Origin of the sequence: Desemzia incerta (genome assembly GCF_900115825.1) — a bacterium.
Taxonomy (GTDB): Bacteria; Bacillota; Bacilli; order Lactobacillales; family Carnobacteriaceae; genus Desemzia; species Desemzia incerta.
Genome location: NZ_FOXW01000005.1, coordinates 115,176 through 172,846 on the forward strand (window position 1 = coordinate 115,176; position 57,671 = coordinate 172,846).

Annotated in this window: 51 protein-coding genes, 1 tRNA gene, 1 other RNA gene and 2 pseudogenes (2 of these 55 cut by a window edge); 44 read left to right on the plus strand and 11 right to left on the minus strand. The window is 38.3% G+C overall.

What is annotated here, in order from left to right:
* Nucleotides 1-671, plus strand: partial view of a UTP--glucose-1-phosphate uridylyltransferase GalU gene (gene galU, locus BM137_RS07675; protein WP_092480576.1) — the 3' portion only. The gene continues 286 nt to the left of window position 1, outside the view; 671 of the gene's 957 nt are visible here — the last part of the coding sequence; the start codon falls outside the window, past its left edge; the stop codon is at nucleotides 669-671.
* A gap of 65 nt (nucleotides 672-736) precedes the next feature.
* Here galU and BM137_RS07680 read toward each other — a convergent pair whose 3' ends face one another.
* Entirely contained in the window at nucleotides 737-1,348 is a 612-nt protein-coding gene (locus tag BM137_RS07680) for a hypothetical protein (protein ID WP_092480577.1), read from the minus strand.
* Nucleotides 1,349-1,681: 333 nt separating this feature from the next.
* Here BM137_RS07680 and BM137_RS07685 point away from each other — a divergent pair, with 333 nt between their 5' ends.
* From BM137_RS07685 to BM137_RS07695, 3 genes are all read left to right on the plus strand, one after another.
* A complete protein-coding gene (locus BM137_RS07685; RefSeq protein ID WP_177192533.1) occupies nucleotides 1,682-2,110 on the plus strand; it encodes a tetratricopeptide repeat protein in 429 nt (142 codons plus the stop codon).
* A gap of 103 nt (nucleotides 2,111-2,213) precedes the next feature.
* A complete protein-coding gene (trxB, locus tag BM137_RS07690; protein ID WP_092480579.1) occupies nucleotides 2,214-3,182 on the plus strand; it encodes a thioredoxin-disulfide reductase in 969 nt (322 codons plus the stop codon).
* A 230-nt stretch (nucleotides 3,183-3,412) separates the two neighbouring features.
* On the plus strand, nucleotides 3,413-5,140 hold the full coding sequence (locus tag BM137_RS07695; RefSeq protein ID WP_092480580.1) for a phospho-sugar mutase: 1,728 nt from the start codon (nucleotides 3,413-3,415) through the stop codon (nucleotides 5,138-5,140).
* 57 nt (nucleotides 5,141-5,197) lie between these two features.
* Here the strand turns inward: BM137_RS07695 and BM137_RS07700 are convergent, their stop codons facing one another.
* The gene (locus tag BM137_RS07700; protein WP_092480581.1) at nucleotides 5,198-5,533 is read right to left on the minus strand and encodes a winged helix-turn-helix transcriptional regulator; all 336 of its coding nucleotides are present in this window, start codon (nucleotides 5,531-5,533) and stop codon (nucleotides 5,198-5,200) included.
* A gap of 135 nt (nucleotides 5,534-5,668) precedes the next feature.
* Here BM137_RS07700 and BM137_RS07705 point away from each other — a divergent pair, with 135 nt between their 5' ends.
* Both BM137_RS07705 and BM137_RS07710 read left to right on the plus strand, forming a co-directional pair.
* Nucleotides 5,669-6,727, plus strand: coding sequence for an LLM class flavin-dependent oxidoreductase (locus BM137_RS07705; protein ID WP_092480582.1), 1,059 nt, complete (start codon nucleotides 5,669-5,671; stop codon nucleotides 6,725-6,727).
* Nucleotides 6,728-6,740: 13 nt separating this feature from the next.
* Nucleotides 6,741-7,307 carry an NADPH-dependent FMN reductase gene (locus BM137_RS07710; RefSeq protein ID WP_092480583.1) on the plus strand — a complete coding sequence of 189 codons (567 nt, stop codon included), beginning with the start codon at nucleotides 6,741-6,743 and terminating at the stop codon, nucleotides 7,305-7,307.
* 347 nt (nucleotides 7,308-7,654) lie between these two features.
* Here BM137_RS07710 and lpdA read toward each other — a convergent pair whose 3' ends face one another.
* Nucleotides 7,655-9,049, minus strand: coding sequence for a dihydrolipoyl dehydrogenase (gene lpdA / locus BM137_RS07715; RefSeq protein WP_092480584.1), 1,395 nt, complete (start codon nucleotides 9,047-9,049; stop codon nucleotides 7,655-7,657).
* Nucleotides 9,050-9,249: 200 nt separating this feature from the next.
* Here lpdA and rapZ point away from each other — a divergent pair, with 200 nt between their 5' ends.
* Genes rapZ through whiA form a run of 3 tightly spaced genes read left to right on the plus strand, consistent with a single transcriptional unit; the run spans nucleotide 9,250 to nucleotide 12,166 of the window.
* Entirely contained in the window at nucleotides 9,250-10,137 is an 888-nt protein-coding gene (gene rapZ, locus BM137_RS07720) for an RNase adapter RapZ (RefSeq protein ID WP_092480585.1), read from the plus strand.
* Nucleotides 10,137-11,177 (plus strand): gluconeogenesis factor YvcK family protein, encoded by a 1,041-nt coding sequence (locus BM137_RS07725; RefSeq protein WP_425248180.1) that lies wholly within the window; start codon nucleotides 10,137-10,139, stop codon nucleotides 11,175-11,177. The genes rapZ and BM137_RS07725 overlap by 1 nt, the downstream gene beginning before the upstream one ends.
* 23 nt (nucleotides 11,178-11,200) lie before the next feature.
* Complete coding sequence (gene whiA / locus BM137_RS07730) at nucleotides 11,201-12,166, plus strand: DNA-binding protein WhiA (RefSeq protein ID WP_092480587.1); 966 nt, start codon at nucleotides 11,201-11,203, stop codon at nucleotides 12,164-12,166.
* 54 nt (nucleotides 12,167-12,220) lie between these two features.
* On the opposite strand, the gene rpoN is transcribed toward whiA, so the two are convergent.
* A complete protein-coding gene (rpoN, locus tag BM137_RS07735) occupies nucleotides 12,221-13,570 on the minus strand; it encodes an RNA polymerase factor sigma-54 (protein WP_092480588.1) in 1,350 nt (449 codons plus the stop codon).
* A 218-nt stretch (nucleotides 13,571-13,788) separates the two neighbouring features.
* Here rpoN and BM137_RS07740 point away from each other — a divergent pair.
* From BM137_RS07740 to BM137_RS07835, 20 genes and pseudogenes are all read left to right on the plus strand, one after another.
* Nucleotides 13,789-13,860, plus strand: a tRNA-Arg gene (locus tag BM137_RS07740).
* 210 nt (nucleotides 13,861-14,070) lie between these two features.
* Nucleotides 14,071-14,670: an ATP-dependent Clp endopeptidase proteolytic subunit ClpP gene (clpP, locus tag BM137_RS07745; protein ID WP_092480589.1), complete on the plus strand. Its 600-nt coding sequence runs from the start codon at nucleotides 14,071-14,073 to the stop codon at nucleotides 14,668-14,670.
* 168 nt (nucleotides 14,671-14,838) lie between these two features.
* Nucleotides 14,839-15,378 carry a thioredoxin domain-containing protein gene (locus tag BM137_RS07750; protein WP_092480590.1) on the plus strand — a complete coding sequence of 180 codons (540 nt, stop codon included), beginning with the start codon at nucleotides 14,839-14,841 and terminating at the stop codon, nucleotides 15,376-15,378.
* 374 nt (nucleotides 15,379-15,752) lie between these two features.
* Nucleotides 15,753-16,790: a sugar-binding transcriptional regulator gene (locus BM137_RS07755; RefSeq protein ID WP_092480591.1), complete on the plus strand. Its 1,038-nt coding sequence runs from the start codon at nucleotides 15,753-15,755 to the stop codon at nucleotides 16,788-16,790.
* Between the two features lie 41 nt (nucleotides 16,791-16,831).
* Complete coding sequence (gap, locus tag BM137_RS07760) at nucleotides 16,832-17,833, plus strand: type I glyceraldehyde-3-phosphate dehydrogenase (protein ID WP_092480592.1); 1,002 nt, start codon at nucleotides 16,832-16,834, stop codon at nucleotides 17,831-17,833.
* A gap of 124 nt (nucleotides 17,834-17,957) precedes the next feature.
* Entirely contained in the window at nucleotides 17,958-19,145 is a 1,188-nt protein-coding gene (locus tag BM137_RS07765) for a phosphoglycerate kinase (protein ID WP_092480593.1), read from the plus strand.
* A 48-nt stretch (nucleotides 19,146-19,193) separates the two neighbouring features.
* Nucleotides 19,194-19,949 carry a triose-phosphate isomerase gene (gene tpiA / locus BM137_RS07770; RefSeq protein WP_092480594.1) on the plus strand — a complete coding sequence of 252 codons (756 nt, stop codon included), beginning with the start codon at nucleotides 19,194-19,196 and terminating at the stop codon, nucleotides 19,947-19,949.
* On the plus strand, nucleotides 19,949-21,481 hold the full coding sequence (gene gpmI, locus BM137_RS07775; RefSeq protein ID WP_092480595.1) for a 2,3-bisphosphoglycerate-independent phosphoglycerate mutase: 1,533 nt from the start codon (nucleotides 19,949-19,951) through the stop codon (nucleotides 21,479-21,481). Before tpiA ends, gpmI begins: the two co-directional genes overlap by 1 nt.
* Nucleotides 21,482-21,597: 116 nt before the next feature.
* Nucleotides 21,598-22,899 (plus strand): phosphopyruvate hydratase, encoded by a 1,302-nt coding sequence (gene eno, locus BM137_RS07780; protein ID WP_092480596.1) that lies wholly within the window; start codon nucleotides 21,598-21,600, stop codon nucleotides 22,897-22,899.
* A 213-nt stretch (nucleotides 22,900-23,112) separates the two neighbouring features.
* Nucleotides 23,113-24,543: pseudogene (locus tag BM137_RS07790) on the plus strand (alpha-amylase family glycosyl hydrolase); the annotation flags it as partial.
* Nucleotides 24,544-24,570: 27 nt separating this feature from the next.
* Entirely contained in the window at nucleotides 24,571-24,783 is a 213-nt protein-coding gene (locus tag BM137_RS11465) for a hypothetical protein (RefSeq protein WP_425248181.1), read from the plus strand.
* A 115-nt stretch (nucleotides 24,784-24,898) separates the two neighbouring features.
* Nucleotides 24,899-25,135, plus strand: coding sequence for a preprotein translocase subunit SecG (gene secG / locus BM137_RS07795; protein ID WP_092480599.1), 237 nt, complete (start codon nucleotides 24,899-24,901; stop codon nucleotides 25,133-25,135).
* A 157-nt stretch (nucleotides 25,136-25,292) separates the two neighbouring features.
* Complete coding sequence (locus tag BM137_RS07800) at nucleotides 25,293-26,036, plus strand: alpha/beta hydrolase (RefSeq protein WP_092480600.1); 744 nt, start codon at nucleotides 25,293-25,295, stop codon at nucleotides 26,034-26,036.
* A 3-nt stretch (nucleotides 26,037-26,039) separates the two neighbouring features.
* On the plus strand, nucleotides 26,040-28,418 hold the full coding sequence (rnr, locus tag BM137_RS07805) for a ribonuclease R (RefSeq protein ID WP_092480601.1): 2,379 nt from the start codon (nucleotides 26,040-26,042) through the stop codon (nucleotides 28,416-28,418).
* 19 nt (nucleotides 28,419-28,437) lie between these two features.
* Nucleotides 28,438-28,896, plus strand: a complete 459-nt coding sequence (smpB, locus tag BM137_RS07810; protein WP_092480602.1) for an SsrA-binding protein SmpB — start codon at nucleotides 28,438-28,440, stop codon at nucleotides 28,894-28,896.
* A 127-nt stretch (nucleotides 28,897-29,023) separates the two neighbouring features.
* Nucleotides 29,024-29,815 (plus strand): SIR2 family protein, encoded by a 792-nt coding sequence (locus BM137_RS07815; RefSeq protein WP_092480603.1) that lies wholly within the window; start codon nucleotides 29,024-29,026, stop codon nucleotides 29,813-29,815.
* 96 nt (nucleotides 29,816-29,911) lie between these two features.
* Nucleotides 29,912-31,174 (plus strand): extracellular solute-binding protein, encoded by a 1,263-nt coding sequence (locus tag BM137_RS07820; protein WP_092480604.1) that lies wholly within the window; start codon nucleotides 29,912-29,914, stop codon nucleotides 31,172-31,174.
* A 380-nt stretch (nucleotides 31,175-31,554) separates the two neighbouring features.
* Nucleotides 31,555-33,534 (plus strand): fructose-1,6-bisphosphatase, encoded by a 1,980-nt coding sequence (locus tag BM137_RS07825; RefSeq protein ID WP_092480605.1) that lies wholly within the window; start codon nucleotides 31,555-31,557, stop codon nucleotides 33,532-33,534.
* Between the two features lie 152 nt (nucleotides 33,535-33,686).
* A complete protein-coding gene (locus BM137_RS07830) occupies nucleotides 33,687-34,364 on the plus strand; it encodes a histidine phosphatase family protein (protein ID WP_092480606.1) in 678 nt (225 codons plus the stop codon).
* 36 nt (nucleotides 34,365-34,400) lie between these two features.
* Nucleotides 34,401-35,180 (plus strand): Cof-type HAD-IIB family hydrolase, encoded by a 780-nt coding sequence (locus BM137_RS07835; protein ID WP_092480607.1) that lies wholly within the window; start codon nucleotides 34,401-34,403, stop codon nucleotides 35,178-35,180.
* Between the two features lie 42 nt (nucleotides 35,181-35,222).
* Here BM137_RS07835 and BM137_RS07840 read toward each other — a convergent pair whose 3' ends face one another.
* Nucleotides 35,223-35,966 carry an NAD-dependent protein deacylase gene (locus BM137_RS07840; RefSeq protein WP_177192534.1) on the minus strand — a complete coding sequence of 248 codons (744 nt, stop codon included), beginning with the start codon at nucleotides 35,964-35,966 and terminating at the stop codon, nucleotides 35,223-35,225.
* 188 nt (nucleotides 35,967-36,154) lie between these two features.
* Nucleotides 36,155-36,521, minus strand: a transfer-messenger RNA (tmRNA) gene (gene ssrA / locus BM137_RS07845).
* A 392-nt stretch (nucleotides 36,522-36,913) separates the two neighbouring features.
* Here ssrA and BM137_RS07850 point away from each other — a divergent pair.
* The 8 genes from BM137_RS07850 to BM137_RS07885 all read left to right on the plus strand — a co-directional run bounded on the left by BM137_RS07850 (nucleotide 36,914) and on the right by BM137_RS07885 (nucleotide 45,547).
* Nucleotides 36,914-38,221, plus strand: coding sequence for an MFS transporter (locus tag BM137_RS07850; RefSeq protein ID WP_092480608.1), 1,308 nt, complete (start codon nucleotides 36,914-36,916; stop codon nucleotides 38,219-38,221).
* Entirely contained in the window at nucleotides 38,182-38,742 is a 561-nt protein-coding gene (locus BM137_RS07855) for a glycoside hydrolase family 2 TIM barrel-domain containing protein (protein WP_244887671.1), read from the plus strand. The genes BM137_RS07850 and BM137_RS07855 overlap by 40 nt, the downstream gene beginning before the upstream one ends.
* 222 nt (nucleotides 38,743-38,964) lie before the next feature.
* Nucleotides 38,965-39,738: a Fe-S cluster assembly ATPase SufC gene (gene sufC, locus BM137_RS07860; RefSeq protein ID WP_092480610.1), complete on the plus strand. Its 774-nt coding sequence runs from the start codon at nucleotides 38,965-38,967 to the stop codon at nucleotides 39,736-39,738.
* Between the two features lie 12 nt (nucleotides 39,739-39,750).
* On the plus strand, nucleotides 39,751-41,028 hold the full coding sequence (sufD, locus tag BM137_RS07865) for a Fe-S cluster assembly protein SufD (RefSeq protein WP_092480611.1): 1,278 nt from the start codon (nucleotides 39,751-39,753) through the stop codon (nucleotides 41,026-41,028).
* Nucleotides 41,025-42,263: a cysteine desulfurase gene (locus BM137_RS07870; RefSeq protein ID WP_092480612.1), complete on the plus strand. Its 1,239-nt coding sequence runs from the start codon at nucleotides 41,025-41,027 to the stop codon at nucleotides 42,261-42,263. The genes sufD and BM137_RS07870 overlap by 4 nt, the downstream gene beginning before the upstream one ends.
* A complete protein-coding gene (gene sufU, locus BM137_RS07875; protein ID WP_092480613.1) occupies nucleotides 42,250-42,678 on the plus strand; it encodes a Fe-S cluster assembly sulfur transfer protein SufU in 429 nt (142 codons plus the stop codon). The genes BM137_RS07870 and sufU overlap by 14 nt, the downstream gene beginning before the upstream one ends.
* A gap of 23 nt (nucleotides 42,679-42,701) precedes the next feature.
* Nucleotides 42,702-44,093: a Fe-S cluster assembly protein SufB gene (gene sufB, locus BM137_RS07880; protein WP_092480614.1), complete on the plus strand. Its 1,392-nt coding sequence runs from the start codon at nucleotides 42,702-42,704 to the stop codon at nucleotides 44,091-44,093.
* Nucleotides 44,094-44,332: 239 nt separating this feature from the next.
* The gene (locus tag BM137_RS07885) at nucleotides 44,333-45,547 is read left to right on the plus strand and encodes an L-lactate MFS transporter (protein ID WP_092480615.1); all 1,215 of its coding nucleotides are present in this window, start codon (nucleotides 44,333-44,335) and stop codon (nucleotides 45,545-45,547) included.
* Between the two features lie 72 nt (nucleotides 45,548-45,619).
* On the opposite strand, the gene BM137_RS07890 is transcribed toward BM137_RS07885, so the two are convergent.
* The 3 genes from BM137_RS07890 to BM137_RS07900 all read right to left on the minus strand — a co-directional run bounded on the left by BM137_RS07890 (nucleotide 45,620) and on the right by BM137_RS07900 (nucleotide 49,217).
* A complete protein-coding gene (locus BM137_RS07890; protein WP_244887672.1) occupies nucleotides 45,620-47,086 on the minus strand; it encodes a WD40/YVTN/BNR-like repeat-containing protein in 1,467 nt (488 codons plus the stop codon).
* A 154-nt stretch (nucleotides 47,087-47,240) separates the two neighbouring features.
* Nucleotides 47,241-48,551, minus strand: a complete 1,311-nt coding sequence (gene brnQ / locus BM137_RS07895; protein ID WP_092480616.1) for a branched-chain amino acid transport system II carrier protein — start codon at nucleotides 48,549-48,551, stop codon at nucleotides 47,241-47,243.
* Nucleotides 48,552-48,776: 225 nt separating this feature from the next.
* The gene (locus BM137_RS07900) at nucleotides 48,777-49,217 is read right to left on the minus strand and encodes a YtoQ family protein (protein ID WP_092480617.1); all 441 of its coding nucleotides are present in this window, start codon (nucleotides 49,215-49,217) and stop codon (nucleotides 48,777-48,779) included.
* A 152-nt stretch (nucleotides 49,218-49,369) separates the two neighbouring features.
* Between BM137_RS07900 and BM137_RS07905 the strand changes: the two genes are divergently transcribed.
* On the plus strand, nucleotides 49,370-50,077 hold the full coding sequence (locus BM137_RS07905; RefSeq protein ID WP_092480618.1) for a DsbA family oxidoreductase: 708 nt from the start codon (nucleotides 49,370-49,372) through the stop codon (nucleotides 50,075-50,077).
* A gap of 91 nt (nucleotides 50,078-50,168) precedes the next feature.
* On the opposite strand, the gene BM137_RS07910 is transcribed toward BM137_RS07905, so the two are convergent.
* The gene (locus tag BM137_RS07910) at nucleotides 50,169-50,777 is read right to left on the minus strand and encodes a YdhK family protein (protein WP_092480619.1); all 609 of its coding nucleotides are present in this window, start codon (nucleotides 50,775-50,777) and stop codon (nucleotides 50,169-50,171) included.
* A gap of 317 nt (nucleotides 50,778-51,094) precedes the next feature.
* On the opposite strand from BM137_RS07910, the gene BM137_RS07915 reads away from it, so the two are divergent.
* Together BM137_RS07915 and BM137_RS07920 are read left to right on the plus strand one after the other, a co-directional pair.
* Entirely contained in the window at nucleotides 51,095-52,873 is a 1,779-nt protein-coding gene (locus tag BM137_RS07915) for a DUF2207 domain-containing protein (protein WP_092480620.1), read from the plus strand.
* 61 nt (nucleotides 52,874-52,934) lie between these two features.
* Nucleotides 52,935-53,369: a GNAT family N-acetyltransferase gene (locus tag BM137_RS07920; protein ID WP_092480621.1), complete on the plus strand. Its 435-nt coding sequence runs from the start codon at nucleotides 52,935-52,937 to the stop codon at nucleotides 53,367-53,369.
* Between the two features lie 66 nt (nucleotides 53,370-53,435).
* On the opposite strand, the gene BM137_RS07925 is transcribed toward BM137_RS07920, so the two are convergent.
* Complete coding sequence (locus BM137_RS07925) at nucleotides 53,436-54,407, minus strand: ROK family protein (RefSeq protein ID WP_244887673.1); 972 nt, start codon at nucleotides 54,405-54,407, stop codon at nucleotides 53,436-53,438.
* A gap of 87 nt (nucleotides 54,408-54,494) precedes the next feature.
* Between BM137_RS07925 and BM137_RS07930 the strand changes: the two are divergent.
* The 4 genes and pseudogenes from BM137_RS07930 to BM137_RS07945 all read left to right on the plus strand — a co-directional run.
* Nucleotides 54,495-54,896 (plus strand): annotated as a pseudogene (locus BM137_RS07930) (PTS transporter subunit EIIC); the annotation flags it as partial.
* Between the two features lie 119 nt (nucleotides 54,897-55,015).
* The gene (locus BM137_RS07935) at nucleotides 55,016-55,660 is read left to right on the plus strand and encodes a uracil-DNA glycosylase (RefSeq protein ID WP_218147502.1); all 645 of its coding nucleotides are present in this window, start codon (nucleotides 55,016-55,018) and stop codon (nucleotides 55,658-55,660) included.
* A 508-nt stretch (nucleotides 55,661-56,168) separates the two neighbouring features.
* Nucleotides 56,169-57,158, plus strand: coding sequence for a mannose/fructose/sorbose PTS transporter subunit IIA (locus BM137_RS07940; RefSeq protein WP_092480623.1), 990 nt, complete (start codon nucleotides 56,169-56,171; stop codon nucleotides 57,156-57,158).
* 36 nt (nucleotides 57,159-57,194) lie between these two features.
* A protein-coding gene (locus tag BM137_RS07945; RefSeq protein ID WP_092480624.1) for a PTS mannose/fructose/sorbose transporter subunit IIC crosses the window boundary here: on the plus strand, nucleotides 57,195-57,671 show its 5' portion. Its footprint extends 324 nt past the window's final position; the window shows 477 of its 801 coding nt (coding positions 1-477); the start codon lies at nucleotides 57,195-57,197; its stop codon lies beyond the right edge, outside the window.

Genomic DNA, 57,671 nt, shown 5'->3' on the forward strand with positions numbered 1-57,671 from the left:
TGAATTTGTTTTTTGTGCGCCAGTCTTATCCAAAAGGTTTGGGTGATGCTGTTCTTCATGCCAAAGCGTTTGTTGGGAATGAACCTTTTGTGGTCATGTTAGGGGACGATATCATGGACGATGAAGTTCCGTTGACTAAGCAATTGATGGATCGGTATGAAAAAACGCATGCTTCTAATATAGCTGTTATGCGAGTTCCTCATGAAGATACATCAAAATACGGGATCATTGACCCAGAAGCCCAGATTGACGATGGTTTATTCAATGTTAAACAGTTTGTTGAAAAACCTGATCCTAAAGATGCCCCTAGTGATTTAGCGATTATTGGCCGTTACTTATTGACTCCTGAAATTTTCGAGATATTGGAAAATCAAGAACCAGGTGCTGGTAACGAAGTCCAGTTGACAGATGCTATCGACAATTTGAATAAAATCCAACGAGTTTTTGCTCATGAGTTCAAAGGGCAACGCTATGATGTAGGAGACAAGTTTGGATTTATGAAGACCAGCATTCAATATGGTCTGAAACATACTCAAGTTAAAGATGAATTGCGCCAATACATCAAAGACCTAGCTAAAGACTTAGAAGCTGAGGACAATGAGAAAGCTATTGAAGAAATCGAAGAAGTGTTAAAAGAAAAAGTAGAAGAAGAAAAAAATAAAAAATCGTAAAAAAAATTGCTGAATAAAAAGTGCTCCGATTTAATTTTCGGAGCACTTTTTATCTGTTCAGGTTGTTATTCAATAGTCAGTAATTGAATAAATTCAATAATGTCTTCTTCAACATTTGGTTCAATAGAGACTTGTTTCGTTTGGTCTAATAGATCACGATAAAATTCTTCTCCAGCTGGATAAACACCATCCCATCGTAAAGGTACAGTGTATAAGTTGATGGTTCCGTCGCCATTGCTGCTGTAAGTGATTGAACCATCGACTAGCCTTGTTCCAGTCAATTGGATGACTTCTTCAGGGTATACAGCGCTTGATTCATCATCTGGGTTCAATAGTGTCCCTGCTGGAATTTTTTTGGCATACAATTGATCCAATTCTTGGTTTGCTCCTAGCTGCAGCCAAATTCGTGCATACTCGATTTCCTCATTCGAATAGTCGTTAAGAGTTGTATATGTTTCAGATGGGAGACTGCTTTCAACTTCATCAGTACTATGGGAGGAAGAAGCAGAATCCACTTCAACTGCTTCGCTAGACTCCTTTTCTTCAGAAATAATGGTTGTCTCCAAAGAGGATTCTGGTGAGGGGACAGTTGCTTTTTCTTCAGTAGAAGGGTTTGAACAGCCAAAAAGGACAAAAGGAATAATTAAAAAATAAGTAAGATGCAATTGTTTTTTCATATTATCTCAGTTCCTTTCATAAGGGAGTAGAAAAATATGTAACCGTTACAATTTTAGCAAAAAAATTCACGCGTTTAAAGTCTTGAAAACTAGTTAAACACAAATTCAAACGCATCTTGAAATACGTAAGTTTTGTCAATTTTTAGTGTGATCGGTTTCGTTCACAAAGGGGACCAACTATCCATAGTAGGAAGGAATATAAGGAAGCAAGCCTATTAAAGCAAGGGGAAATGTGCTATAATATGAGTCAATATGAAGGATAGAAAACCTTGAATAAGGGCTTTTTTTATTCTTATGGAACTGATTTGCAAAGTGATGAAGGAGAGTGGAATGATGTCTAATAAACCAGTTCAATCAAATATCATTAGAATCAATCCCAATGCTGATTTTTATTTTAACAGGGCCTGGGAGGCGTTTGATAAAAATAAGCTGGAACAAGCGTTAAAATACTTTAAACGAGCTACTTCTCTTTCAGATAATGATGGCGATAGGGAATTTGGGCAATGTCAAACTGCTTTGATTTACCAACATCTAGGAAACTTTCAAAAATCATGTGATTTAATCAATGAATTGATAGAAAAAGGCAGTGAAAATTATCCTGAAGTCCATTATTTCCAAGCCAATAATTATGCTTTTTTAGGGGATTATACAAAAGCATTGAAGTGCACTCAAATGTATTTATATCTAGTTCCCAATGGTGAATACAGAGAAGAAGCAGAAGAGTTTCAAAAAGACTTAGAAGAAGAATTGAACATTTTTTGACAAACCGACAACTTACTTTCTTAAAGTAAGTTGTCTTTCTGGAACATTTACTGTATTTTAGTTAGAGTGGAACAATAGACTTAGCGAACGAGGAGAATACGATATGGAATTAGAACAAATGAATAAAATTTATGATGTGATCATTATAGGAGCAGGACCAGGTGGTTTGACTGCAGCGTTATATGCATCTCGTTCCAATTTAGATACATTGATTTTAGAACGCGGGCTTCCTGGCGGACAAATGAATAATACAGCAGAAATAGAAAACTACCCAGGATTCGGAAGCATTACTGGTCCGGATCTATCTACTAAAATGTTTGATAATGCGAAGAATTTTGGTGCTGAGTACGCTTATGGTGACGTGAAAGAAGTCATAGATGGAAAAGAATACAAAACCATCATTGCTGGGAAAAAAGAATTTAAAACACGTTCGATCATCATTGCAACAGGAGCTGAACACCGCAAGTTAGGTGTAGACGGCGAAACAGAGTACAATGGGCGTGGAGTTTCTTATTGTGCCGTATGTGATGGAGCTTTCTTCCGCAACAAAAACCTAGTCGTTGTAGGTGGAGGAGATTCAGCAGTTGAAGAAGGAACTTACTTGACTCAGTTTGCTGAAAAAGTAACCATCATTCACCGTCGTAGTGAATTGCGCGCTCAAAAGATTTTACAAGACCGTGCCTTTAAAAATGACAAAATTGATTTTATCTGGGATACGACTGTTGAAGAAATCAATGGTGACGATATGAAAGTTTCCAGCGTAACATTGAAAAACAAAGAGACTGGAGAAGTCTCTGAATTTTCAGCTGACGGAGCATTTATTTATGTTGGGTTAGTTCCTAATTCAGAAAAATTCCGTCCATTAGGAATCACTGATGAAGAAGGCTGGATCGTAACGAATGAAAAAATGGAAACGAACGTACCTGGTATATTTGCGGTTGGAGACGTACGCAAAACTCCACTTCGTCAAGTTGCCACAGCAGTTGGGGACGGTAGTTTAGCTGGACAAGGAGCATTTAATTTTGTTGAAGAATTGAAAGACTCTTTGGAAGCAGAAAAAATAAACGGTTAAAAATGAATACTTTGTTTTTAGAGCACCGTTCGTTGTGGATCATCCACATTGAACGGTGTTTTTTCGTTCTTGAAAGACTAAATTGTTTTTACTAGTGGATTAATTTATGTTTATTAAAAAAAATGGATATAAAATCATATCTGACCGCGCTCATTTCTCGTTTTCTTATTTAATAAATGGTATAATTTTAAGAGAGTTTACATATCTACTAAATGAAAGAAGGTATAATTATGAGCTGGAAAGAAACTTATAAAATATGGAATGATTTCTCAGATTTAGACCCAACGTTAAAAGAAGAATTAACGGCTTTAAAAGAAGATGAATCAACTTTAGAAGATGCATTTTATGCGCCTTTGGAATTTGGTACTGCAGGAATGCGCGGGGTTATCGGCGTAGGAATCAACCGAATGAATCAATATACCATTCGTCAAGCTACAAAAGGGTTAGCTTTATTTATGGAACAAAACGGTGAAGAAGCAATGAAACGTGGGGTAGCAATCGCATATGATTCTAGACACCAATCGCCCGAATTCGCTTTAGAAGCCGCTAAAACACTGGGTGTTCATGGTATCCCAAGTTATGTATTTGAAAGCTTGCGTCCAACACCGGAGTTGTCTTTTGCGGTCCGTCATCTGAACACTTTTACAGGTATTATGATCACAGCTAGCCACAATCCTCCAGAATACAATGGATACAAAGTTTATGGTGAAGATGGAGGTCAAATGCCGCCTAAAGATGCTGATGCGTTGACTTCATTTGTGCGCAGTATTGAAAACAGCTTATCGATTGAAGTACTGTCTAAAGAAGAATTAGAAGAAAAAGGTCTATTGACGATTATTGGCGAAGATGTAGATAAAGTGTATTTAGACCACGTAAAAGAAGTAACGGTTGATTCAGAAATGATTGAAAGAATCGGAAGCGACATGAAACTGGTTTACACACCACTACATGGTACTGGGAAAATGCTGGGAGAGCGTGCTTTAGCGAATGCCGGATTTACAGGCATCACTTTAGTTCCTGAACAAGCAATCGCTGATCCTGAATTCCCAACTGTGAAATCTCCAAACCCAGAAGAACCAGGTGCCTTTGAATATGCAATCAAATTAGGGAAAGAAATTGATGCAGATGTACTAGTTGCGACAGATCCTGACGCTGACCGATTGGGGATTGCTGTCAAAACAGCCGCTGGAGATTATGAAGTATTGACTGGGAACCAAATTGCCAGCTTGATGCTGCACTATTTACTAACGGCTCAAAAAAATAACGGAACATTGCCTGAAAACGGAGCAGTCTTAAAATCTATTGTTTCAAGTGAGTTGCCAACCGTTATCGCAGAAAGTTTTGGCGTAAAAATGGTAGATGTCTTGACAGGATTCAAATTTATTGCAGAAAAAATCGAGCAGTATGAAACAGACAACAGCCAGACTTTCTTATTCGGTTTTGAAGAAAGCTACGGCTACTTGGTTAAATCATTTGTTAGAGATAAAGACGCGATTCAAGCCTTGGTATTGATCGCAGAAGTTGCAGCTTACTACAAAGAAAAAGAACTGACTCTATATGATGGTTTGCAAGAGTTGTATGCAACATACGGCTACTTCAATGAAAAAACAATTTCTGTGAAAATGGCCGGTATTGAAGGTTCTGAAAAGATTAAAGCGTTGATGAAACGTTTCAGAGATCAAGCACCAACTGAATTTAACGACATTAAAGTTACTGAAGTAGAAGACTTCAAAACAAGTACGAAAACTTTAGCAGATGGCACAATTGAAACTATTGAAATGCCTGCTGCAGATGTATTGAAATATACGATGGAAGACGGCAGCTGGATTGCTATCCGTCCATCAGGTACTGAACCAAAAATCAAATTCTACATTGGCGCTAAAGCTGAAACCAATGAAGAAGCAGCTGCAAAAGTAGCAGGTTTTGAAAAAGTGATCAATGCATTGGTAGAAGGCTAAATGATCTATTCAAAAAGGAGTTAGGGTTTCCCCTAACTCCTTTTTGAATGAAAATAATTACAGTGATTGATTGTTTTGACGAGAAGTATGGTGCGTGCCCCATTCATGCATTGCATTCAAAATAGGAGATAAGCTTTCTCCATACTGAGTGATAGAATATTCTACTTTAGGAGGAACTACTGGATAAACAGTTCTATGAACAATGTCTTCTTTTTCTAATTCGCGTAATTGCTTAGTCAACATCTTTTGAGTAATTCCAGGAATTTTCCTGGTTAATTCACTAAACCGCAAAGGGCTTTCTTTTAACAAATGCAATAATATGATGGGTTTCCACTTTCCAACTAAAATGTCTAATGCCTCTTCGACATTACATAAATCTGGTTCTAATTCCATACGAAGATGTCTCCTTAGTATCTTTTTGTATACTATGTTACTTTAAAGTACGTACTTACAAAAAGTAACGATATCAGTAATAATAGTATTATAAGCTTTAGTAGAAAGGCAGTCAAAGAAGAAAGGACGATATAATTGAAAGAATACCGTATTGATCAAAGTAAAGGACTTGAGTTTGGGCTTTATACTCTAGGAGATCATCTACCAGATCCATTTACAAACAAACGAATTTCTGCTCAACAGAGAATTTCTGAAATCATAGAGTTGGCTAAACTAGCTGATCAGGCTGGGCTAGATTTTTTTAGTGTTGGAGAAAGTCATCAAGATTACTTTGCCACTCAAGCACATGCTGTAGTACTAGGGGCCATTGCTCAAGCTACAAAAAAAATAAAGATCGGAAGTTCGTCTACCATCCTAAGTACTTCAGACCCTGTTCGTGTATATGAAAACTTTTCCACTATAGATTTGATTTCAGATGGTAGAACAGAAATTATTGCGGGTCGCGCTTCTAGAATTGGATTGTTTGATTTGCTTGGGTATGACGTTCAAGATTACGAAGCTCTATTTGAAGAAAAATTCGACTTATTACTGCAAATCAATAAAGAAGAAATTGTTAATTGGGAGGGGGAATTTAGAGCATCTTTAAAAAACGCTCGTATCTTGCCTCGTCCAAAAAATGGCTCCCTGCCTATTTGGCGCGCAGTGGGAGGTACACCTGCTAGTGCAATAAAAGCTGGTTACGCGGGTGTACCAATGATGCTGGCCACTTTAGGAGGAGCGGTTACTCACTTTAAGTATACTATTGATGCGTACAGAGAAGCAGCTGTAAGAAGTCATTTCGATCCAGCCACTCTTCCAGTTGGAACGACAGGTTTTTTCCACGTGGCTGAAACAACGCAACAGGCATTAAAAGAAGTATATCCATACATCAATGAAGGTATGAAGTTAACGAATGGACAAGGATTTCCAAAGCAAGCTTTTGCTCAAGCAGTAGATAAGCGTAGTATAATCAATGTTGGTTCCCCTCAAGAAGTGATTGAGAAAATTCTGTATCAACACGAAATATTTGGGCATCAACGTTATCTTGCTCAAATGGATTTTGGTGGAATGCCATTTGATAAATTGGCTAAGAATATAGAATTTATTGGTAATGAAATTTTGCCGGCTATCAGGAAATATACTGCAGTGAAGTGAAAGGAGGTAAAAAATGAAAATAGTAGGTATTTCTGGTTCTAACGTGGGAACTAAGACTAGAACAGCTATGGATTATGTACAAAAAGAGCTAATAGAAAGTAGTCCAGAAGTCGACTTTAAACTTATTGATCTGGCAGATTATTCTCTTCAGTTCAGTGATGGACGAAATTATTTGGAATATGGTGGTGATACAGGTTATGTAACCAAACAGTTGATGGAAGCTGATGCCATTATAATTGGTACACCCATTTTTCAAGCGTCTATACCAGCTACTTTAAAAAATATCTTTGATTTGTTGCCTCAAAATGCCTTTAGAGATAAAGTGGTGAGTATGATTGTAACTTCAGGTTCACCGAGACATTATTTGATCGCAGAACAACAATTAAAACCAATCTTGGCTTATATGAAAGCTCAAATTGTGCAAACGTATGTGTTTATTGAGGAAAAGGACTTTTACCGAAAAGAAATTGTGAATGAGGATATTATTTTTCGTATCCAACGATTAGTAGAAGACACTGTTGTTTTAACAGATACCTATAAAAAATTGCGTGAAGCAAAAGAAGAAGAGTACGGGTTTTAAAAAAGGTTCTCCAGTAACGAGCAGTAGAGCTCATTACTGGAGAACCTTTTTGATGCCAAAAAATAGTTAAATAAAAATACATTGTAAAAGGAATCTTGTTCAGAGTTTTACTTAGTTTAAATGCCGGCATAATGTATTTTATTCACTTTTTTTAATAAAAAACAGATATTTAAACAAGCGTGTCACTTCACGTGTGACAAAGATTGAACGGTTTGCTCCACGCTCTTTAGACGCGTTGCGCAAACCAGTCTTTCTATGATTTCATTTATCCTTTGTGTCGGGAAATGCACCCACCTCAAAGGATAAAGTGAACTCTACGAAAGCCTAACCGGTTTGCTCCACGCTCTTTACATGTGGATTGGCATGCCTAGGGCTAGTTCAGATGCGTCCATGATAGATTCTGCGACTGTTGGGTGAGCGTGAACGGTTAATGAAATGTCTTCTGCGTTCATACCGTTCTTGATTGCGAAGCCAACTTCACTGATGATATCTGGAGCACCGACACCAGCAATTTGTGCACCTACAAGAGCGTTGTCATTATCTTGATCTGTAATCAAACGAACAAAACCTTCCGTTTGGTTCAACGATAATGCACGGCCATTTCCTGCAAGAGGGAATTTGCTGATTTTTAAATTACGGTCAGATTTTTTCGCTGCTGCTGCAGATATACCTACAGTAGCTAATTCAGGTTCAGTATAGACAGCGATCGGAAGAATTTCTTCTTCTAATGCAGGATTTTGTCCAGCGATCACTTCGGCTACGATTTTGCCTTCATAGCTTGCTTTGTGAGCGAATGCAGGACCAGGAGCAACGTCTCCGATAGCGTATATTCCTTCAACAGATGTTTGCAGAGAGTCGCTGACTTTAATGCGGCCATTTTCAAGCATTTCTACGCCAATTTCTTCTAAGTTTAATCCTTTTGTGTAAGGTTTTCTTCCTGCAGAAACAAGAACAGCACTTGAAGTAATGGTTTCTTCTTTACCATCTTTTTCATAGGTAATCGCAACATCATCTGCAGTTTCTTTAGTACTCTTGATGTTTACGCTAGTGATCACTTCGATACCTTTTTTGGCATAATTTTTTTCTACCATTTTAGACATGTCTTCATCGAAGAAATGTAAAATGTGAGATTCTTTTTCTAAAATCGTTACTTTAACGCCTAAGTTGCTGAATGCACCAGCTAATTGAGAGCCAACATATCCTCCACCAACAATAACAAGTGATTCGGGAGCTTTTCTTAAGCCTAGACCTCCAGTAGTATCGATAACTTTTTCACCAAATGGAACTTCAGCTAATTCAATAGGAGCAGTTCCGGTTGAGATAACTGCTTGTTGGAATTCCAGTTCTTCTGTGCTTCCATCTTCTTTTGTAACCATCAAGTGTTTGTTGTCTTTGAAACTAGCTGTTCCGCGAATGATTTCGACTTTATTTTTCTTTAATAAGCTTTCAACCCCGCCGGTTAAGCGTTTGACAACTTGGTTTTCTTTCCAATCTTGAGTTTTCTCAAGATCGATTTGAGCTGAGCCAGTTTGTACACCAAAAATTTCGGAATTTTTAGCATTGTGGAATGCGTGAGCAGCAGTAATAATAGCTTTAGAAGGGATACAACCAACATTCAAGCAAGTACCGCCGATGTATGTTTTTTCAATAATAGTAACCTTTTGTCCCAACTGAGCTGCACGTATTGCTGATACATAACCACCAGGACCTGATCCAATAATGACTGTTTCTTTTTTGCTCATAAAAAATCACTCTTCCCTTATTGTTTTATATTTCACACAACTATACTCCCAATAGTAATTTACTCTAAATATGAACAAAAAACAAAGAAAACTTCTTGTTTCTTAAAATTATATGAGGGGAGCTATACATGACACGCCCGGGGTGTTATACTTCTAGAGATAAGTGTGTGAAGGATCGTATATAGAAAGAGGCGAAGAATATGGTTGAGAGTCTGAATATTGTCATTATTACTGGGATGAGCGGTGCGGGTAAGACAGTAGCCATGCAAAGTTTTGAAGATATGGGTTATTTTTGTGTAGACAATATGCCGCCAAGTTTATTACCAAAGTTTTTTGAACTAGTAAAAGAATCAGGGAAGTTGAACAAGATTGCACTTGTGATTGATTTACGTTCTAGTGCGTTTTTCGATGAACTTGTGCCTGCATTGGAAAGTTTAGATAATACCTCTCTTGTTACTACAAGAGTCTTATTCTTAGACGCTGATGATACGGAATTAGTCTCACGTTATAAAGAAACACGCAGAACTCATCCGCTGGCTCAAGGTGGACGAGTGATGGACGGAATCAAAAAAGAAAGAAAGCAGCTTGAAGCTATAAAAGGAAGAGCCCAGCTGATCATCAATACAGCTGATTTGACACCTCGTCAATTAAGAAAGAAAATAATCGATGAATTCCACACAGAAGAAACCACTACCTTTAGAGTAGAATTAGTATCTTTTGGGTTTAAATACGGCGTACCAATTGATTCAGATGTAGTTATGGATGTCCGATTCTTGCCGAACCCTCATTACATTGATGAACTTCGACCATTAACAGGGCAAGATAAACCTGTATATGATTACGTGATGAAGCAACCTGAAACAGAAGTTTTTTACCGCAAATTTACAGATTTGCTTGAATATGTTTTACCAGGATATAAAAAAGAAGGAAAAACCTCTGTAACGATCGCTATTGGTTGTACAGGAGGGAAACACCGTTCTGTAGCATTAACAGAACGTATTGCTGCAAAAATACAATCCGATGGTTATCCAGTTCATATTACCCATCGCGATTACAGAAAGCTTAAGGAGTCAGTAAATCGCTCATGATGAATGAAAAATTAACGAGAAAGAAAAACAGAAAACCGAAAATCGTTGTTATCGGCGGCGGAACTGGGCTGCCGGTAATTTTGGCGGGATTGAGAGCCAAAAATGCTGATGTGACAGCTATTGTAACAGTAGCAGATGATGGAGGAAGCAGCGGCGACTTGAGAAGACAAGTTAATGCTGTACCGCCTGGAGACATTCGTAATGTATTGGTCTCTTTATCAGACATTCCAGAAATGCAGAAAGAGATTTTTCAATATCGTTTTGCGGTCGAAGATCAATCTTTAGCAGGACATTCTATTGGGAATTTGATCATCTCAGCTATGGCAGAAATGAAAGGCAATATTTATGAAGCTATCCAAGTATTAGGGAAAATGATGATGATCGATGGTCATGTGTATCCAGCTGCTGAAGAACCATTGGAACTACATGCAGTGTTTAAAGATGGAACTCAAGTGAGCGGGGAATCCTCTATCGCAAAACATCGGAAAATGATCGACCATGTATTCGTCACAAAACTTGACGGATCAAAAGATGTAAAAGCGGCTCGAAAAGTCGTATCTGCGATTTTGAATGCTGACATGGTGGTACTAGGACCTGGAAGTTTATATACCAGTATTTTACCTAACCTGATGATTCCAGAAATTAGCGATGCGATTAAAAAAACACAAGCCAATGTGGTTTACATCTGCAACATCATGACTCAGTTGGGTGAGACGGAAAACTTTTCAGATGCCAATCATTTAGAAGTATTGCATCGTCATATGAATCAAAAGTTCGTCGATACCGTTTTGGTAAATATCGGACAAGTGCCGGAAAACTATATTGACACTGAAAAATACGATGAGTATTTAGTGCAAGTTGAACATGATTTCAATGGATTGAAAAAAGAAGCATCAATGGTCATTTCAAACGATTTCTTAGAATTAAGAGACAATGGTGTATTCCATGATAAAGAAAAGGTAGTAGAAGAACTGTTCAAAATTTCATTTGACGTTCAATACTATGGTAGAAAGTTCGAAACCAATATCGATACTATATAAAAAAATGAAAGGAGGAGATAACATTGTCTTTTGCCTCAACTGCGAAAAAAGAATTGACTCAGCTGGAAGTTCATCGTGAACATGCCAAAGCTGAACTAGCAGCATTGATTAGAATGAATGGAAGCATTAGTTTAGTAGAAAAGAAATTTATTCTAAATGTACAATCAGAAAATGCTGCAATTGCAAGACGAATCTATATTTTATTGAAAGACCACTTTGAAGTGGAAAGTGAATTGTTGGTCAGACGAAAAATGAAGCTGAAGAAAAACAATGTGTACATTGTTCGTTTGAAACAAGGAACTAAAAAGGTATTAGCAGATTTATCCATCATGGATGGAATGCTGTACCAAGGTCACGTAAGTAAAGAAATTACCCAAAACAATCAAAAAATCAAATCCTATCTAAGAGGGGCTTTCTTAGCAGGCGGTTCAGTCAATAACCCGGAAACGAGCCGATACCATTTAGAGATTTATTCCAATTATGAAGAACACAATGATGACGTGTGCGATATGATGAATGAATTTGGACTAAACGCTCGGAAAATCAGCCGTAGAAATGGCTATATCACTTATTTGAAAGAAGCTGAAAAAATTGCGGATTTTTTAGCGATTATTGGAGCTACAAATGCGATGTTGAAATTTGAAGACATTCGAATTGTAAGAGATATGCGAAATTCAGTGAATCGACTTGTGAATTGTGAGAATGCAAATATGAATAAAACCATTGATGCTGCAAGTAAACAAATCGAAAATATTCTTTACTTAGATGAAGTGATCGGATTGGATAATCTTCCAGATAAGTTAAAAGAAATTGCACTTGTACGAGTAGCGAATCCTGATGTAACTCTTAAAGAACTAGGAGACTTAGTCCCAAGCGGAAAAATCAGCAAATCAGGCATTAATCACCGATTGCGAAAGTTGAATGAAATGGCAGAAAGCCACCGCAGCAACACCGGCAGTAGCCAAGTAAGTGAAGTTCTAGTCAATTAAGTGGATAAACAACAAAAAGATTCCCAGCAGTCTTCTGCTGAGGAATCTTTTTGTTTAGGCATATCGTTTTCGATTGGTGGATGAAGGAATGGACAAAGCTTCCCTGTATTTGGTGACTGTTCTTCTAGAAATCTGTATCCCTTCATCTTCCAACAAAGTGGCTATTTTCTGATCAGATAAGGGTTTTAATTTGTTTTCTTCTGCAATAAGGTCTTTTATTCGATGTTTCACTCCGTCAGATGAAACATCTTGAGAATTTGCTTGAATGGAATCATTGTCGGACAAACGTTTCAATCCTGTCGTAAAGAAGGACTTCAATTCGTATGTGCCGAAATCGGTTTGAATGAATTTATCATTTACAGATCTGCTGACAGTAGATTCATGTATGTCTAAGAGCTGTGCAATTTCCTTTAATGTCATTGGAGTCAAAGGGCGGGAATCTTGTAAAAAGAATTCCTTTTGCTGCTCAACTATAGCTGTTCCGACACGGATAATTGTTTCTTCTCTTTGTTGCAAGCTCTGCTGAATCCAATCGTATTCTGCATATTTTTCTTGAATAAACTTTTTGACATCTTTATCTTCAACCGAAAGCATGTCTTGGTAGTAATCAGTTTGAAATTTGATTACTGGCAACCCAGTTTTTGCTGATTTCACCATAAGTTCATCATTTACTAATGTTACGATCAGGTCAGGACGAACGAAGTGTTCATCTTCAGTTGAATAAACAGCTCCAGGGTGAGCCGTCAAGGTTTGTACATAGTCGGCTACTTCTTGCACTGCAGATACCGGGATACCATATTTTTTAGCTAAAGGTTCCCATTTGCGAGAGCTGAACAAATCAAATGATTCTTCTAAAATAAGATAGGCCAAGTTTGGTGCTTCATCATCTCGTTCTGTTTGAAGCATCAAACATTCTTGCAGGTTTCTTGCACCCACACCAGCAGGTTCAAGTTGTTGAAGGAGTGTTAACGCATCAATCAACTGAATTTCTTCAGCTTCTGTTTGTTGTTTAGCTTCTTCTAGGGAAATCGTCATGTACCCGTTTTTGTCTAAATGATTAGCCAGCCACAGCACTAATTCTCTCAAGTAAGTATCTCTCATGGTTAAATGAATTTGGTCAATTACATAAGAAAACAAAGACATTTGGCCTCCAGCTAGATGATCGATGGGATTGTAACTCGCATAAGCACTTGATGACGAGTAAGAGTTTTTAAAAGAGTTGTCTGCAGTAGGTCGTTTGACTTTGATTTCAATCAAAGGGTTGCCTAAAGCTTTTTGTTTTAGGAAAAGGACCAAGTCTTCTTGGTTCATATTCAGCATCTGGATAGACTGCTGCAATTGTTGAGTCATAGCCAGCTTTTGAACTTGTTTCTGTTGTTGGGTATAATGTTGCTCAAAATTCATGTCCATCCTCCTTGAAACGGTTTCATATCCTTCGATATCATACCACATTCTGCTAAGAGCATTAACGAGTTTTAAGAAAATCCCGTAAGGAATGTGACGATTATTTGAAAGCTGCCTTATCCAATCGTAGAATACAGATTGGTTTTATTCTTTAAAAGATAATCTTTAGCTTGTTTTTTTAGGTATTATTAGATAAACTAAAATAGTTGTCATCCTACGTCCCCTTAGTGTAATGGATATCACGTAAGATTCCGGTTCTTGAGATGGGGGTTCGATTCCCTCAGGGGGCATTGCAAAAAACAGAAGGTCAAAAAAAGTTTTATGAGAAAAGCTGGTCCGTTGTGGCTGGCTTTTTTGCTTTTAGGTGAAAAAGAATCATAAAAAAAGTTTGACCTTTATTGACCATCGGAGTAGAATGAAACTATAGAAACTCATTCAAATGATTCTTGAGAATGAGTGTGATACAATCTTATGGAAACATATTAGAGGAGGAATACTTCATGAACTTAGTACCTACAGTTATTGAACAATCATCAAGAGGAGAACGTGCTTATGATATTTATTCACGTTTATTAAAAGACCGTATTATCATGTTGAGCGGCCCGATAGATGACAATGTAGCAAATTCAGTTATTGCACAGTTGCTCTTTTTAGATGCTCAAGATCCAGAAAAAGATATCTACATTTACATCAACTCTCCAGGTGGTAGCGTAACAGCAGGTTTTGCTATTTACGATACCATGAACTTTATTAAAGCTGATGTTCAAACAATCGCAATGGGAATGGCTGCTTCAATGGGTAGTTTCTTATTAGCTGCAGGAGCAAAAGGCAAACGTTTTGCTTTGCCAAACGCAGAAATTATGATTCACCAACCATTAGGTGGAGCACAAGGGCAAGCAACTGAAATCGAGATCGCTGCTCGTCACATTTTGAAAACACGTGAACGCTTAAACAAAATCTTGTCTGATAGAACTGGACAACCGATTGAAGTTATCGAACGCGACACAGACCGTGATAACTACATGTCTGCTCAAGATGCAAAAGAGTATGGCTTGATCGATGAAGTAATGGAAAACAACACTGAGTTACCCAATAAATAATTTTTTTTGCAAAAGACTTCCTGTTTAAAGCAGGGAGTCTTTTTCTTCTATAAAAGACTCATAGCAAAAGACTCACAGCGTAACGGTGGGAGTCATCTTAAACGACATTGGTTTTCAATTGAAGAAATAGAAGGTATACTAATAACTAACATTAAGAGGAGGTACGATATGGATACGAGTAATATGAATGCAGATAAAGTAAATGTAACCTATGGTTTTAAAATTGGACCGGAAAGTGCGCCTGTTAAAGTCATTGAATTTATTAACTTGGCTTGCCCGTACTGTAAGAAATGGTACTTTGATACCAAAGATCTATTAAATGAGTACGTACAAGAAGGAAAAGTTCAACGCGTCATCAAACTTTTTGACAAAGAAAAACCAAGTTTAAAAAGAGGGAATGTCCTTCATCATCATTTGGATTACAAGAAACCAGAAGAAGCTTTGATGGAGATCGATTACTTATTAGCGCATCAAAATGAGTGGGGAATGTTGAAAAGTCATGAGGAGATTGCTGAATATGCGGTCGAAAAGCGTGGATTGACTCATCAACCGAACGAGATTGAGATCAATGGCATCCTCAATGAAACTAAAGAAGCAAATGTCTTTTTTGTTCCTTCTGTCTTTATTGGAGAAAATATTTTTGATGAGAATATTTCTCTAGAAGAACTGAAAACTATCATTGATTCCGAATACGAGAAAAATAAATAGTATGAGTCCTAGTCGTTGTTTGGTAACAACTTTGACAAAAAGTAAGAGAGAGTTTAATTTTTCAAAAGCTTTTTTTGTAAAGTTCAACTCTCTCAGTAATGCTTTTTGACAAAATATTGCCATAGATGAAAAAGCGAACTCATTTCCACAACGAAAACTGATGAATTAATAGGTTGCATGTTGGGGCTAGAATTGGTAGAATAGATGCTGTAAGAGATCAAACAGGCTTTAAAGTTCTGTGAAAATGTAGAAATAAGCGTATGATTTGAAATCAATTGTCTTTTTCCATTTTAATCTCTTTGTTTTTTTCGACAACGAGGGTCGCTAAACGGCTGACGTGGACAAAAAACGACCCAGTAAGAAAGAGGTGGCTCATGGAAGAGGTTCTGTCTGTGATAGAAAAAGTAGCTCCTGACGTAATGGACACTCTGAAAGAGAGACACCAAATTTTAAGGAACATCTATTTGTTAGGACCAATTGGAAGACGCATCTTAGCAGATAAAATAGGTATTTCAGAAAGAAGCTTGCGAACAGAAGTAGATGTTTTAAAAAAACAGCATCTAGTCCATTCAACTAAATCCGGTATGTTGTTGACGCCCTTGGGAGAAGAAGTCTATCGTTCTTTTGACCAATTGATGGGACAACAATTAGGTATGGGGAATCGCGAGAAAAATCTAGCTGCCTATTTTCAAATTGAGCAATGCATCATTGTTCCTGGAAACTTGGACAAACAATCCAGAGTCATTACTGATTTAAGCAGAGCGACTTATGAAACGTTGGATTTTTTGCTTCCGGATGGAAAAAATATCATTGCTGTCATGGGTGGTACAACGATGGCTGCAGTAGCCAATCGTTTTGATGAAAATCTGTCAAGAAATCGTGAATTGTTTTTCGTTCCGGCTCGAGGCGGTTTAGGAGAGTCTGTTGAAATACAAGCAAACTCTATTAGTGCTAAATTAGCTGAGGCAACTGGCGGAAAGAATCAAGCGTTGTATGTACCAGAACAAGTAGGAAAAGAGACATATGGCTTTTTGTTAAAAGAACCCAGCGTGAAAAAAACGTTAGATTTGATAAAAAAAGCAAATTGTGTAATCTATAGTATAGGAGACGCAAGTCATATGGCACAGCGACGAGGACTTGATAATGAGATACTCGCGCTGCTTGAAGATAATGCTGCGGTTGCAGAGTCTTTCGGAGAGTTTTACAATGCAGAAGGTGAAGTGGTGTATAAAATCCCGCGCATCGGTATGCAATCCAGCAAGTTGACAACGATACCTAGTGTCATCATTGTAGCTGCCGGAGAATCGAAAGCAGAAGCGATCAAAGCTTATATGAAAAATGCACCGTCTCAAACGTGGTTGATCACGGATGAAGGTGCCGCTAACCAGATTTTAAAAGGGATAACCCTTTAAAATAAATAAATTTTCGATTTTCTAAAGGAGGAAATCTAGTTATGTCAGTAAAAGTAGGTATTAATGGTTTCGGACGTATTGGTCGTCTAGCATTCCGTCGTATTCAAGAATTAGAAGGTATTGAAGTGGTTGCGGTTAACGACTTAACAGATCCAAAAATGTTAGCTCACTTATTAAAATATGATACAACTCAAGGACGTTTCAATGGAGACGTTGAGGTTAAAGATGGTGCATTTACAGTTAACGGTAAAGACGTTAAAGTATTAAGCAACCGTAACCCAGAAGAACTTCCATGGGGAGAACTTGGAGTTGAAATCGTATTAGAATGTACTGGTTTCTTCACTACTCAAGAAAAAGCTGAATTACACATTAAAGCAGGAGCTAAAAAAGTTGTTATCTCTGCACCAGCAACTGGTGACATGAAAACAATCGTTTACAATGTAAACCACGAAACTCTTGATGGTTCTGAAACAGTTATTTCAGGTGCTTCTTGTACTACTAACTGTTTAGCTCCAATGGCTCAAGTACTAGACCAAAAATTTGGTATTGAATTAGGTTTAATGACAACTATCCACGCTTACACAGGTGACCAAAATACATTAGATGCTCCACATCCAAAAGGCGACTTCCGTCGTGCTCGTGCTGCAGCAGCTAACATTATCCCTAATACAACTGGTGCTGCTAAAGCAATCGGTGAAGTATTACCAGAATTAAAAGGTAAATTAGATGGAGCTGCACAACGTGTTCCTGTTGCTGCTGGTTCTTTAACTGAATTACAATCTGTATTAAAAACTAAAGTTACTGCTGAAGAAGTAGACGCAGCAATGAAAGCAGCTGCTAACGAATCTTACGGATATACTGAAGACGCAATCGTTTCTTCTGATATCTTAGGAATGTCATATGGTTCATTATACGATGCAACTCAAACAAAAGTTATCACTGTTGGTGACAAACAAATTGTTAAAACTGTTGCTTGGTATGATAACGAAATATCATACACTTCTCAATTGATTCGTACTTTAGAATACTTTGCAAAACTGTAATTTAACGAATAACAATTATTTGTTAGGAGTATAAAATTACAATGATAAGCGGGGAAGCGACGCGCTTCTCCGCTTTTTTCATTGTTAAAGCATGCAAGTAAAGGATACCGAGGAGGATTTTAATATGGCAAAAAAAGCTGTTACAGATATGGATTTAAAAGGCAAAGTTGTCTTAGAACGTGCTGATTTTAACGTTCCTATGAAAGACGGGAAAATTACTAACGATAACCGTATCCAAGCTGCACTTCCAACAATCAACTACATTTTGGAACAAGGCGGAAAATTGGTTCTTTTCTCTCATTTAGGAAAAATCAAAACAGAAGAAGACAAAGCTGATAAAACATTAAAACCTGTTGCAGAACGTTTGAGTGAATTATTAGGAAAAGAAGTAACTTTTGTTCCTGTAACTCGCGGTCAAGAATTAGAAGACGCTATTGCTGCAATGCAATCAGGCGACGTTTTAATGGTTGAAAACACTCGTTTTGAAGATTTAGATGGTAAAAAAGAAAGCAAAAATGACCCTGAACTTGGTAAATACTGGGCAAGCTTAGGCGATGTGTTCGTTAACGATGCATTCGGAACAGCACACCGTTCTCATGCTTCTAACGTTGGGATCGCTTCTCACTTAGAAACAGCTGCTGGTTACCTAATGGACAATGAAATCAAATTTATCGGAGGCGCTGTAGACAATCCTAAACGTCCTTTTGTGGCTATTTTAGGTGGAGCTAAAGTTAGTGATAAAATTGGTGTTATTGAAAACTTATTAGAAAAAGCAGACAAAGTATTGATTGGTGGAGGTATGGCATATACTTTCTACGCAGCTCAAGGCATCCAAATCGGTAAATCATTAGTTGAAGACGACAAAATCGAATTGGCTAAAGAATTACTTGCAAAAGCTGGCGACAAATTAGTCTTGCCTATCGATAACGTTACGGCTAAAGAATTCAGCAATGACGTCCCAACAGAAGTTCATGAAGGACCAGTTCCTGAAGATCAAATGGGATTAGATATCGGTCCTAAGACAATCGAATTGTTCAAAGAAGCCTTAGAAGGCGCTCAAACAGTTGTATGGAATGGTCCAATGGGCGTGTTTGAAATGTCTAACTTTGCAGAAGGAACAATTGGTGTATGTAAAGCATTAGCTGAATTAGAAGATGCTATCACTATTATCGGTGGTGGAGATTCTGCTGCAGCTGCTCAACAATTAGGCTATGCTGATCAATTCACACACATCTCAACAGGTGGTGGAGCTTCATTAGAGTATTTAGAAGGAAAAGAATTGCCAGGATTGGCAGCTATTTCTGATAAATAATCTTTGGAGACATCATCGAAACAAAAATAAATGAAAGAAGGTTTTATCATGCGTAAACCTATTATTGCAGGAAACTGGAAAATGAATAAAACAGCTTCTGAAGCACGCGAATTTGTAGAAGAAGTTAAAGGTAAAATCCCTTCTGCTGACGTAGTAGACTCTGTTGTAGGAGCTCCTGCACTATTCTTACAAGACTTAGTAAAAGCTGCTGAAGGAACAGATTTAAAAATTGCTGCTCAAAACTGCTACTTTGAAGAAGAAGGAGCATTTACAGGAGAAGTAAGTCCTAAAGCTTTAAGCGATCTTGGAGTAAGCTATGTTATCATCGGTCACTCTGAACGTCGTGAAATCTTCCACGAAACAGATGAAGAAATCAACAAAAAAGCACATGCTATTTTCAAAAATGGTATGATTCCTATCTTCTGTTGTGGAGAAACTTTAGAACAACGTGAAGCTGGACAAACTAACGAATTAGTTAGCGACCAAGTTAAAGCTGGATTGAAAGGCTTAACTGAAGGACAAGTTAGCGAAATCGTTATTGCTTACGAACCAATCTGGGCAATCGGTACTGGTAAAACAGCTACTTCCGAAGAAGCAAACGAAACAATCTCTGTAATTCGTGAAACTGTAGCAAAAGAATTTTCACGTTCAGCTGCTGATGCAGTACGTATTCAATATGGTGGAAGTGTTAAACCAGCTAACATTGCTGAGTTAATGGAACAACCAGATGTTGATGGAGCATTAGTTGGAGGAGCAAGTCTAGAAGCAGATTCATTCCTAGCACTATTGGAGGCTAATAAATAATGAGTAAATCACCAGTAGCTATCATCATTTTAGATGGTTTCGGTTGTCGTAAAGAAACTATGGGTAATGCAGTAGCTCAAGCGAAAAAACCTAATTTTGATCGCTATATGGCAACTTATCCACATGCTACTCTGAAAGCATCAGGATTAGATGTTGGATTGCCAGAAGGACAAATGGGGAACTCAGAAGTTGGTCATACAAATATCGGCGCTGGCCGTATCGTATACCAAAGTTTAACTCGAATCGACAAAGCTATTGCAGACGGTGAATTCCAACAGAATGAAGTTTTGAACAGCACAATGAAACAAGCTGTTGAAATGAATTCTAGTCTTCACTTGTTTGGTTTATTATCAGATGGTGGAGTTCACAGTCACATCAATCACTTGATCTCTTTGATCAAAACAGCTAAAGAAAAAGGTGTTCCAAACGTATACGTTCATGCATTTTTAGACGGACGCGATGTTGCACCTGATTCTGGTTTAGGCTACGTTGAGCAATTAGAAAAAGAAATGAAAGAAATCGGCATGGGTGAAATTGCTACTGTTTCAGGGCGTTTCTATGCTATGGACCGTGACAAACGCTGGGAACGTGTGGAAAAAGCATACAATGCTATATTCCATGGTGAAGGCAATTTTGCCGACTCAGCAGTCGATGCCGTGAAAAACAGCTATGAAGTTGGCAAAATGGATGAATTTGTTGCTCCTACAGTAATCCTTAAAAATGGAAAACCTGTCGCAACCGTTGAAGATAATGATGCTATTATTTTCTTTAACTTCCGTCCAGACCGTGCTATCCAATTATCAAACGCTGTAACCAATGATGAATGGGAATTCTTTGATCGTGGCGTTCGTCCTAACAATCTTAAATTAGTGACAATGACACTTTACAACCCAAGTATCAAAGCAGAAGTTGCTTTCCCGCCTATCGCATTGAAAAATGTATTAGGAGAAGTGTTGTCTCAACACGGATTGCAACAATTGCGTATTGCGGAAACTGAAAAATACCCTCACGTTACTTTCTTTATGAATGGTGGACGTAACGAGGAGTTTGAAGGAGAAAGCCGAATCTTGATTCCTTCTCCTAAAGTTGAAACATACGATTTAAAACCAGAAATGAGTGCGTATGAAGTTACAGATGCATTAGTTGCTGATATCGAAGCAGATAAACATGATGCTATCATCTTAAACTTCGCTAACCCTGATATGGTTGGTCATTCCGGAATGTTAGAACCAACTATTAAGGCTATCGAAGCAGTAGACGAAAACTTGGGACGTGTCGTTGATGCCATCTTAGAAAAAGGCGGCTCTGCTGTTATTTTCGCTGATCACGGAAATGCAGATACAATGACAACACCAGCTGGAGAACCTCATACAGCTCATACAACAGTACCAGTACCAGTAATCGTAACGAAAAAAGGCGTAACATTACGCGAGGACGGCCGTCTTGCAGATGTTGCACCAACAATGTTGGATTTACTGAACATTGAAAAACCAGTTGAAATGACTGGTGAATCATTGATTGTTAAAAATTAAAGAGCACTACGAGACAGAACGTTTCTAGTTGCAAACCTAATCAAAATTAACTAAACTGAATTTGGGCAATAAAGCATCCAAATTCCAATTTGATAAACTCAAAGGAGAGAAAACAAATGCCATACATTACAGACATTTTAGCAAGAGAAGTTTTAGATTCACGCGGTAACCCAACTATTGAAGTTGAAGTTTATACAGAGAGTGGCGCTTTTGGTCGCGGAATGGTTCCTTCAGGAGCTTCAACTGGAGAGCACGAAGCAATTGAATTACGTGACGGCGACAATGACCGTTATTTAGGTAAAGGTGTTCAAAAAGCTGTAGATAACGTAAACAACATTATCTCAGAAGCAATCATCGGATTTGACGTACGTGATCAAATGGCTATCGATAAAGCTATGATCGACCTAGATGGTACTCCAAACAAAGCTAAATTGGGAGCTAACGCTATTTTAGGTGTTTCTATCGCTGTTGCTCGTGCAGCTGCTGACTACCTAGATGTACCTCTATTCCAATATTTAGGTGGATTCAATACTAAAGTATTGCCAACACCAATGATGAACATCGTTAATGGCGGATCTCACTCTGATGCTCCAATCGCATTCCAAGAGTTCATGATCTTACCTGTTGGAGCTCCAACATTCAAAGAAGCATTACGTTGGGGAGCTGAAATCTTCCATGCATTGAAATCAATCTTGAAATCTCGTGGTTTAGAAACATCAGTTGGGGATGAAGGTGGATTCGCACCTCGTTTCGAAGGAACTGAAGACGGAGTTGAAACTATTCTTGAAGCAATCAAAAAAGTTGGTCTAGAACCAGGTAAAGATGTATACCTAGGATTTGACTGTGCTTCTTCTGAATTCTACGAAGACGGCGTTTACAACTACGCTAAATTCGAAGGTGAAAACGGAGCTAAACGTACTGCTGCTGAACAAGTAGACTACTTGGAAGAATTAGTTAACAAATACCCAATCATCTCTATTGAAGATGGTATGGACGAAAACGACTGGGAAGGTTGGAAACTATTAACTGAACGCTTAGGCGATAAAGTTCAATTAGTTGGTGACGACTTGTTCGTTACAAACACTGAAATCTTGTCTAAAGGTATCAAACAAGAAATCGGTAACTCAATCTTAATCAAAGTTAACCAAATCGGTACTTTAACAGAAACATTTGACGCTATCGAAATGGCTAAAAAAGCTGGTTACACTGCTGTAATCTCTCACCGTTCTGGTGAAACTGAAGATTCAACAATTGCTGACATCTCAGTAGCTACAAACGCTGGTCAAATCAAAACTGGTTCATTAAGCCGTACTGACCGTATCGCTAAATACAACCAATTGTTACGTATCGAAGACCAATTAGGCGACTTAGCTGTATACGAAGGTTTACAAGCTTTCTACAACCTAAAAAACAAATAATTTAATTCTTAACTCAACTAAATAAAATTTAGTTTAGGATATTGAATAAATTTCAAAGCCATCTTTTCTACTGCAGTAAAGTAGAAAAGATGGCTTTTTTTATGCCCTATGATAAAAGCAGATGAGTTAGGATGCATGCATGATAGAGAAAAGATTGATAAAATTTAAATAAATTATGCTTAAAAAAATGATAAGAGAGGAGAATGGGAAAACATGTCTAATAAAAAATGGTGGGAAGAAGCGATTATTTACCAAATTTACCCAAGAAGTTTTCAAGATACGAATGAGGACGGTGTAGGAGACATTGAAGGAATCTTGCAGCGCTTAGATTACGTTCAGTCTCTAGGCGTGAATACTTTATGGGTCAATCCGTTGGCATTGTCTCCTCAAGACGACAACGGATATGATGTCATAGACTACAAAAAAATCGATCCGTTGTTTGGTGAACAAAGCGAAGGTAAAAAGTTGATCGAGGAAGTCCATAAACGAGGGATGAAACTAATTTATGACTTTCCATTGCACCATACCTCTATCGAACATCCATGGTTTAAAGAAGCCATAAAAGGGAAAGACAACCCTTATCGGGATTATTACATTTGGGCGGATGCTACAAAAGGGAAATCTCATCCTACGAATTGGACGGCGGAACTTGGAGAATCTGTGTGGACGAAAGAGGAAAACGGTGACCAATTTTATTTGCATTTGTTCAAGCAAAGTATGGCAGATTTATACTAGGATAATCCTGATTTGCGAAAAGAAATGTTAGATACTCTAGATTATTTGATCGCAAAAGGAATCGATGGATTTCGCTATGATGCATTTATTTACATGTCTGTCGACAAAAACTTACCAGACCATCCTGATGAAGAAGGACCTGGAACAGAGATGGTAGAGTATGGGGATAGATTGATTGACTATTTGAATGAAATCAAGAAAAGAATCAAAGCTAGAAATGAAGATATTCTGATAATAGGAGAAGCTACCAGTGCGACTGCTGAGATCACAAAGAAATACACCCTGCCAGAAGCGGACAGAGTAGATAAAATCATTACGCTCACTCATTTTCCTGAAGACACGAGTCAGGTAGAAGATAGATTACCGAAAGAACTGCAATGGGTTCCACTTGATTTGAAAAAGTTCAAACAAATTCAAAAAGAATTTCAAGAGAAAGTCCCTTATACTGGCGGACCGATACTGTATTGGAATAATCATGATGAACCAAGACATCAGCAAAAATACGGCAATACCAAACAGTACCGAGATAACAGCCAAACGATGACCGCTGCTCTATTGTATCTTCAAAAGGGAATCCCAATCATCTATTATGGGGAAGAAATCGGAATGCAGAATTTCGAATACACTGATCCAGAACAAATGGGAGACCAAGAAGCTGTATCCTTTTATGAGGAGGCAGAAAAACTAGGATGGGATCATGAGAAAATCATGTACAACCTAAATTTCACATCACGAGATACTTCAAGAGGAATCATGCAATGGGATGAGAGTGAAAAAGTTGGATTTACTCAGCAGGCAACTCCATGGACTCGTTATAATCGAGAAGAGATATACAACGTGAAAAGTCAGCAAGAAAATCCAAGCAGTATTCTGAACTTTTATAAACAGTTGATTTCATTGAAAAAGACGCCCCTTTTTACGGATGGCGAATATCATATGCAAGAAACGAAGGACCAGTTAGTGGTTTATGAACGAAATCTTGGAGATGAAAAAGGCTGGGTCTATTGCAATTTTTCAGACAATGAAGAAACAATAGAGTTGACCAAAGAAGTTTCGGAGGCAAAAATCATTCTAACGAACAGCAACAATAAAGTAGAAAATACTCTTTTGACTTTAAGTCCTTATGGCACGATGGTTTTGGTAAAATAAGTGTAGTGGAAAAAAGAGCGATAGAACGTTAAAAACGTGAATCTCTTCTAGTAATTTTGAATAAGGTATGTTAAAGTGAATGGTAGAAGAAAAGCTAGACGGGAGGGCAATGAAGTTGTACAATACACTTTTAATTGCTGAATTGATCGTATCTGTGTTACTGATTATTATTGTTGCCATGCAGCCAAGCAAAACAAACAGTGCTTCCAGTGCCTTAAGTGGAGGAGCAGAACAATTATTTGGAAAACAAAAAAAACGCGGTTTTGAAGCTGTGCTACAGCGTATTACATCGGTCTTAGGAACGTTGTTCATCGTATTAGCTATCGTATTAGCTTATTTATCCGCAAATTAAATACTTTAAAAAGCTGCCGAATCATTAGGGCGGCTTTTTTTATATATATATGCCCCTAATAAAGTGGTATATAAGCGCGCTTTTCATTGTGTATTGATAGGAAAATACACAAATTTCAAGTAAAATATAAGTAACAGGGAAAAACAGGAGGCATTGCATGAAAGACAAATCGTTTTATTTTAAAGGTGGAAAAAGAGCCGTTTTATTATTCCACGCATATAGTAGTACACCTAATGACGTACGCATGTTAGGACGAGCATTAGAAAGAGAAAATTATACGGTATACAGCCCAACGTTTAGTGGACATGGGACACATGATCTAGAAGACATTTTAGAAGTTTCTCCTAAAGATTGGATAGAAGATGCTAAAAAAGCTTTTCAGTTTTTGAGAGAAGAAGGATATCAAGAGGTAGCTGCTTTTGGATTGTCATTAGGCGGTATCATCGCAACTAAATTGATGTTGGATGAAAATCTATTGGCCAGCGGGACATTCAGTTCACCAGCTATCCATAATGATACTACAAATGTCAGAAAAGAATTTTTAGACTTTATGATCGCGAAGAAATACAAAAATGGAGATTCAAAAGAGGTCATTCAACAACGTCTTCCAGAATTGGAAGAAAAATTGGACAAGCAATTAGCTGACATCCGGAAGTTAGTAGATGAAATGGCCCCTCAATATGGGTCGGTTGAAAAACCAGTGTTTATTGCTCAAGGTGGTAAAGATGAATTGATCAATAGTCACATTGCGTATGAATTAAAAGAAGCTTTTGCTAAGGCTGATGTTGATTTCCATTGGTATGAAAATAGTCCTCATTCGGTAACAGTAGGACCAGATCGTAAAGAATTGGAACAAGATGTATTAAATTTCCTAACTGAATTACAGTGGAATGGGGGATAAACTATGACAAGCAAAGAAGTACTCAAACAAGCTATTTTAGTCTATATGAATGAAAATAAGGCAATTTCCTTTGAAATCAAAGATTTAAGTGAGGGCTTGAATAAAACCAGCGCCAAAGACTTCAAAGAATTGGTTACAACAGTAGCTGAAATGGAGCGAGAAGGATTAGTTTTTCTGACCCGCAGCGGCAAGTTGAAATTGCCGAAAGAAGATCCGGTATTATCTGGTATCTTTAGAGCCAGCGATCGAGGATTTGGGTTTGTGTCGATTGAAGATGAAGAACAAGACCTTTATATTCCGCCAAACAAAACTCAATTTGCATTGGATGGGGATAGAGTAACGGTAGATGTGACTCATCCAGCAGAACCTTGGAACGATAAAGGACCTGAGGGGAAGATCACCGCTATATTAGAACGGAATTTGACGCAGTTAGTGGGAGAGTTCTGGGCTTACGATGATGAAGGTATCGAAGAAACTGGTTTATATGGGTACATTGATCCTAGGGATAAAAAATTAACTGATTACAGAGTCTTTATTAAAGCTGAAGGGGTCAAACCAGTCGATGGTTCAGTTGCGATTGTTGAGATTACTCATTATCCAGACCGCGAGTATCCAAGAAGCATGCAAGGAATCGTTAAAAAAGTCATTGGACATAAAAATGATCCAGGTGTAGACATCTTATCGATCGTTTACGATAATGGGATCCCTACTGAGTTCTCAGAAGCTGCTTTGAAGCAAGCTGATGAGGTGCCGGACAGAATAACTGATAAAGATATAGAAGGCAGAGTAGACTTACGAGATGAAATCGTCGTAACGATCGATAGTGCAGATGCTAAAGACTTAGATGATGCGGTAACCGTTCGTCGACTTGAAAACGGCAATTACCACTTAGGAGTCCACATTGCTGATGTATCTTACTACGTGACAGAAGACAGTCCATTAGATGGTGATGCATTTGAACGAGCAACGAGTGTCTACTTGACAGATCGAGTGATTCCAATGCTGCCGCAACGATTATCAAACGGTATTTGTTCATTGCATCCAAATGTAGACCGATTAACGATGAGTTGTGAAATGGAATTGAATCCGCAAGGTGAGATAGTTGACCATCGCATTTTCCAAAGTGTGATTCGTTCTTACCGCCGAATGACGTATTCTGATGTCAATGCAATGCTGACGGATAAAGATCCGGAAGTACGCGAGAAGCATGCGGATATACTTGATATGTTCGAAATGATGGAAGAGCTGCATCATATACTTGAGAACCGCCGTGTTCATAGAGGTGCCATTGATTTTGATACAACGGAAGCTAAGATCGTTGTGGATGAATCTGGCCACCCAACAGACGTGATCGTACGTGAAAGAGGCGTTGGGGAACGTTTGATTGAATCCTTTATGTTGGCAGCCAATGAAACTGTTTCGGAACACTATTCAAAAATGGAAGTTCCACTAATCTATCGTGTCCACGAGCAGCCGGATAGCGATCGTATGCAACGATTTATGGAATTCGTAACAGCTTTTGGTATTACGATGAGAGGTTCTAGTTCAAACGTAACTCCAGTTGCTTTACAAAAAGTTATCAATCAAGTGAAAGACAAACCTGAAGAAGCAGTTATCTCTACTATGATGCTGCGGAGTATGAAACAAGCGAAGTATGATGTAGAACCTTTAGGACATTATGGTTTAGGTGCTCAATACTATTCTCACTTTACTTCTCCTATTCGCCGTTACCCAGATTTGATCTTGCACCGTTTGATTCGAGCTTATGAACAAAATGGCACTGGCCAAGAAGAAAAGCAAAAATGGGAAGGTTTGCTGACAGATATTGCAGAGCAAAGTTCGAAGATGGAACGTCGAGCAGTAGATGCAGAACGTGAAACAGATTCTATGAAAAAAGCCGAATTCATGGCAGATAAAGTAGGAGAAGTTTATGAAGGTGTAATCGGTTCAGTGGTAAAATTTGGTTTATTCGTAGAATTGCCGAATACAGTTGAAGGATTAGTACACATTTCTAATATGAAAAATGATTACTTTAACTTCATTCCTGAACAATTGATGCTGATCGGAGAACGTACTGGTGTTGTATATAAAATTGGACAAAAAGTAAAAATAAAAGTCACAAAAGCTGATCCAGAGTTGCGAGAAATAGACTTTGAATTGATACCAGATCCAAATCTGGAAGTCAAAGCAGACGAAAATGCCCTTAAAAAAGGCAAGCGAAAAGGACGGAATGATAAACGTTCTTCAAGAGGTCCAGCTAAAAAAGATGGAAAAGGATCTGCTGAAAAAGGGAAAAGACATACCGGAAGCAAACCTAAAAAAGCTAAACCTTTCTACAAAGATGTTGCTAAAAAAACCGGGAAGAAAAAAAGAAAAAAATGAGTGAAGGAGGCTAAGACTTATGCCAAAAGGCAGCGGTAAAGTTCTTGCCCAAAATAGAAAAGCGAGTCATGATTATTCTATTATCGATACGATTGAAGCTGGAATCGTCCTTAAGGGAACAGAAATCAAATCGATTCGAGCAGGTCGGATAAATTTGAAGGATGGATACGCTACTATTCGAAATGGAGAGATTTTCCTTCAGAATGTGCATATCAGCCCATACGAACAAGGAAATGTCTTCAATCATGATCCTGTAAGAACACGTAAATTATTGATGCATAAAAAGCAAATCGCACGCTTAGTTGGGGAAACAAAATCCAGCGGCTATACCCTTATCCCTTTAAAAGTTTACATCAAAGACGGTTACGCAAAAGTATTGATCGGTCTGGGTAAAGGGAAGAAGAAATACGATAAGCGGGAAGATTTGAAACGGAAAGACCAAAAACGAGAAATCGATAGAGCGATGAAAGCTCGTTAGTTTGATTTGAAAAGTCCAACAGGTAAAGAGAAATCTTTTAACTGTTGGATTTTTGGCATTCAACTTCTAAAATAATGGAATAAATCAGCTAACGGATAGTGATTTGGATGAGTTATGGAGGAATGACATGAACTTAGATCAAGCATTAGAATATGTTTTAAAAGGTGAAGCACTTTTGTTTTTAGGTGCCGGATTTTCTAAAGGAGCTATCAACAGCAATCATGAGCAAGTCAAAGATGCAAAAGAACTGTCTCAGAAACTATTTGAAGAGATGGGAATGCCCTATGATCCTGAAAAGAGTTTAAATGTTATTTCAGAGTATTTTCAGAAAAAAGAAGGTCGAGCTCGTTTATTGGAATTGTTAAGAGATGAATATTCCATCAAAGAAGTGACCGAGACGCATAAAACCATTATGAAATACAATTGGAAAAGAATTTATACCACTAATTATGATGATGCAGCAGAACAAGCTTCTATTGAAAATGGTATTTATAGAATTCCAGTAACGTTGAGCAATAAGTTGGATCAAACAAAGGATAGGCGAGAAATCGTGATTCATTTGAACGGATTTATTGAAGATATGGTAGAAGACACGCTAAATAAAGAAGTAAAATTGACAAAAGTCAGTTACGCATTGGAATCTCTAGAAGAGAATCAATGGGTGACGGTACTCAAAAAAGATATTGAAGAAGCAGAGGTAATCATTTTCATTGGGTATTCCCTCACGTATGATATCGATCTCCAAAGAATCATTATCAAGAACAGCGATAACCGTGATAAAATCTATTTCATCAATGGAGAAGTAGATGAAATAGACAGAGTCGTCATTGAACAATATGGACATATCGAACCGTTATATTCTGAAGACTTAGCTCAGTTATTGGTTAAAAAAGAAAGAGAAATGAAGTCTTCGGGCTGAACAGGTGGGGTCTGAAAACCGTCAGCCCGCTTCTTTTGAAAACGGTATCAAAATTATGTATGCTGAAAGAAACAATATAGAAGGGGATGGTTCAGTATGCAGAGCAGTTTCAAAAGAGTTTTGACAGGAATCTTGTTTATAGGGGCAGCAGTATTAGCAGGATGCGGGAATAATGAATCGGATACATCCGGCGGTAATGGAACAAATTCAGGCGAGGGAGTTTTAACTGTATCAATTGAAGAAAACTATTCAGATTATTTTGAAGCGATCAAAGGGGATTTTGAAGAAGAGCATGGAGTGACTGTTGAGTTCGTCTTCAGAGAGCAATTAGAGCAAGCTGAGGCGTTGCCGTTGGATGGTCCAGCAGATATCGGACCAGATGTAATGATGATCCCATACGATCGTATTGGACAACTGGCGCAACAAGGAAATCTAGCAACAGTCACCATCCCTGATGACGGAAGATTCAATGAGACAGATATCCAGCAAGTAACAGTAGATGATCAGATTTACGGTATGCCTTACTTATTAGAAACGTTGGTACTTTACTACAATAAGGATTTACTCGATACTGAACCAACCTCTTTTGAGGATTTGGAAGCTTTGATGGAAGACGACCAATACGATTTTGAAGTTGAAAGTGGAATGAATACGGGATTTATAGCCAACTGGCTTGATTTTTATTATTCTTATGGTCTGTTTGCCGGCTATGGAGGATATATATTTGGAGATAACGGGACCGATCCATCTGATATTGGATTGAATAATGAAGGGTCTGTCGAGGCTTTGAACTATTTGACGGAATGGTATGCTAAATGGCCGCAAGGAATGTTGGATGAAGGAACAGTAGGCGATTTCGTAGACCAATCTTTTATTGATGGGAAGACAGCTGCTGTGATCAATGGTCCATGGGGAGCAGCAAACTATGAAGAAGGCGGAGTGGATTTTGGAGTAACAACGATTCCTACATTGCCTAACGGTGAAAATTATCAACCATTTGCTGGAGGCAGAGGTTGGGTAATCAGCAATTACGCTAAAGATGTCGATCTTTCGCAAGCTTGGTTGGAATACATCACGACTCATGAGAACCAATTGGAATTTTACGAAACGGTCCAACAAATACCAGCTAATATAGAAACAAGAAAAGTGTTATTGGAAGAAGGTACAGAAGTTGAAGCAGCAGTTGTTGAGCAGTATGAAAATGCCAACCCCATGCCAAATATTCCTCAAACAGCTGAGGTATGGGATAATGCTAAAAACATGATTTTTGACACAGTATCAGGAAACAAATCAGCGAAACAATCGGCTGATGATGCGGTTAAGGTCATTCAACAGTTGATTGAACAAAAATACGAATAACCGATAAATCACTCTTAAAAGTCTACAGCTTTTAAGAGTGAATTTTGGTTTAAAGAACACAATGTTGTACTATTTTCAGAAAAATGGTAGGGTAGTAAAAATAAAAAAAACAAAATGTTTGAAATCAACATTCTTTAAGTCGTTTTTAAAAGCAGAATTGGTAGAGGTGAAAGAAGGTTGTTCGATAAGTGAACACAGAGCATGATTTGGACATAATGCTTATCATGACATTTTGAAATCACCCATTTAGTTGTAGTTGCAGGGTCCGTTTGAATTGATGCTGAAAAACTACGCAGGTAGTTTTTTTTATTTTACCGTCATGAAATAGAATTGACCATGCTATACTAATTGGTATAGGTTTTAAGGGAGGAGATGTTGAGATGGAAATGAAAAATAAATATTTAACGATGCTAGCTAAAGAATATCCAACGATTGGTGCCACAACTTCAGAAATCATCAACTTAGAAGCTATCATGAACTTGCCGAAAGCTACAGAACATTTTGTCAGTGACATCCATGGAGAATACGATGCCTTTCAACATGTCTTGAGAAATGGTTCAGGCAATATCAAAGAAAAAATTGGAGAAATGTTTACGGATCGACTAACGCAAAAAGAAATGAATGCACTAGCTACGGTTATCTACTATCCTGAAGAAAAAACGGAAGATATTGTAGAGTCTTTTGAAACCCAAGAAGAAGTACATGAGTGGTATCGTATCACGATTTCTCGTTTGATTGAATTGTGCCGTTTTGTCGGTTCTAAATATACACAATCGAAAGTGCGAAAAGCGATGCCGGAAGAATTCTCTTATATCACAGAAGAATTGTTGTTCAAAGACGGCACTTTTACGAATAAAGATGAGTATTACAGCGAAATCATCGACAGTATCATTTCTCTGGACAGAGGAAAAGAATACGTTGCAGCTTTGGCCTACTTGATTCAGCGGCTGGTCGTTGATCATTTGCATGTAGTAGGGGATATCTATGACCGGGGACCTTATCCTGATAAAATCATTGATACGTTGATCCGCCATCATTCTGTTGATATCCAATGGGGAAACCATGATATTTTATGGATGGGAGCTGCTTCTGGTTCAGAAGTGTGTATGGCTAATGTGATTCGTATCTCTGCTCGATACAATAATCTGGATATTTTAGAAGAGAGTTATGGTATCTCATTGCGTTATTTGTCTAATTTTGCTGAAGCAACGTATACGGGAGATCCTGACAGTTGTTTTGCGCCCAAGATCCACCCGGAAGACAGTATTCTAAAAGAAGAGATCATTCAAAATACAAAGATTCATCAAGCTATTGCGATTATTCAGTTCAAGCTGGAAGCGGCTATTATTGAACGACATCCAGAATTTCAAATGTCGCATCGCTTGCTGTTGAATCAGATCGATTATGAAAAAGGCACGATTACGATCAAAGGAAAAGAATATCCTTTACTCAGCAATCAATTCCCGACAATTGATCCCAATGACCCATACACGTTGACAGAGGAAGAAAAAACGATCGTCGCAAAATTGAAAGAAGGATTTAAGAACAGTGGAAAACTGCAAAAACACATTTCTTATTTGATCAATAAAGGCAGTATGTATTTGACGTATAATGATAATTTACTGTTCCACGGATGTATTCCACTAAACGAAGACGGCAGTTTTATGGGTATGGAAATCAGAGGCAAGTACGTTTATGGAAAATCGCTCTTGGATAAGTTTGAAGATGCTGTAAGAAAAGGATTCTTATATCAAAATCGATCAAACAACAATAAGTATTTAGATCTCGTGTGGTACTTGTGGACAGGGCCTGTATCCTCATTGTTCGGAAAAGATCAAATGACGACTTTTGAACGCTATTACGTTGAAGATAAAGCGTGCCATGAAGAAAAGAAAAATGCTTATTATCGAATGCGGAATGAAGTTGAAACGTGTGAAAATATATTGGCTGAGTTTGGATTAGACCCTGCAAAAGGGCACATCATCAATGGACACACTCCGGTCAAAGAGAAAAGAGGAGAAGACCCGATCAAAGCAGACGGCAGAATGCTGGTAATCGATGGAGGGTTCTCAAAAGCTTATCAAGGGACGACTGGTTTAGCAGGTTATACCTTGCTGTACAATTCATTTGGAATGGTATTGGTTTCGCACCAGCCTTTTACTTCTCCACAAGAAGCCATCGAAAATGAAATCGATATTGTGTCAACAAGACGAGTGGTAGATAAAGAATTAGAACGCAAAAAGGTAAAAGAGACTGACATTGGTCTGAAACTGCAAAGCCAAGTGTGTGATTTGAAAGAATTGCTAGAAGCTTATCGAAATGGTGATATCCCGGAAAATGGAAGGACTTCTTTCATTTAAAAACACTGGCTCCAAAAAGTTGTCCATCGGATAAACTTTTAGAGTCAGTGTTTCTTTACAAAGATAAAACCTCTTTTTCATTAACTTACTAAGAGTTTCTGTTACAATAAGTAAATAGAGTATAGTGTTAGAAAAGAAGTGGAGGAGAAAGAATGAATAAAGGATGTACATTTTATTTCGTTCGACATGGTCAAACATATTTTAATCATTACCGTAAGATCCAAGGATGGAGTAATACTCCATTGACTGAAGAAGGTGCGGAAGATGTTTACCGCAGTGCCAGAGGTTTAGCGGATGTGAAGTTCGACGCTGTTTATACGAGCGATTTGAGCAGAACGGTTCAAACAGCTAGTATTATTTTAGAAGAGAATAAGCACGCTGATGAGTTGACTATTGAAATGATGCCGGAATTCAGAGAAGTATTTTTTGGTTCATTTGAAGGAGAAGACGTGGATAAAGCTTGGGCTGCAATCAATAAAGAATTGAAGTATCCGTCTGTTGCAGAGATGTATGCTCAATCCAGTATTCCTGAACGAATGAATGCAACGAAAAAAGCAGACCCTCATAATGATGCAGAGGACTTTTTGACGTTTTGGACAAGAATTGAAGAAGGTCTGATGAAATTGATCAGCAAACACCGCGATACTGGCGAAAAAATTCTTGTAGTGGCTCATGGCAATACCATCCGCTACTTATTGAATAATCTAGTTGCTGAACTGGAAAATCCACAACCCTTATTGAATGCGAGCGTTTCAGTAGCTACTTACCGTGATGGGGCGTATCATTTGGAGAAATACAATGAAGTAAGACATTTCAAAGACATCGAGTAAAAATCATCTGTTAAATGAGACAATGGAGGAAATAGAGTGAAACCAAAAGGCTTAGTATTTTTTGATTTGGATGGAACGTTGTTGAATGCTACATCAGAATTGGACAAAGAAATCAGTGAAGCACTGGAAAGTATGAAACAAAATGGAATTATTCCTTTTGTGGCTACAGGAAGAAGCCCGTTGGAGATCCAACATGTTTTAGAAAATAGTCCAATCGACTCTTTCATCACACTAAATGGACAGTATATCGTTTATGAAGGAAAAGAAGTTTACCGTAGTGTGATCCCTCAACCTTTAATGAAAGAATTAAAGGAAGCTGCGGACGAACACGACTTTCCATTATCTATGTACACGCACAATAAGATTCGTACGACTAAAGATTCCGAGACAATGGTTACAGCTTACAAAAATATTCATACAATGCCTCCGAAAGTGGATGAGGATTTTCATTTGAACGAAGAGGTTTTGATGGCATTGATCATTAACGATGATGCTGGTTATGACAACCACTTCCGCGAACGATTCCCAGAATTGTCTTTTTACCGAAACACTCCTTATAGTGTAGATACCATCATTAAAAACAATTCGAAAGCAACAGGAATCAAAGAGCTGGAAAAATTGCTTGGATTGGAAAATGTTCCTACCTATGCTTTTGGAGATGGTCCGAATGATAAAGAAATGATCCAGTATGCTGACTATGGCATCGCTATGCAAAATGGTGTAGGAGAAGTGAAAGAAGTAGCTGATTATGTAACCTCTGCCAGTAATGTAGACGGCGGTATCATCGAAGGACTCAAAAAGTTTCAATTGATTTAAAAATAAAAGTGAGGCTGGGAGTTATTTCCCAGCCTCACTTTTTTATGCATGGACAGTTAATTTGCTGAATGTTTCTCCGACCGGTTCAGTGATCGTCAAATCAACTTGTACATCTTTTATTTTTAAAGGAGATTGATTGATGACGACGACTTCACTTCCTGTGAAATGACGAATCAACGTTTTTGCCGGATACACAGACAAGGAAGTCCCCGCAATAATTAATAAGTCTGAGTCAGCAATCAATTCTTTGGCTCGATCTAAAATACCCGGCTTTAAATTCTCACCAAATAAAATCACATCTGCCCGAATGATGCCATTATCAATAGGACAACGTGGAACATTAGTGTCATCTCTGGGAATTTCGTTGTACGGGTATTCCCGTCCGCATTCCATACAGTAAAAGTGCCGATTATTCCCATGCAGTTCCACCACTAATTTACTGCCGGCTTTTTGGTGTAAGCCGTCCACATTTTGAGTGATGATACGGACATCTTTTCCTTGTTTTTCCAACTCAGCTAAAAAACGATGACCGGCATTGGGTTCAGGAATAAGAGGCTTAGTCTGATTATCTCTAGGTTTAAAGAACTCCTCTGGATTTTCCAGCATGAAACGTTTGCTCATGCGGATTTTTGGATTCAGTTGTTTTTCTTCCATCTTTGTATACGTACCTTCTTGTGACCGGTAATCTGGAAGGCCGCTTTCTGTTGAAACACCTGCACCACCGAAAAAAGCTATTTTTTTGGATTGATGAATATAGTGCTGAAGTTGTTCGATTTGATTTTTCAACGCATATCCTCCTCCTAAGTACATTTCTATTATTTTAAGAGTAGCAGATAATTGAGTGACATAAAAAATATTTGTTTTATGTAGATGGAATCTAGACTGCGTGTTTTTGTAAATTAAACTATTACTAAAGAGAATAAAAAACAGCTTGTAAGACTGTTTGACCAGTTTTACAAGCTGTTTGTTTGTAATTATGGAGACGAGGGGAGTCGAACCCCTGTCCAAACATAACGACACTTAGACTTCTACGTTTATAGTTATGCTATTAAGATTTCGCTCAGTATTAGCCGCACAACCGGCATCATACGTTGCTAGTCTGATGATCTCTTCTAAAACTTCCAGACGGAAAGGTTTAGCGTATCCCACTGATTATAGGACCCTTGCTCGAGTACATGGGCGATACCGAGAGGATCTACGCTAGCTGGTTTTACGCAGCTAAAGCGTAAGTGTTGTTATTGTTTTTAGCAGTTATATTTAACTGGTAACGTTTTAACGTAGCCGTAACCTACGAAACGCAATCCAAGCTCGACCTATGCCTGTCGAATCCGTAACGCCCCCGAAATAAAAGGGAGTACAGACTTAGTACTTAAAGTACTATAATAGTCATCTGTCTAACTCTGGATACAGTATAGCACATTCCCTTATAAAAAGAAAGTTTGTTCGCTCGGAAAAACGAAGGAACAGACAAAAAAACTAAATTTATTCTATTTCAAAGATGAATAGTCAATTTTTTTCGATTCTTGAGTCTTCTGAGTCAATTTTATTTATGGTAGATACTATATAATGAGTTTCATATAAGTGGAAGAGGTTTCTTATAGTGAGACGTAGTGTCAAAAAACTATCTTGAAACCTAAAGTATTTCAGTGATTAAGAAAGGAGCTAATTTTCCAATAGTAATAAATGTAAGCGTTAACTTAAGTGGTGGCAATAAAATAGAGGAGTGTGTGAAAATGGAAAAAGTAATTGATGTACATCCAGATAATCTTGCTACAAAAAGGCCTAGTAGTTATCGAACAGCAAAAACTTGGCAGATTGGAGCTTTTGCTTTAAACAATACGGCTACGAATATTTTTATGTTTTTGATGACTTTCGTTTCTTATTATGCAACTGGAATCGTCGGTTTAGGAACGGTTCTTGTATCAACTCTTATTACTGGTAGTCGTCTTTGGGACGGTATTACGGACCCTATTGTAGGCTTATGGATCGACAAAACGGATGGTAAACTTGGGAAGTTTAGACCATTTATGATTGCTGGTTATGTCGTTATGACCATTACAGTTCTGCTGATATTTTTTACAAATCATTTAGTTCCTCAAAACGTTCGATTGATTTATTTTGTATTGCTTTATGCTATTTATATTGTTGGTTATACATTTCAAACTGCTTGTACAAAATCTGGACAAACCGTATTGACTAATGATCCTAACCAAAGACCTTTGTTTTCTACCTTTGACTTGTCTTACACATCTTTATTTTTTGCAGGGGCGGCAATTTATATTTCTAATTACTTAGAACCAAAACACGGTGGTTTCAATATTGACTTCTTTAGTGAATTTGTTCTAACCGTTGTTTTAGCTGCAGGTTTACTGACACTTTTAGCCACTATCGGAATCTGGAAACATGATAAGACAGAAAACTTTGGTACTGGAGGAAAACAAGAAAAAATTGGTTTAAAAGATATGTTTGCGATTTTAAAAGGTAATCGTCCCTTACAAATGTTGATTGTTGCTGCGGCTACAGATAAATTGGCATTGACAGTCGCGAATAACTCAATTGTAATGGTATTGTTATTTGGAGTCGTTATTGGAGATTACGGATTATATGGACAAATGTCAGCTTACACAATGATTCCATCTCTCCTAATTATCCAAGTTGGAACCAGGTATGCACGTAAGCTAGGTTCTAAACAAGCACTAGTCGTTTCTACATGGGCGTGTATTATTGTCTACTCAGCTTTATTTGTATTGCTTTGGTTAGGAGATCCATCGACAATCAGCTTTAGTAATATGAGCTTCATGACGATTGCTTTCTTAGTATTGTTTATATTAGGTAATGGAGTAAGAACGGTAGCTGGCGGAATCGTTATTCCAATGATTCCAGATATTACAGACTATGAAACGTATAAAACAGGTCGTTACGCGCCAGGGGTTATGGGAACTATTTTTTCTTTTGTAGATAAAATGATCTCGTCTTTTGGTCAATCGCAAATGAACCGGCATTGCATGAAGAAGGTGCACGAGAATATTTTGAGCCGTTGATTAACTTGACGAAAGAATTGGATCCGCAAAACCGACCTGTAACCATCGTGAATATTCAAATGTCTACACCAGATAAAGATTTAGTAGCTGATTTATTAGATGTTATTTGTTTGAATCGTTATTACGGTTGGTATTTCCATACAGGAGATTTGAAAGCTGGGGAAAAAGGTCTGCGTGAAGAATTAGACTTATGGGAAGAAATGTACCCTGGTAAACCAGTGATGTTTACAGAATACGGTGCAGATACCGTTCCAGGGTATCATGCAATCGATGTTATTCCATTTACAGAAGAATATCAGGTACGTTACTACAACATGTACCACAAAGTATTTGACGATTATAAACAAGTTATTGGAGAACAATTGTGGAACTTTGCGGATTTTGAAACAAAAGTCGGCATCAATCGCGTGCAAGGAAACAAAAAAGGGATCTTTACTCGTGCGAGAGAACCAAAAATGATCGCACATGTATTAAGAGAACGTTGGACAGCTATGCCTGATTTTGGCTATAAAAGCGAATAAGTTTTAAAACACTGAAGCAAATGTTGCTTCAGTGTTTTTTTGTTGTCCTGTTGTTTGTAATTGAACAAATAATGAAAAAATTAAAGAAAACGGCTGGGCTTTGAATCGGATAACAGTTGCTAAAAAGCCGCTGTTGTCATAAAATAGAGAGGTATAAATCAAAGAAACTCTTCAATAACTATTTGTGAAATAATTATAAAACTTTAGAGAGTAGGAAGCTTTATGGCGAGATTGGAAGTAAAAAATCTGCATGTATCCATAGAAGATAAAGAAATCTTAAAAGGCGTCGATTTAATCATGAATACAGGGGAAATCCATGCCATCATGGGTCCGAATGGAACTGGAAAGTCGACGCTCTCAGCAGCGATCATGGGACATCCCAGCTACACCGTTACTAAAGGCGAAATTTTATTGGATGGGCAAGATGTATTAGAGATGGAAGTCGACGAAAGAGCTCGAGCTGGACTTTTTTTAGCTGTTCAGTACCCAAGCGAGATAGCAGGGATCACAAATGCTGAGTTTATGCGGGCCGCCATCAACGCTAGACGTCCAGAAGGCAATAAAATTCCTGTGATGGAGTTTATTCGGAAATTAGATGAGAAAATGGCTGTTTTAGATATGCCGGAAGAAATGGCGGAACGTTATTTGAACGAAGGCTTTTCCGGTGGAGAGAAAAAACGAAATGAGATCTTGCAATTGATGATGATCGAATCTACATTTGCGATTTTAGATGAAATCGATTCAGGATTGGATATCGATGCATTGAAAGTCGTCTCTAAAGGGGTTAATGCAATGAGAGGAGAGAATTTCGGTTCATTGATTATTACACATTATCAGCGGTTGTTGAATTACATCACTCCTGATGTGGTCCATGTGATGATGAATGGAATCATCGTCAAAACAGGCGGGGCAGAATTGGCGAAACGATTAGAAGTCGAAGGGTATAAAGGAATCAGAGATGAATTAGGTTTAGAAGTCGTGTTAGACGAAGATTAAGGAGGCAAGTCAATGCAAGAAGTGATGTATAAAGAAAATTTTGGAATGGTACAGCAATTTTCTGCACAAATGGGCGAGCCTGAATGGATGCTGAGATTGAGGAAAACGGCTTTAAAACGAGTTGATGATTTAGACTGGCCTGTATTTGAACGAGTCAACTATAAACGATGGCCATTGATCGAGATTCCAGAGTTGACAACGTTTGAAGGATTCATCTTGCCGGAAGACCAAGAGTATGCACAGACTCCTCAAATCGTCCAAGTAGGCCATCAAACCATGGTCGAATTTCTGCCCCAAAAATACAAAGACCAAGGGGTAATTTTTACGGACATCTTTACAGCTTTAAGAGAATATCCGGATTTAGTAGAAGAGTGTTACATGAATAGAGCGGTCAATCCGAACGAAGATAAACTGACGGCTTTTCATGCTGCTTTTATGACAAGCGGAGTGTTTTTATATGTTCCGAAACATGTAGTCATAGAAGAACCTCTAGAAGCTACTTTTGTTCAAAATAGCTTGCACAAAAATAGCTGGATCAAACATGTGTTGGTGTATGCTGACAGCTACAGCTCTTTTACCTATGTGGAGAAATATGAAACGGTCGGAACTGAAAAGGGTTCAGCCAATATCATAGTGGAAGTTGTTGCTAAACCAGGTGCGACAGTAAAAGTTTCTGCAGTGGATCAGTTGGGAGAGCAAACAACAGCTTATCTCAATCGGCGAGGACATACGGACAAAGATGCCTCTATCGATTGGGCAGTAGGGGTTATGAACACAGGGAATGTGATCGCAGATTTTGATACGGATTTAGTAGGTGAAGGTTCCAGCAGTGAAGTAAAAGTCGTTGCCATCAGTATGGGCAATCAGATTCAAGGAATCGACACTCGAGTGACTAATTTCGGTCGGCATACCACTGGTCATATTTTGCAGCATGGAGTGATTTTAGACAAATCTACGCTGACGTTTAACGGTATCGGACACATCTTAAAAGGAGCTAAAGGGGCGGATGCCCAGCAAGAAAGCCGAATCTTGATGTTGTCTGAACATGCTAGAGGAGATGCCAACCCAATTTTGCTGATTGATGAGAATGATGTCACCGCAGGACACGCAGCTAGTGTTGGAAGAGTCGACCCTGAAGAATTGTACTATTTAATGAGTCGAGGAATTCCTAGACAAGAAGCAGAGCGATTGGTCATCAGAGGTTTTTTAGGTGCCGTAATTACGGCGATTCCTTTAAAAGCGATGCGCACAGAATTGGTGGAGACGATTGAAAGGAAGTTGAGTGAATGAGTTTTTCTGCGGACAAGATAAAAGCTGATTTTATGATCTTAAACCAACTCGTCAATGAAGAGCCGTTAGTATATTTGGACAATGCCGCAACGTCTCAAAAACCAACGACCGTCTTAGCCACCGTAGAACAGTATTACCGCCGAAACAATGCCAACGTTCATCGCGGAGTCCATACTTTAGCTGAAAGAGCTACAGCACAATACGAAGCAGCTCGCCAAAAAGTGCAGCACTTCATTCATGCAAAAGAATCAGCTGAAGTGTTGTTTACTCGAGGAACGACTACGAGTTTGAACTGGGTAGCAAAAAGCTATGGGGAAGCAAGTGTACACCAGGGAGACGAAATTTTGATCTCTGTCATGGAACACCATTCCAATATTGTCCCTTGGCAGCAATTGGCAAAAAGACAGCAAGCGGTATTGAAGTACATTGACATAACTCCTGAAGGATTGTTGGATATGAACAGTTTGCGCAGCCAATTGACCAGCAAAACAAAAATCGTCTCTCTTGCCCATGTATCCAATGTATTAGGGGTAGTAAATCCGATACAAGAAATCGCTCACTTAGTACATGAAGCTGGAGCCGTATTGGTAGTGGACGGAGCTCAAGCTGTTCCGCATCAAAAAGTCGATGTGCAAGAACTGGATGTTGATTTCTACGCCTTCAGTGGTCACAAAATGCTTGGACCAACAGGGATTGGTGTTCTATATGGAAAACGACATTTACTGGAGCAAATGGAACCCGTTGAATTTGGCGGTGAAATGATTGATATCGTTACTGAACAAGAGAGTACTTGGAAAGAGTTGCCATGGAAGTTCGAAGCCGGGACTCCCAATATTGCAGGAGCGATCGGGCTTGGTGCAGCAATTGATTATATGGAGGCCATTGGAGTAGATAACATCCAACAACATGAACAAGAATTGATGCAGTATTTATGGCCTAAATTAACGGCTATACCTGGGCTGACCATTTATGGACCGGCAAAACTGGAACAACGAACCGGAATCATCACTTTTAATTTAGAAGACATCCATCCGCATGATGTTGCAACAGCGATGGATATGGAAGGTGTAGCCATTCGAGCAGGCAATCACTGTACTCAGCCATTGATGACTAGACTGGGATGCGGTTCTTCAGCTCGTGCCAGTTTTTATGTGTACAATACAACCGCAGATGCTGACAAATTTGTTGAAGCACTAATCGCGACAAAGGAGTTTTTTAGTTATGGGACTATCTAAATTGGATCAATTGTACCGCCAAGTGATTTTAGACCATTCACAGCATCCTCATCATTATGGGAAGCTTGACGAATCGACTCGCACGATTGAATTGAACAATCCTACTTGCGGAGACGTAATTCAACTTCACTTCTTGATCGAAGATGATCGCATCACAGACATTCGTTTCAGCGGTCATGGTTGCACGATTAGTAAAGCCAGTGCCAGCATGATGACGGATCTCATGGTAGGGAAAACTCTTGAAGAAGCATTGCAATTGGAGAAACAGTTTTCGCTTTTAGTCCAAGGAGAAGAAGTGCAGGATGTGGAAGAATTAGGAGATGCAGTATTGTTGTCGGGAGTTGCCAAATTCCCAGCTCGTATCAAATGTGCGACGTTATCATGGAAAGCGCTAGAAAAAGCATTAGCGGAATGAAAGAATCGTAAGGAGGAGAACAAATGGAAGTACCTGAACGCGAACAGTATCAATACGGTTTCCATGATGACGTGGATTCTATTTACACGACTGGAAAAGGCCTTACGGAAAAGACAGTCAGAGAAATCTCGCAACGCAAAAATGAACCGGAGTGGATGCTGGATTATCGATTAAAAGCCTACTCGCACTTCTTGAAACGACCCATGCCTGAATGGGGAGCAGATTTATCAGCAATCGACTTTGATGAAATCACCTATTACAAGACCGTCAGCAATCAACCTGAACGCAGTTGGGAAGATGTTCCAGAGAAAGTCAAAGAAACTTTTGAACGCTTAGGAATACCAGAAGCAGAACGGAAATATTTAGCAGGTGCTGGAGCGCAATACGAATCGGAAGTCGTTTACCACAACATGAAAGAAGAATTTGAAAAACTGGGGATCGTTTTTACCGATACAGATTCAGCATTGAAAGAGTATCCGGAAATCTTTAAAGAACACTTTGGAACAGTCGTACCGGCAACGGATAATAAATTGGCTGCATTAAATGCCTCTGTCTGGTCTGGCGGAACGTTTATTTACGTGCCGAAAGGTGTCCGCTGTGATGTTCCTTTGCAAATGTATTTCCGCATCAATGATGAAGCGATGGGTCAATTTGAACGGACGCTGATCGTGGTGGATGAAGGAGCGAGTGTGCATTATGTAGAAGGGTGTACAGCACCCACGTTTTCTTCCAGCAGTCTGCATGCGGCTATCGTAGAGATCGTTGTTAAAAAAGATGCGTACTGTCGTTACACCACGATCCAAAACTGGTCGAACAACGTGTACAATTTGGTGACCAAACGGGCAGTCGCGCTTGAAGGAGCGACGATGGAATGGGTCGACGGGAACCTCGGAGCCAAGACTACGATGAAATACCCAAGTATTGCGTTAAATGGACGTGGAGCCAGAGGAACGATGTTGTCTATTGCGATGGCAGGAGCTGGACAAAACCAAGATACGGGAGCCAAAATGATTCATAATGCTCCGAACACTTCCAGTTCTATCGTTTCAAAATCGATTGCGAAAGATGGCGGAGAAGTCAACTACCGCGGACAAGTAACTTTCGGAAAAAATTCCGGTGGGTCGATTTCTCATATTGAATGCGACACGATTATTATGGATGACTTGTCTAAATCTGATACGATCCCGTTCAATGAGATCCACAACGGAAATGTTTCTCTGGAACACGAAGCCAAAGTCTCAAAAATATCGGAAGAACAACTCTATTACTTGATGAGCCGAGGTTTAACGGAACAACAAGCCACTGAAATGATCGTCATGGGATTTGTTGAACCGTTCTCGAAAGAACTCCCAATGGAATATGCAGTAGAATTGAACCGATTGATCGCTTATGAGATGGAAGGGTCAGTGGGGTAGTATAGGTATACACTCATAAATCTTAGGATGCTATTAAGAAAATAGATCCTAGGATTTATTTTTTATTAAAGGATTTTGTTTTAGGTAATGTTAATAGTAATGCTAATGCCTATAAGGAATGCTTATCATAGAGTTCATTTTTACTTGGTGGTTTCTTCTAACATTCCTCTATAGAATATGTAATTGAAAACGCTTTATAAAGCGAGCTCATATTACTTAAGATTATAGGAGGAAGGTAGATGAAACAAGAAAAGAATCGTTGGTTAATTTTGATTGCAGCTATCATAACAAATTTGGCATTAGGAGCAGGGTATGCTTGGTCAGTGTTCCAAACGGCTTTATTAGAGACCAATACAGATTGGACGTTGAGTGAAACATCTTTAGCGTTTAGTATCTCATTCGCGATGGTTCCGGTTGGGATGATCATTTGCGGACCGATCGTTGATAAACACGGCGGAAAGAAAGTCGTTCTTGCGGCTGGGTTGTTGTTTGGTTTAGGAATGTTCTTAACGGGTTTTGCAAACAGCATTATTATGTTGTATTTAACTTATGGAGTGATTTTAGGGTTAGGGATCGGGGCTGGATATGGAACGGCTACTGCCTTAACTGTAAAATGGTTCCCAGACAAAAAAGGCTTGGCTGGCGGATTAACAGCAGCTGGATTTGGATCTGGAGCAATCTTGTTGGCTCCTATTGCTACTAATATGATTGAGAGTGTAGGCGTAAATGATACATTTAAAATCTTAGGCGGAATCTTATTAGTTGTCATTTGTGCAGCATCTTTCGTGATGGAAAACCCGCCTGTGCAAGAAAAAGCCGTTGGAGTAACAACTGACAAAGACAAAAATTACAAAGAAATGCTTCGTGATTTAAACTTCTGGATTTTATGGGCAATTTATACATTTGCAGCAACAAGTGGATTAATGGTAATTGGTCACGCGGCTAACTTAGCTTCTTACTACACATTGGGAGCTGGAGCGGTTATTGTTATGGTCGTAGGACTGGCAAATACATTAGGAAGAATTTTCTGGGGTTCAGTTTCAGATAAAATCGGAAGATACAAAACAGTTATGAGTATGTTTATTGTTTCAGGAACTGGATTGATCTTATTAAATTTTGCGAACACATTGGAAGCTGTTGCCGGTATTGCAGGATTGATCTTTATTGCTTTATCATTTGGCGGGTTCTTAGGTTCTTTCCCTGGAATCACAGCAGAGAACTGGGGAGCATCAAAATCAGCTTCTAACTATGGCTGGATGTTCACGGCTTATGGAATCGCATCGATTTTAGGCCCATCGCTTGCTTCAAGCATCAGAGAATCAACAGGTTCTTACTCAATGGCGTTATTGATTTCAGCAGGAATGGCACTTGTGGGAGCTGGAATGATTTTGTTCTACATGAACAGAGTCAACAAAGCAAGTAATGTAAAACAAAAAGCTGTAAAACAGAATTAACCGTATAAACTAATCAAATAGAAAACCATGCTGGGTATCTTTATAAGAAAGACATCCAGCATCGTTTTTTTATTACCAGAATAGTTCTTCTGCATATTCCCAAGTTTTACCCTCATCAGTAGACCGGTAAAGTAAGTGACTAGCTTTATTGTAGTCTCCATCTTGTCCTTGGCCGACCGGAAGAAAGAGATCTCCATTATCTTCGTACGGTATTTCGGGAAAATCAAACGGATTGTATTTTTCTGTTTCCGTTAAAGGAACTTGTACAGGAGGAATCTCTACTTTTTCAAATGTCACTCCGCCATCTGTTGTGAGATACAATTCCGAGTAACTTCCTCCATTATGAGACAAACCGATAAATCCCAGCTGTTCATTGATAAAGGTAATTCCAGTAGATACACCCAATTCACCTAAAAAAGGATCAGGATTGATGAGCTCCCAAGTATTTCCGCCATCCAATGACTGACTCAAGGTGTAAAAGCGAGACCCGGCAGCGGCGTCAACGACGGTCAATTGATACCCTAATTGTTTAGTGAGGAAAAAAGTTTCGCCATCATTTTGCGGCTGTGTTGCCTCAATGGCAACTTCTTCTTGAAGCATTCCAGCAGTAGAAAAATCCATGAAACGCATAGGTGTTTTAGTATCATTATCAGGTGCGTATAGAGAAATCGTATAACCTGTGATTTCATTAGAAGCATCTGTTAGTGGAAGAGTATTTCCTTCTTGGTCAAAATAAACAATGCCTTCTGTGTTGTATCCCCAACTTCGGTAACCTGCATAATAAATGCCGACCGTTTCTTCCCCCCACTCAGCAACTGTTTCTTTTAAAGGAAGAGTTTTTACGCCGTCAAACAAAGGTTGTAATTTCATCGTATCCTCAAAAGTTGGATCAGCGAACCCATTTAAGTAAACACGTATGTCCTTGCTTTTTTCACGATCATAACTCAATAAAAAGCTTTTCGTTTCTTTATTTTCGTCAAGACCATAAAAGAAACTGTAGATATAAGTGATTTCACCGTCACTATTGAATGTGAAATCAAATTCATTAGAAAGATACAGTTCTTCCGGCAACTCCAATTCAGTTTGCAGATCGACAAGTAAGCCGTCTAAGCCATCTTCATAGACATTATTGTGTACGAATGCTATATCACGAGTATTGAAGAAATCGTGTATCTCAAAAGCTAACTTCCCTTGAAAATGGATAGCACTTTGATAAATTTGGAATCCTGTAACGAGAGTAATGAAGGTGAAAGAAAGAAGGCTTATCCTAAACCACCATTTACAAAAGTTTTCCCATATAGAGGAGGGTGAACTTTTGCCAGAAGTATTTTTTACGGCATTACGCTTTTTTCTGTATCGGTAAAAACACCAACCAAACCAAATCAGCAAGCTGCCAAAAGTAGCCAGTATGATTGGTGCTCTTCTTGCAACACCACCATACCAAGCAAGAAAAGACAAATAATAGCAGCCAATACCATAAACGACTAAAACGATTGGGTTGAAAACCAGAGCTCTCCATTTAAAGTTTTTCTTTTTCAATTCAGTTGTCTCCTTATTAAAGTAGTGACTACTTCATGTCCATTATAGAATGTATTTTACCGTTAGATCATTCAAATTGCACATGTTTGTCAAAACAAGATTTCAGTGCATAAGAGATGCAGTAGACATTGAGTCTACTGCATCTCTCAGGAATTTAATAGGTGACTTTTGGTTGTTTCATTCCTGCTAAGTACCCCATGACATATCCACTGACCAGTAGAGGAATCCATTCCAATTGATAAGAGTAAAGTGGTAATATTTTTAACCAATCTGCTTGAAGCCAACCATTTGCATGGACCATGGAAAGTAAACTGATAAGAGAAACTACTATAACCGGTATTTGCAAACTGAGGCGTGGTGAAGGAATGAAGTACGTGAACAAAAGAAGCAAAACCGTACTCATTGCGATTGGATAAATCACATTTAAAACAGGTACACTGGTTTTGATGACTTGATCCAAACCTTGATTAGCTAATATGAATGAGACGATTGTAAATAGTACTGCAAAAGTTTTATAAGAAATCTTTGGAAACAAACTATTAAAGTATTCACTGACTGCTGAAATCAAGCCTGTAGCTGTTGTCAAACAGCTTAAGAAAACGATTGTTCCAAGCAAAATGATCCCTAGAGCACCGAAGGCTTCATTTGAGACATATTGCAATAAAAAAGTACCGAGATTTTGTTTTTCAGGAAGACCGTTATTCAATATCACCCGATTACCCGTCCAACCTAAACCGATATAAACTAAGCCAAGTAATAAAGCAGCTAGAAACGAAGATTTCACAGTTCCGATCAGCAAATCCTTTCGATTCGTTACTCCTAAATTTCGTATAGAATTCAAAACGATAATAGAAAAAGCAATTGCCCCGATGGCATCCATCGTCAAGTAACCTTCAGTAAAGCCTATAATGGAAGGAGCTTGCAATTCAAATGAAACATCTGCTGTTTGAGGATCATTTGAATAGTACATCGTTATTGTTCGAATAATAAGGATGAGAATCGTTACTAATAAAGTAGGTGTTAAATATTTTCCTATATTATCTGCTAAGCTGTTCGGGTTTAGTGCAACAAATAAAACCAATAAAAAGAAGAGAATTGAAAAGAAAAATAAACTCATGTTTGTCGATTGTTGTAAAAAAGGGACAACACCAATTTCATAAGCCGTTGTTGCTGTTCTAGGAATAGCGAAAAACGGACCAATGGTTAAGTAAACAACGATTAAAAAGATAATGGAATATACCGGATGAATCTGTTTCAACGATGCTCTATATCCGTTTTCTGAAATAGAACCGACAATGACACTTAATAAAGGAAGACCGACGCCGGTCAAAATAAAGCCTAAAATAGCTGATAAAAAATATTCTCCACTTTGAAAACCTAAAGCGGTTGGGAAAATCAGGTTTCCAGCACCAAAAAACAGCGCAAAAAGCATAAAACCAACTACAAATATATCTTTTCTTTGCATTAAATTGCCTCCAATGAAAATTAAACTAATTACATGTATCAATACACAATAGTAGGAATATCTCAGAAATGGCGCGAATAGTCAATATGCATAAAAATATAACGCGCGAAATTGAATCAACCATGGACGAGTATAGATATTTATTTTAATGAATACAGAAAACGCTGGATTTTCTAAATAAGAATCCAGCGTTTAATAAAATAGAAGATCAGTATACATTATCCATCATCGAAAAACATACTCCAAGACTTGTACAGCTTGATCAATCGATTCCACTGTTACATTGGCTTTGTTAGACAATTCTTTCAAGGGGTGGATCAATTTTTCAGGGCGAACAATAATCAAGGGTTTACCCGTGTTGATAGCTGCAGCAGCATCCATCGCCGTGTTCCATTGACGGTATTCTTCTCCAAATAGAGCAATAACGATGTCCGCTTTTTGCATCAATACTTGAGTTCTGAAGTTATTGATGTCACTGGCTGCTTGGTCTTTAAACAAATTGTTGGGTTGTTTTCCTAATACTTCTTCTCCGATGTTGTCAGATAGATCATGATTGGTTTGCGGACCTACAAAGGAATAAGGCAAGTTCTTTTCTTTCACTAGTTTGATGATATCTTCACGCCAATTATCGTGAATTTGTCCTGCTAAATAGACAGTCAATTCCATAATATCTCTCCTTTTAGATGTATTACTTCTATCATATAGTATTTGGAAATAGTTTGCTGAAAATTGAGTTGTTGATAAGGAGAAGCATTTAAGTTACAATAAGTAAGTGAATTGAAAAGGACGAAATAATGTAAACGACTAGGAGTGTTGATATGCAAGTAGAGTTTTTTCATGATGCGATTTGCAGTTTTTGTTTTCCAATGTCTTATCGAATGAGAAAAGTAGCGAAGAAATATCCAAAATTAGACATCGTGCATCGGTCATTTGCTTTAGGATGGGAAAAAGAGCAATTTGTTCAAATGTTTGGTTCACATGAAGCGGTAAAACCTGAAGTGATGCATCATTGGGAAAGTGCCAATCAAAATGATGACGAACACCGATTTAATATCGAAGGAATGAAAGAGCAAGATTTCTTATTCCCAACTTCTAAAAATGGATTGAAAGCTGCTAAAGCTGCGGGTATCATAGCTGATCAAGAATCGTATTGGGATGTTTTCGACGGTTTACAACATGCGCTGTTTGTGGAAAATAAAGATATTTCTGACTTAACGGTTATTGAAGAAGTTATCAAACAAACTTCAGTTGACTTCAATGCATGGAAAACTCAATTTGAAGACCTTGAAACTGAACAAGCCGTTAGAGAAGATCTCCAAAGAGTTCAGGATTACGGTATTCAAGGAGCACCAGCAGTAGTAGTGAATCAAAAATATTTAATCAGTGGAGCGCAACCGCAAGAAGTCATTGAACAAACGATTGAAAAAATCGCTGAAGAAGAAGGATTCCAATTAAAAGGATTAAAATTGATGGGAACGGATGCGTCGGCTTGCAATATGATTGACGGCCAATGGATCTGTGACTAAACTAATAACATAAAAAGAGCTGTAGTTGATCCGACAAAGTTTAAGTCTGATTTAGACTTTGTTAAGGAAACTAGCAGCTCTTTTTCTTTACTTATTGAGTGGTTACTTCTGAATCTGTAACCCATTTGTGATTTTTGACAATTTCTTCGCCTGTAGTTGGTTGGTAGTCTATCATATACACTGTGGTATTTTCAGAAGATTCAATGGTAGCTGTTGCACCTTTCATACCTTCCATATGATTGGCTTCCAAAGTAACTTCTGTACCAGGTTCTATCATTTGCTCCTCGGTATCAGCGATTTCTTCTTGAACGACCCATTTATGATGTTCAACTCGATCGCCGCCATTTACAGGGTCGTATGAAATTTCATAAGCGGTAGTATCAAAGGCTCCGACGATCTCTGCTGTTGCACCTTCCATACCTTCCATATGCCCTGATTTAAGAGTGACTGTATCTCCAACAGAATAAGCAGGATTTTCAGCTTCTTTCAAACCTGACGGAATCTCACCTGAGTCATCGTGCATCATATCATCCATATGTTCTGTGTGATCCATAGAAGAACTGTCTGATGAACTTTCGACAGATGTATTTTCAGAAGAAGCTTCACTTGATTCTTCTGAACTGTTGTCTGTTGAACAAGCAGCCAGCAAAGCAACAGCTGACAGACTGAGTAACCCTCTTAGAAACTTACTCCTATTCATGTTTATCAAATCCTTTCCATTAAATAACTGTTCATCGTTACATATCGAGTCTAAGAGACATAGATAGAGGAGTCAAACAATCTACTTACAAAGCAAATAAACAAACGGATTCTCAATAAAATATTCCAAAAAAGCAGTAAATAAATAAGATACATTGTACTCCTAACGATTGTTTTGTTAAAATTCAATTAGGACAATCTACATAAAAGAACATTGGGCTGATGTACGAAAGGTCTCTTCAATAAATGATCAACTACATAGCAAGAATCTATCAAAAAATAGAAGTTCAGTAGAACTTTGGAAAGTTGGTATAAGTTATGAGGGGTAGGATAAAAAGAATCTTAGGTATCGGTGCAGCATTGTTGATGAGTTTAGCATTTGGAGAAACGGTTTTCGCGGAAAATGAATTGTCGGATATAAAAATTGAGATAGAGTTGCTGGAAGATGGTTCAGGGGTGGTAAAAGAGTACCGTCAAATGAATATGGACGAAGGAACGGAATTGTTTATTGTATTAGAAGAAATGCAAGATTCAGAGTTGCTGGGGTTTCAAGTAGCAGGATTTGAAGAAGTGACAGATTGGGATTCAGATGATTCCAGAGAAGAGAAAGCTGGAAAATATGGCGTCATCGAAACCGATGACGGATTAGAACTGGTGTGGGGAATTGGAGATTATGGGATAAATGAGTATGAAGTGACATATACTTTATCCAATTTGGTACGTGAATTAGAAGATGGGCAAGCGTTGTTATGGAACTTTGATACTTTTTCTGACATACCGGCAGAAAATTTAATGGTCGAAATTTCTAGTCCAGAACCTTTTACAGAAGACAATGTCCGTTTTTGGGGCTTTGGATTTGAAGGTGATATCGAGCTGGTAGATGATAAGATCGTCTGGCAAGCTAATGAGGAAGTGGATGATAGTAATGATGTAACGGTGTTGTTGCAATTTCAGCCAGGATTTTTCAATACTCAAGTCAGTGTGGATGATACGTTAGAAGAACAACGAGAAATGGCTATGAATGGGTCGGCGTACAATGATTCTTCAGATGACATCCCTATAGCCATCGCAATTGGCATGGCAATGGTTGGTGGAGGAGCGGCTTTAGGGGCAACAGCGTTTGCCGTCAAAGTGAATAAAGCCAAAAAAGAAGCAGGTCGGATGCGTTTTGGTTTAGAAAGAATGAAAGACAATAAAGGAATTTTATATGAGGAAATTCCTTATCGCGGAGAAGATATTGCAGGCATCGCATACTTGCTGCAAGATTTCCAGAAGGGCTATTTTGAAGACTATTTCTCCGCTTATTTACTGAAGTGGGTCACTGAGGAACGTATCTTGATCAATGCTTCTAAAGATGATTCTATTTTTGGAGAAAAATTTGATACAGAGATCACTATTCAACAGTATGAAGAAGAACGTCAATTGCATCCAGAGTCATTTTCAGATCACATAGAAAATCTAGAGACTAGCAATGAATCTTATGAAATGGGACTATGGTTGATGCTGTTAGATGCAGCAAACAGCAATGGAATAGTCGGAGACGACAGAATTAAAAAATGGGCTAAAAAGAATGCCAAAGAAGTAGAGACCTTTGCAAATTATTTAACGGCTTATTCAACAGAGTATCTAGAAAAAGAAAAGTTGGTTACTTTTAAAGAAATCAAGGTTTGGGGAACTAAGCATTTAGTTGCAGTCGCTAGTCCGGAAGGAGATCAGTTATTTGATCGTTTAGTACAATTCGATAATTATTTGGAAGAAATCGAGTTAGAAGGGTTTGCGAACAGAGAAAATCCATTCAGTGTAGAAGAGTTTCTGTTATGGAACATTTTATATGCCAGAAGCGAGGAAATCACTGACCAGTTTAAAGAAATGGTTCCCGATCCAACAAATAATGACTACGGATATGATAATGGGAATTTTGTTTATCATTATTGGTATTGGAATGGCATGACAGGATTTAGAAGCAACTGGTCTGACGGCTTGGCTAGTGGAGGTTTTTATTCTAGTACTTCATCAGGAGCATCCGGAACTGGAGGAGCGACTTCCTTTGGCGGCGGAGCAGGCGCTGGTGGAGGCGGCGGAGGGGGAGCTCGTTAAAAGAGACTCCGACAATGCAGCATACAACGTCAAAAAAAACTTCATATAATGGGGAGATCAAATGATCAGACACTTAACTTTTTCAGACGGGGTGGAGCTTAACCGGTTGAATCAAAATCAATTAGGATACACTATTCCTTTGTCTTCAACACAAGAAAAGCTGAAACGATTGTTGGAGGATACCCAGCATCATTACTTTTTAGCTTTTGAAGAAGAAAGCATTAAAAAGGTAGCAGGATATGTTCATGCGGAAGTTTATGAAAATACGTACGCTGAACCCATGTTCAATGTCATGGCACTCGCAGTAGACAAAGAGTATCAACATAACGGTATAGGAACTTTGTTGATGAAGCAGTTAGAGCAAGAAGCTAAAGCAAGAGGCTACAGTGGGATTCGGTTGAATTCAGCTGAACATAGAAAAGAAGCGCATAAATTCTATGAACATATTGGTTATAAAGCAGACAAATTACAGAAAAGATTTTTCAAAGAGTTATGAACATAAAAAAAGAAAGCTGGATTCAGCTTTCTTTTTTTGTGTTTGTAGAATGAAGATAGTATGTGCTTAAGCAGTTAATAAGTTTTTTTGTACGCATAAACCACAAGCGGCTAAGGCACCATTTGTAGTAGAGTAAGGTTTTATTTCAATGCTTAACTTGCGTTCTGCTGCTAATATCATGACATGCCGGTCAGAATGTTCTTTTAAAAGAGCTATCAACTGCGGCTCATCGAACAGCTGACCATGAACGATCATCGTTTTTGTATCAATCATCATAGAAATATTGTTGATGGCAATAGACAAATATTTAATAGCGTTATGCAGGATCGTTATTACCCCTTCATCACCTAAAGCATAAGCACGTAAAATGGTTTCAATGGTAATATCCCCAGGGGTGTCAGCTAGTTGACGAAGATAAGTGTTGTCAAAGTTTTGATAAAGAATCTGTAATTTTTTGATGATCCATGCTTCACTGGCATATGTTTGGAGACATCCTCTTTTTCCACATTCGCACAGTTCGCCATCTGGATGAGAAATTGTGTGGCCGATCTCGCCTGCCAATACATTGTTTTTTCCATAAAGTTCTCCATCGTAAATGCAAGAACAAAACATTCCGCGACCTACATGGAGCACAGCGAAATTTTGATCTCTATGGCGTTCCGAAAAAATTCGTTCTGCTAACGCCATACTTTGTACGTTGTTTTCAAAATAAATGGGTAAAGGACTGTTGTCCACTAATTCTTTTAAGGTGAATGTTTTCCAAAAAGGATTATTGGTTAATATGGTACAGCTCTGTTTATCAAAGTGACCCGGTAATGCTACACCAATGGCTTCAGGGTTGTATTCTTTACACAACTCCAAAAAAGTACTCAATTCTTTGATGAGTTTGGTGGTGTTCCATGTTTCCTTTTCAGCAGAAGTCTGAAACGAGATGACTTTTTCTTTTACTTTGTTTCCTTTGTTGTCGCTCAATACAAAAGAAAAGAATTTCTCAGACAGCTCAATACCGATGTAATAATTATGTGCATTAGAAATCATCCATAATATTTTTCTGCGTCCAGATTTTGTTTCAGTGGTTACTTCTTCTCCAATCTCATGAATCAAATTTTCTGAAATCAATTGACCGGTTATCTCGCTCGTAAGAAAAAAACCAGTCAACAAACAAAAGTGTTGGCTCCAATTACAGTGGTACCTGGAATATTTAATATCAATGAACCGACGATGTTTGGAGTTCCTATCGTATTAAATGTCATGTTGTTTGTTCCATTTGTTATTGCACCTATGATCAACGTTGTTGTAGCATACTTGGCCATGTCTTCAGGATTAGTTCCGTTGACTCGAACAGCTGCTTCATGGACGATGCCGCCTATTATCAGTGGTTTCTTAGTAACAGGAAGTATTAGTGGATCTATCCTGCAAATCGTTTTGATTGTCCTAGATGTTCTTCTATACTTGCCGTTTATCTTAGCGGTTGAGAAACGATTCAAAGCTCAAGAATTAGGGAAACTACCTTTAGAAGAAGCCTAAGTAAACAGTAAACTCATACTAGAGTATCGCACCCTTTAAGGTGTGATGCTCTAGTTTTTTTGTTATATTCTAAGAATAGAAGACCACTAGGCGAGAATGATGCGAAAAAGGAGGAAGTTATGATAGATGAAATAGACAGATTTATCCAAAAATTGGCAACAACTAACGTGCCATCAAATGTATATAACCAATATTCTGATGATTATCCAGAAAGTTCCGTCAGACGAAAGAACTTAGGAATTTATTTGCAGCATATGGCAAATGTTAAGCCAAAAATAATGTTGGTAGGAGAAGCGCCTGGTTATAGAGGGAGCCGTTTGACGGGTGTCCCTTTTACAAGTGAATATTTATTGATGCATAATAAGGGAGGGTTAATCCTATTTGGCGAAGAAAACGGCTACCAGTTGCCGATAGAGAAAGAAAAATTGTTGAAGGAAGCGACGGCTACGATTATTTTGGAAACGATGCTAAAAGAGGAGTTGGTTTTTCTATCGTGGAATGCTTTTCCGTTTCATCCGCACAGAATAAATGAAGAAAAAAGCAATCGTATGCCTACGAAAAAAGAGTTGATGATAGGGGAGCCCTTCCTTTTAGATTTGGTCCGACTGTATCAAATAGAAGAGATAATAGCTATGGGAAATAAAGCATATGAAAGCTTAACTAAATTAGGTATAAAATGTCAAAAAGTAAGACATCCTGCACAAGGCGGAAAGAAAGAATTCGTTGCTGGAGTGAAACAAATAAAAGAGAATTTAAAGCAATAGAGAAAAGAGCAACGGTATATTCAACGTACTTAGTATCAGAGGTAAATAATACACTAAAAAAATACTGCTTTAAAACTCTCTAACAAACAAAAAGACACACTAAATAGTGTGTCTTTTTGTGAGCGGAGAAGAGATTTATCGTTGATAAATAAAGGTTTCAGCCGGATACACTAAAGTTGGCACGATACTTGCTAATATATTAGTGACGGATGAAACAACTGATACAGTAGAATCAAAACTAGCGAAATGAGTCCGTTAAGCAAATGGATACCGATGAACTGCTGCGCCGTTAAAGTCACTTGTCAGTCACGAATATAGTGTGGAGAAAATAAGAGGCATTTAGCGGATAGATGAATCAAGTGAAGTACCTTCGCTTGGTAATCAGGCAGGATTCGATTGAAAGGGGGCGCTTGTCTCAATCACAAAGGGATGAGTCAAATTAGTTAAGCTAGTGTTTCATTCAGGAAAAGCAGTAAGGAAATGAATAAATTATTTAGGAGGTAAAAATATGGTAGGAATTATACTAGCAAGCCATGGCGAATTTGCTGAAGGCATCTTGCAATCCGGAGCAATGATTTTCGGAGAACAAGAAAATGTTCAAGCTATTACATTAATGCCTAGTGAAGGTCCAGAAGATGTAAGAGCTAAGATGGAAGCTGCGATTGCTTCTTTCGACAATCAAGACGAAGTATTGTTCTTAGTTGATTTGTGGGGAGGTACACCATTTAATCAAGCGAACACATTATTTGAACAACACAAAGACAAATGGGCAATCGTTGCAGGATTGAATTTACCAATGCTGATCGAAGCTTACGGTTCTCGTTTATCTATGACCTCTGCTCAAGAGATCGCATCACATATCGTTGAAGCAGGAAGAGACGGAGTGAAGGTGAACCCTGAAAACTTAGCTCCTATAACAGCTACAGTTCCAGTCGCTGAAGATGGACAACCTCAAGCACCGCTTGCGCCAAACACAGTAGTTGGAGATGGAAAGATCAAATTTGTTTTAACTCGTGTAGACTCTCGTTTATTACATGGTCAAGTTGCAACAGCGTGGTCTAAATCAGTAAAACCAAACCGTATTATTGTTGTTTCTGATTCTGTAGCCAATGACGATATGCGTAAGAAATTGATTGAACAAGCTGCTCCTCCTGGAGTTAAAGCCAATGTTATCCCAATCAAAAAATTAGTGGAAATTTCAAAAGATACTCGTTTTGGAAATACAAAAGCTTTGCTATTGTTTGAAAACCCGACAGATGTTATTCGTGCTCTTGACGGAGGCGTTGAGATTGAAGAAGTAAACGTAGGTTCAATGGCTCACTCTGTAGGAAAAGTAGTTGTAAATAAAGTTCTTTCTATGGGACAAGAAGATGTAAAAGCTTTTGAAGATATGAAATCAAGAGGAATCAAATTCGATGTACGTAAAGTGCCTAACGATTCTCGTGCTAATATCGATGAACTTTTGAAAAAAGCAAAAACTGATTTAGCAAAAGCTTAATCAATAAATAGAAATAAATTAATTAGGAGGGCTATTATGTCTATTATATCAATTATTTTAGTAATACTTGTTGCTTTTCTAGCCGGTATTGAAGGAATCTTAGATGAATTCCAATTTCATCAACCTCTAGTAGCATGTACTTTGATCGGATTAGTAACAGGAAATTTAACAGCTGGTATCGTTCTTGGCGGTACTCTTCAAATGATCGCACTTGGATGGGCTAACATTGGAGCAGCCGTAGCACCCGATGCTGCATTAGCATCTGTTGCATCAGCAATTATTTTGGTTTTAGGTGGACAAGGAGTAGCTGGTGTTCCAGCAGCTATCGCTATCGCAGTTCCTCTTGCAGTTGCAGGACTTTTCTTGACAATGGTTGTTCGTACGTTGGCTGTTCCTATTGTACATGCAATGGATAAAGCAGCTGAAGATGGAGACTTTAGAAAAATTGAGATTTTACAAGTTGCAGCTATCTGTATGCAAGGTGTTCGTATTGCAATTCCAGCAGCAGCACTA

Excerpts from the sequence above, each read along its gene's own strand:
- BM137_RS07685 (WP_177192533.1), top strand. The coding sequence starts at position 1,682 with ATGTCTAATAAACCAGTTCAATCAAATATCATTAGAATCAATCCCAAT.
- BM137_RS07900 (WP_092480617.1), bottom strand. The coding sequence starts at position 49,217 with ATGGAATTGACTGTCTATTTAGCAGGACAAATTCACGATAATTGGCGT.
- BM137_RS07935 (WP_218147502.1), top strand. The coding sequence starts at position 55,016 with ATGATAGATGAAATAGACAGATTTATCCAAAAATTGGCAACAACTAAC.
- BM137_RS11465 (WP_425248181.1), top strand. The coding sequence starts at position 24,571 with ATGCAAGAAACGAAGGACCAGTTAGTGGTTTATGAACGAAATCTTGGA.
- tpiA (WP_092480594.1), top strand. The coding sequence starts at position 19,194 with ATGCGTAAACCTATTATTGCAGGAAACTGGAAAATGAATAAAACAGCT.
- BM137_RS07700 (WP_092480581.1), bottom strand. The coding sequence starts at position 5,533 with ATGGAATTAGAACCAGATTTATGTAATGTCGAAGAGGCATTAGACATT.
- BM137_RS07925 (WP_244887673.1), bottom strand. The coding sequence starts at position 54,407 with ATGATTTCTAATGCACATAATTATTACATCGGTATTGAGCTGTCTGAG.
- BM137_RS07885 (WP_092480615.1), top strand. The coding sequence starts at position 44,333 with ATGAAACAAGAAAAGAATCGTTGGTTAATTTTGATTGCAGCTATCATA.
- BM137_RS07725 (WP_425248180.1), top strand. The coding sequence starts at position 10,137 with ATGAATGAAAAATTAACGAGAAAGAAAAACAGAAAACCGAAAATCGTT.
- BM137_RS07825 (WP_092480605.1), top strand. The coding sequence starts at position 31,555 with ATGGAAATGAAAAATAAATATTTAACGATGCTAGCTAAAGAATATCCA.
- BM137_RS07870 (WP_092480612.1), top strand. The coding sequence starts at position 41,025 with ATGAGTTTTTCTGCGGACAAGATAAAAGCTGATTTTATGATCTTAAAC.
- rnr (WP_092480601.1), top strand. The coding sequence starts at position 26,040 with ATGACAAGCAAAGAAGTACTCAAACAAGCTATTTTAGTCTATATGAAT.
- sufD (WP_092480611.1), top strand. The coding sequence starts at position 39,751 with ATGCAAGAAGTGATGTATAAAGAAAATTTTGGAATGGTACAGCAATTT.
- BM137_RS07755 (WP_092480591.1), top strand. The coding sequence starts at position 15,753 with ATGGAAGAGGTTCTGTCTGTGATAGAAAAAGTAGCTCCTGACGTAATG.
- gpmI (WP_092480595.1), top strand. The coding sequence starts at position 19,949 with ATGAGTAAATCACCAGTAGCTATCATCATTTTAGATGGTTTCGGTTGT.
- clpP (WP_092480589.1), top strand. The coding sequence starts at position 14,071 with ATGAACTTAGTACCTACAGTTATTGAACAATCATCAAGAGGAGAACGT.
- smpB (WP_092480602.1), top strand. The coding sequence starts at position 28,438 with ATGCCAAAAGGCAGCGGTAAAGTTCTTGCCCAAAATAGAAAAGCGAGT.
- BM137_RS07680 (WP_092480577.1), bottom strand. The coding sequence starts at position 1,348 with ATGAAAAAACAATTGCATCTTACTTATTTTTTAATTATTCCTTTTGTC.
- eno (WP_092480596.1), top strand. The coding sequence starts at position 21,598 with ATGCCATACATTACAGACATTTTAGCAAGAGAAGTTTTAGATTCACGC.
- BM137_RS07765 (WP_092480593.1), top strand. The coding sequence starts at position 17,958 with ATGGCAAAAAAAGCTGTTACAGATATGGATTTAAAAGGCAAAGTTGTC.
- BM137_RS07830 (WP_092480606.1), top strand. The coding sequence starts at position 33,687 with ATGAATAAAGGATGTACATTTTATTTCGTTCGACATGGTCAAACATAT.
- BM137_RS07800 (WP_092480600.1), top strand. The coding sequence starts at position 25,293 with ATGAAAGACAAATCGTTTTATTTTAAAGGTGGAAAAAGAGCCGTTTTA.
- BM137_RS07850 (WP_092480608.1), top strand. The coding sequence starts at position 36,914 with ATGGAAAAAGTAATTGATGTACATCCAGATAATCTTGCTACAAAAAGG.
- BM137_RS07815 (WP_092480603.1), top strand. The coding sequence starts at position 29,024 with ATGAACTTAGATCAAGCATTAGAATATGTTTTAAAAGGTGAAGCACTT.
- BM137_RS07905 (WP_092480618.1), top strand. The coding sequence starts at position 49,370 with ATGCAAGTAGAGTTTTTTCATGATGCGATTTGCAGTTTTTGTTTTCCA.
- BM137_RS07695 (WP_092480580.1), top strand. The coding sequence starts at position 3,413 with ATGAGCTGGAAAGAAACTTATAAAATATGGAATGATTTCTCAGATTTA.
- BM137_RS07820 (WP_092480604.1), top strand. The coding sequence starts at position 29,912 with ATGCAGAGCAGTTTCAAAAGAGTTTTGACAGGAATCTTGTTTATAGGG.
- BM137_RS07750 (WP_092480590.1), top strand. The coding sequence starts at position 14,839 with ATGGATACGAGTAATATGAATGCAGATAAAGTAAATGTAACCTATGGT.
- sufC (WP_092480610.1), top strand. The coding sequence starts at position 38,965 with ATGGCGAGATTGGAAGTAAAAAATCTGCATGTATCCATAGAAGATAAA.
- rpoN (WP_092480588.1), bottom strand. The coding sequence starts at position 13,570 with ATGAATTTTGAGCAACATTATACCCAACAACAGAAACAAGTTCAAAAG.
- gap (WP_092480592.1), top strand. The coding sequence starts at position 16,832 with ATGTCAGTAAAAGTAGGTATTAATGGTTTCGGACGTATTGGTCGTCTA.
- lpdA (WP_092480584.1), bottom strand. The coding sequence starts at position 9,049 with ATGAGCAAAAAAGAAACAGTCATTATTGGATCAGGTCCTGGTGGTTAT.
- BM137_RS07940 (WP_092480623.1), top strand. The coding sequence starts at position 56,169 with ATGGTAGGAATTATACTAGCAAGCCATGGCGAATTTGCTGAAGGCATC.
- BM137_RS07710 (WP_092480583.1), top strand. The coding sequence starts at position 6,741 with ATGAAAATAGTAGGTATTTCTGGTTCTAACGTGGGAACTAAGACTAGA.
- sufB (WP_092480614.1), top strand. The coding sequence starts at position 42,702 with ATGGAAGTACCTGAACGCGAACAGTATCAATACGGTTTCCATGATGAC.
- BM137_RS07920 (WP_092480621.1), top strand. The coding sequence starts at position 52,935 with ATGATCAGACACTTAACTTTTTCAGACGGGGTGGAGCTTAACCGGTTG.
- trxB (WP_092480579.1), top strand. The coding sequence starts at position 2,214 with ATGGAATTAGAACAAATGAATAAAATTTATGATGTGATCATTATAGGA.
- brnQ (WP_092480616.1), bottom strand. The coding sequence starts at position 48,551 with ATGCAAAGAAAAGATATATTTGTAGTTGGTTTTATGCTTTTTGCGCTG.
- BM137_RS07910 (WP_092480619.1), bottom strand. The coding sequence starts at position 50,777 with ATGAATAGGAGTAAGTTTCTAAGAGGGTTACTCAGTCTGTCAGCTGTT.
- rapZ (WP_092480585.1), top strand. The coding sequence starts at position 9,250 with ATGGTTGAGAGTCTGAATATTGTCATTATTACTGGGATGAGCGGTGCG.
- BM137_RS07915 (WP_092480620.1), top strand. The coding sequence starts at position 51,095 with ATGAGGGGTAGGATAAAAAGAATCTTAGGTATCGGTGCAGCATTGTTG.
- sufU (WP_092480613.1), top strand. The coding sequence starts at position 42,250 with ATGGGACTATCTAAATTGGATCAATTGTACCGCCAAGTGATTTTAGAC.